Here is a 57,671-nt window from a genome sequence, read left to right as displayed (position 1 = left end):
ACCCGTGTTCTCGATGACGGTCCACATCAGGAACGTCGCGACGATCGTGATGATGCCGAAGCAGATCGACAGGAGGAAGGAGAACTTCACGACAGACCAGAAGTCGATGTGCACCAAACGGAGGCGCACCTGCTTGCTCGCAGTCTTCTTGCTGGACTTCTGGGCCAGCTTGTCAGCAACGCTCGTCATAGATCAGTACCTCAGTCTTCGGTCTCGTCCTGCTCGAACGACGTGACAGAGTCTGCCACAGTCTCACTCTGGGCACTCTCGGCTGGGGCAGTCTCGCCGTCAGCTGAGCCTGCAGACGCTCCCTCGAGGGCGGAGTCGGCGGCGGTGACGTCCGTCTCACCGTCCTCACCTTCCTCGTCTTCCTTCTCGAGTTCGCGGTCGGCGTTCTGCGCGATCGCGATCACGTAGTCGCTGCTGTCGAGCCTCGCGAACGTCACGCCCATGGAGTCGCGTCCCGTCACCGAGACCTCGGCGACGTTGGAGCGAACGACCTTGCCGGAGCCGAGGATGACCAGGACCTCTTCGTTGTCGTGGACGAGCAGCGCGCCGGCGAGGCCGCCGCGCTCCTCGTTCAGCTTCGCGACCTTGATGCCGAGTCCGCCGCGCTTCTGGATGCGGTACTGCGACACCGACGTTCGCTTCGCGTAGCCGCCCTCCGTGACGATGAACACGTAGGCATCGTCGCTCGAGGTGACCGCGGCCGTCAGCAGGTAGTCGCCGTCGCGGAACGACATTCCCTTGACGCCCGAGGTCGACCGGCCCATGGGCCGAAGCGCCTCGTCGTTCGCCTCGAAGCGAAGCGACATTCCGAGGTGCGAGACGCAGAACACGTGGTCCGACTCGTCGGCGAGCATGGCGGAGACCAGCTCGTCCCCTTCGCGAAGGTTGACCGCGATGATGCCAGCCTGACGGTTCGTGTCGTACTCCGTGAGCGCCGTCTTCTTGACGAGCCCCTCACGCGTCGCGAGGACGAGATACTGCGCCTGGCGGTAGTCGCTGATGTCGAGGATCTGCGCGACCTTCTCATCGGGCTGGAGCGGCAGGAGGTTCGCGATGTGCTGCCCCTTCGCGTCCCGTCCCGCCTCCATGAGCTCGTACGCCTTCGCCCGGTACACGCGGCCCAGGTTGGTGAAGAAGAGCAGCCAGTGGTGCGTCGTCGTCACGAAGAACTGCTCGACGACGTCATCCGCGCGGAGCTGCGCGCCCTTGATGCCCTTGCCGCCGCGGTGCTGCGAGCGGTAGTTGTCGCTGCGCGTGCGCTTGATGTAGCCGCCGCGGGTCACGGTGACGACCATCTCTTCCTCGGGGATCAGGTCCTCGTCGGTCATGTCACCGCCGGAGCCGCGCAGGATCTCAGTGCGACGATCGTCGCCGAACTTGTCGACGACCTCCTGCAGCTCTTCGCCGATGATGGTGCGCTGGCGCGCTGGGTCGGCGAGGATCGCCTTGTACTCGGCGATCATGGCCTCGAGGCGGGCCGCGTCTTCCATGATCTTCTGGCGCTCGAGCGCCGCGAGGCGGCGGAGCTGGAGGTTCAGGATGGCGCTTGCCTGCAGCTCGTCCACGTCGAGCAGCTCCATGAGGCCGGTACGCGCCTCTTCGACGGTCGGCGACCGGCGGATGAGCGCGATGACCTCGTCGAGCATGTCGAGGGCCTTGAGGTAGCCGCGGAGGATGTGAACCTCGTCCTCGGCCTTCTTGAGGCGGAACTTCGTGCGACGCACGATGACTTCCACCTGGTGCTGCACCCAGGCGGTGATGAAGCCGTCGATGGCGAGCGTGCGCGGAACCCCGTCGACGATCGCGAGCATGTTCGCGCCGAAGTTCTCCTGCAGCTGCGTGTGCTTGTAGAGGTTGTTCAGCACGACCTTGGCGACGGCGTCGCGCTTGAGCACGATGACGAGGCGCTGTCCCGTGCGGCCGGAGGACTCGTCGCGGATGTCGGCGATGCCGGAGAGGCGCTGATCCTTGACCAGCTCGGCGACCTTGAGCGCGAGGTTGTCCGGGTTGACCTGGTACGGCAGCTCGGTGATGACCAGGCACGTGCGTCCGTGGATCTCCTCGATCGCGACGACCGCGCGCATCGTGATGGAGCCGCGACCGGTGCGGTACGCCTCCTGGATGCCCTTGGTGCCGAGGATCTGCGCACCGGTCGGGAAGTCTGGACCGTGGACGCGCTCCATGAGCGCATCCATGAGCTCCTCACGAGAGGCGTCCGGGTGCTCGAGGTGCCAGAGCGCGCCTGCTGCGACCTCGCGGAGGTTGTGCGGCGGGATGTTCGTGGCCATTCCGACGGCGATGCCGACGGAGCCGTTGACAAGGAGGTTCGGGAAGCGAGCGGGCAGCACGGCAGGCTCACGCGTGCGGCCGTCGTAGTTGTCCTGGAAGTCGACGGTGTCCTCGTCGATGTCCCTGACCATCTCGAGCGCAAGCGGCGCCATCTTCGTCTCGGTGTAACGGGGGGCGGCGGCGCCGTCGTTGCCGGCGGAGCCGAAGTTCCCCTGGCCGAGCGCAAGCGGGTAGCGAAGGGACCACGGCTGCACGAGGCGGACCAGCGCGTCGTAGATCGCCGAGTCACCGTGCGGGTGGAACTGCCCCATGACGTCGCCGACGACGCGGGCGCACTTCGAGAACGCCTTGTCCGGGCGGTATCCGCCGTCGTACATCGCGTAGATGACACGACGGTGCACGGGCTTGAGCCCATCCCGGACCTCGGGCAGTGCTCGTCCGACGATGACGCTCATCGCGTAGTCGAGGTACGAGCGCTGCATCTCGAGCTGCAGGTCGACCTGTCCGATGCGGTCGCCGCCGTCGGCGTTGGTGGTTGTGACGCGTTCTTCAGCCATAGAGGTGCCTGTGTGCCTTAGATATCGAGGAAGCGCACGTCGTGCGCGTTCTGCTGAATGAAGGTCCGGCGAGATTCGACGTCCTCGCCCATGAGCGTGCTGAACACGGCATCAGCCGCCTCAGCGTCGGTCACCTTGACCTGCAGGAGCGTGCGCACTGCGGGGTCCATCGTCGTCTCCCAGAGTTCCTGGTAGCTCATCTCGCCGAGGCCCTTGTAGCGCTGGATGGCGTTGTCCTTGGGGATGCGTCGGCCAGCTGCCTTGCCGTCTGCGAGCATCGCGTCGCGCTCACGGTCGGAGTACGCGAAGTCGTGCGCGGCATTCGACCACTTGATGCGGTACAGCGGCGGCTGGGCGAGGAAGACGTACCCGAGCTCGACGAGCGGACGCATGTAGCGGAACAGCAGGGTGAGCAGCAGGGTCGTGATGTGCTGACCGTCGACGTCGGCGTCTGCCATGAGGATGATCTTGTGGTACCTGACCTTGTCAGGGTCGAAGTCGTCGCCAAGGCCGGCTCCGAAGGCCGTGATCATGGACTGCACTTCGTTGTTCTGCAGCGCACGGTCGAGGCGGGCCTTCTCGACGTTCAGGATCTTTCCGCGGAGCGGGAGGATCGCCTGCGTCTCGGGATCACGGCCCTGGACGGCGGAGCCGCCTGCCGAGTCACCCTCGACGATGAAGACCTCAGAGCGAGTCGGGTCCTTCGACTGGCAGTCCTTGAGCTTGCCGGGCATGCCGCCGGTCTCGAGGAGTCCCTTGCGCCTGGTCTGCTCGCGTGCACGGCGGGCGGCGAGGCGGGCGGCGGATGCCTGACCGGCCTTGCGGATGATGTCCCTCGCCTGCGAGGGGTTGCGGTCGAACCAGTCCTGGAGGGCCTGTCCGACGATCCGCTGCACGTAGGACTTGGCCTCCGTGTTGCCGAGCTTCGTCTTCGTCTGGCCCTCGAACTGGGGCTCGCCCAGCTTGATGGAGATGACTGCAGCGAGGCCTTCGCGGACGTCTTCGCCTGAGAAGTTCTCGTCCTTCTCCTTGACGAGGTTCTTCTCCCTCGCGTAGCGGTTCACGACCGTGGTCAGCGCTGCACGGAACCCCTCGAGGTGCGTGCCGCCCTCCTTGGTGTTGATCGTGTTCGCGAACGAGTGGATGGATTCCGAGTAGGAGTCGATCCACTGCATGGCGAGCTCGAGCGAGATCTTGCGCTCGGTGTCCTCGGCGTTGACCTCGATGATCTCCTCGTGGACCGGCTGCTTCTTCCGGCGGCTGACGAGGTGCTGCACGTAGTCGACGAGACCGCGCTCGAACAGGTACGTCTGCGAGCGCTTCTGTGGGATCTCGATCGACTCGGTGACGCCCTTCGGCTCACCCGTCTCGGTGCGCTCCGCCTCGTCGATATCGGCGGCGGACTCGTCCTGCAGCTCCGTGATCTGAGCGGCGAGCCCATCACCCTGGAGGGTGGACTGGTCACGGTCGTCGGCCAGCGAGATGCGGAGGCCCTTGTTCAGGAACGCCATCTGCTGGAAGCGGGCGCGCAGCACTTCGAAGTCGTACTCGACGGTCTCGAAGATCTCGGAGTTCGCGTAGAACGTGATGGTGGTCCCGGTGTCTTCCGTCGGCTCACCCTTGCGGATGTCGCCCGTCGGGACGCCGTTCTCGAAGTCCATCTCCCATTCGAAGCCGTCGCGCTTGACCTGAGCGATGAGGCGGTACGAGAGCGCGTTAACCACCGAAGAGCCGACACCGTGGAGACCACCGGAGACGGCGTAGCCACCGCCACCGAACTTGCCGCCGGCGTGGAGCTTGGTGAGGACCACCTCGAGAGTGGAGATTCCCTCGATCGGGTGCAGCTCGACGGGGATGCCTCGTCCGTTGTCGCTCACGCGCACGGCGCCGTCTTCCTGGAGCGCGACCTGGATGTCGTCGCAGTACCCCGCGAGCGATTCATCCACAGAGTTATCCACAATTTCGTACACCAGGTGGTGCAGGCCCTCGGGGCCTGTCGACCCGATGTACATGCCCGGGCGCTTGCGCACGGCCTCGAGACCCTCGAGCACCTGGATCTGCCCGGCGCCGTAGTCGTTCTCGACGCGATCGTTCTGCGAGCGGGTCTCAGCCACTTCAGCGGGCGCCTCGCTCAGCCCTTCCGCCGCAGTCTGGCCTTCCGACGTTCCTGGACCGGCCGACTTCCCCGCATCTTCTGGCGTCTCAGTCGTGTTCTCGGGGTCGGAAGTTTCTGATGCCATAACTCGGGCGTCTCCTTGCTGTGTGGCGACATGCAAGATCCGCGTTGCGAGCAAACTCGCACGACGCGGATCCAGCGACTGTTCAGTCTACCAAGGAACCCGGCCCGAAGCCCGAAGAAGGCGCGTCAAGCGACGAAAACAATGGCCAGGACCGTAAATGCCTCGTCAACCGTAGGTATCGCGTGGGCCACGCCCTGGAACCGATCTGGGACCGCGTTTCCACGAGGGGGCACCCGGGTTCAGAAAGCGGATGCGCTCGACCTTCGCCTCGGCGTACCTCTCGATGAGGTTCGTGAGCAGCAGCGTCTGCATGCCGCGGAGCTGCGTCGCCCAGGCTGTCGAGTCGCACTGGACGAGCAGCACGCCGTCCTCGATGTGCAGGGGCGTCGAATGCGCGGCCGTCTCCTTGCCGACGATCTCGGGCCACGCATCCATCAGCTCCGCCTGCTTGATGGGGCCGTTCCAGCCGAACTGCCTGGTGAGCGCCGCGAGAGCGGAACCAGCAGCGACAGGGTCCCGGCCGAAGCCGAAAGGCTCGGACAGGTCGGTGCCCTGCTCGTCCTTCGCCTTGGCGGCCAGTCGCCTGCGCAGGGAGGTCGTCTTCCCGCCGAAGACCTCCTTGAAGCGCGCGTAGACTTCCGCGCCCTCACTCATCGGCTTGGCCCGTCTGTATCGTTCCGGCGCTGATGCGGATGACCTGCGACCGCAGCCCCGCTGGCACATCTTCGAGGACCGCCGCGGTGATCAGGACCTGCTCGAAGTCGCCGATCGCCTCTGCAAGGCGCGATCGGCGCGAAGCATCGAGCTCGGCGAAGACGTCGTCGAGGATCAGGACGGGATCCCCAGCGCGCGACTCGCTCCGCACCAGCTCGGCAGCGGCGAGCTTGAGCGCGAGGGCGAACGACCAGGACTCCCCGTGGCTGGCCGTGACGCGGGCCGGCAAGCCGTTCAACCAGAAGACGGCGTCGTCGCGGTGCGGGCCCACGAGGCTCACTCCGCGCTCGAGCTCCCGAGGACGCATGGCAGCGAGCTGTGCTGTGAACCGCTCGCGGATCTCAGACGTCGTGACCTCGCCACCCTCGACCTCGGCCCCCTCGCCATCCGCGTCGCCCATCACAGAGGCTGCGTGCCCGAATGCCGACACCCGCATCGAGAGCGTCGGACGGTGGTCGGCGCCGACAAGACGCTGATATGAACCGGCGAGGTGAGGCAGGAGCCGGTCGCAGAGCAGCAGCCGCTCCGCGATGATCTGCGAGCCGAGCTCGAGCATTCGCTCATCCCACACGTCGAGCGTCGCGATCATCGCGCCGGACGATCGCGGCCCGCGCATGGAGCGGAGCAGGGAGTTCCGCTGCCGAAGCACACGCTCGTAGTCGGCGATGACACCGCCAAGTCTGGGCGAGTGGGTCACGAGCAGGGAGTCCAGGAACCGACGCCGCGCCCCGGGCTCGCCGCGAACGAGCGTCAGATCCTCCGGTGCGAACAGCACACTGGCAAAGTACCTGGCCAGGTCCCGAGACCGGACGTTCTGTCCGCCGACCCGCGCCTTGTTCGCACCCGAGCTCGCGATCTGCACGTCGAGGTGCAGCGAGCGCGTCTCGTGGGCCAGCTCCATCTTGACGACGGCGAACTCCTGGCCGAAGCGCACCAGCGCCTGGTCGCTCGAGACTCGGTGCGAACCGAGCGTGGCCAGGTATCCGATCGCCTCGACGAGGTTGGTCTTTCCCTGGCCGTTGGAACCGACGAACAGGTGAGCGCCGGGTCCAAGCGAGAGGTCGGCCGACTCGTAGTTCCTGAAGTCGTGCAGCTGCAGACGGGTGACGTGCACCGGTTACCGCATGAGCAGATTCGGCTGCAGCAGGTAGCGGTAGTTCGTCGACTCGCCTTCATCGCGCGAGGTCTGGCTCGTGAGCAGCACTGGTCCGGGCTTGTTGGGGTTCTCGGAGTTCGTGAACGCGATGCGAACGAACGGCGAGTGGATGGCCCCGACGCCGTCGAGCAGGAACTGCGGCTTGAGCGAGACGACCATGTCGTTCCCCTGGAGCACCGCGTCGAGGTTCTCGCTCGCCTGCGCCTGCTCGCTGCCGAGCGCTTCCAGGTGGAGTCCCTCGGTCGTGAACGTGAAGCGCAAGGCCGCCTCGCGCTCGAGGACGAGCTGCACGCGACGAACCGCGTCGACGATGTCGCTCACCGTGAGCACCGCGTAGTGCGGCGTCTCGGCGGGGAACAGACGCTCGACGGCCGGGAAGTTGCCCTTGATGAGCAGCGAGGTGACGGTCTTGTTGCCGGCAGAGAAGGCGATCAGCTCGCGGATGTCGTCCTTGACGAGGGTGATGGTGATCTCACCTGAGCTGCCGAGCGACTTGCCGACCTCGGCGAGCGTCTTCGCCGGCACGAGCGCCGTCTCGGTCTCCGTGAGCGAGCTCTGCCATTCGATCGTGCGAACGGCGACGCGGTAGCGGTCGGTTGCGACGAGGCTCATGGAGTCTGCCTGCAGGGAGAGGTTGACGCCCGTGATGACGGGGGCGACATCTTCACGGGAAGCGGCGACGGCGACCTGGGAGATGGCTTCCGAGAAGACATCGCCGGCGATGGAGCCGCTGGCACCCTCGACGACGGGAAGGCTCGGGAACTCCTCGATCGGCATCGTCGGGAGGTGGAACGAAGCGCTTCCACAGCGAATGACAACGCCGGAGTCGTCACGGCTCAGCTCGACGGGGGCCTGCGGGAGGCGGTTCGCGATGTCTGCGAGAAGACGACCCTGTACGAGGACCGCGCCGGGTTCCTGCACATCAGCGTCGATGCTGGTGCGGCTTGAGACCTCGTAGTCGAACGACGAGAGCGTGACGCCTGCCTCGCCGACCTCGACGACGACACCGCTGAGGATGGGGAGGGTCGGGCGCTGAGGCAGAAGCTTGACGACAAACGACACCGCATCGCTGAAGACGTCACGGTTGACAACAAACTTCACTAGGCGTTCCTCTCGTTGGAATGCCCCAATGGTAGCCGCCTCGATTCGGTGTGTTGTGACCGATCGCCCGTGCATCCTGTGATGCACGCAGCAGCATGCCCGAGGCGTCGCGCACGCGAAAATACCAGCCCGCCGACGTCCAGCCGACCACCGTCCATCGATGTCATCGACTCTCCCAATATCTATAGATTTCTTGTCATCATCGTATTAACAGCTGTGCACACTGTGGATAACTCCGAACTCACCAGCAGCCCCACGGGAACTACAAGAATGTAAGTTGTGGTCGAGCGGTGGACGCCCTGTGCACGCTGACGAGCACTGGGGTGCACAACTTCGTGGACTCCACAGCGTCGAGGGCGTTTTCCACAGTCCGTGCTCGCGTGTCGATTCCACAGTCCACAAGTTATCCACAGGCAAAAACGGCAAGAAAAACTCCACATCCGAGCACGTGGCGTCGTGATGTGGAGCAGATGGGTCGCTCAGGAGCGGCCGTTGCCGTTCTGGCGGATGCGCGCGGTGAGCTCGGTGACCTGGTTGTAGACGTCTCGTCGCTCGGTCATCAGCTTCGTGATCTTGCGGTGGGCGTACATGACCGTGGTGTGGTCCCGTCCGCCGAACAGCTGCCCGATCTTCGGGAGCGAGAGGTTCGTCATCTCCCTGCAGATGTACATGGCGATCTGCCTGCTCGTCGCGATCGCCTGAGAGCGGGACGAGCCGTAGAGGTCATCGACGGTCAGCTGGAAGTACGCGGCAGTGCGGTTGATGATGTCGACCGGAGACACGATGCCCGTGTCCTGGTCGGAGACCAGATCCTTCAGGACGGTCGAGACGAGCGCAAGATCGACCTTCTCGCCGTTGAGGTTCGCATACGCGGTGACTCTGATGAGCGTGCCCTCGAGTTCACGGATGCTGGAGGACACCCGTGCAGCGATGAACTCGAGCGCATCGTCGGGAATCAGGAGGTTGTCGACCTGCGACTTCTTCCTCAGGATGGCGATTCGCGTCTCGAGGTCAGGCGACTGCACGTCGGTGATGAGGCCCCACTCGAAGCGCGACCGCATCCGGTCCTCGAAGCCCGTCAGCTGCTTCGGTGGGAGGTCACTCGTGATCACGACCTGCTTGTTGTGCTCGTGCAGGGTGTTGAACGTGTGGAAGAAGGCCTCCTGCGTCGAGTCCTTGCCCTGGAGGAACTGGATGTCGTCGATGAGGAGGATGTCGTTGTCGCGGTAGCGCGCCTGGAACGACTGCGTCCTGTTGTTGGCGATCGAGTTGATGAAGTCGTTCGTGAACTCTTCGCTCGAGACGTACCTGACCTGGATGCCCGGATAGATCGACTCGGCGTAGTTGCCGATGGCGTGGAGCATGTGGGTCTTGCCTAGCCCGGAGCCGCCGTAGACGAAGAGGGGGTTGTACGAGCGAGCCGGTGCTTCCGCTACTGCGACCGCGGCAGCATGCGCGAATCGGTTCGACCCTCCGATGATGTAGTTGTCGAAGGTGTAGCGAGGGTTGAGGCGCGACTCCGGGTCTGGCTGCGTGCGCGCTCCCTGATCCGACGAGGAATGGAGGCCGGCCGCCTCCGACTCGACCACGGTGACGGAGCTCGTCGGCGCGGGAGCGGAGCGTGGTGGTGCCACCTCGATGTAGTCGTGCGAGTCCAGGGGCTCGCTCGCCGATGCTCGAGGCGCAGCATCCGGGTTGACGAGCACCGCGAAGGTCTTGATCTCGGACTCGTCGAGCTCAGCGATCGCGGCGAGCATCGGCACCCGCGCGCGCGTCTCGATCATCGTGCGAGTCATGTCGTTCGGGACTTCGAGGAGCAGGGCGCCGCTCATGACGCCCTTCGCCTCGACGAGGCCGAGGAACCCCAGAAGGGAAGCGGGGACGCGGTCGTCTTCACGCAGTGTGGAGAGCAGCGTCTGCCACGTCTCCGAAACGGGGTCGGTCACCGAAGCACTCCCCCCGTCCCTCTGTACTTCCCAGCTCCGCATCTCTGTGGGCCGGCGTTTCTTCTTGGCTGCGCACTCGCAGCATGGTCAACGCACCGGCCGTGTGGCACTGGTGCGCAAGTCATTGTGATCTACCCGGTGAGATATCCACAACTTCTGTGGACAAACGGGCGTCTGCCTGTGCATAACTCGCAGAGGTAGGGGTCCAGCCTACGCCGGATCAGGGCGTGCGCCAATCGCTTTCGCTGGGTCCGGCATGTCGCCGCTCCTCGGCACGAGCTCGTGAGCATAATGCGGGGCTTCTGGCGGCAGTTGACTGCCAGGCGCAGGTCACGTAGGTTAAGGCAGTTGTGCCCTTCGGTAGGGCACTTGTGAAAATCCGTACGGCGTCCGCCGATCGGGTCGTATCTTCCGGAGTTCTCATGTCGAAGCGTACTTTCCAGCCAAACAACCGCCGTCGCGCGAAGACCCACGGCTTCCGCCTGCGTATGCGCACCCGTGCGGGTCGCGCCATCCTCTCGGCTCGTCGCCGCAAGGGACGCACCGAGCTTTCCGCGTAGCTTCTTGCTTCCCTACGCGAACCGCGTCACGAAGGGCGATGACTACCAAGCCATCGTTCGACGCGGCGTTCGCGTGGGTGCTCGGGGAATCACGGTCAGCGTGCGCGAGCGCGACACCAACGACACACCTACTCGCTTCGGCTTCATTGTCTCGAAGCGGGTAGGTGTGGCCGTTGTGCGCAATCGCATCCGTCGTCGACTCAAAGCCGTCTCCAGGGAGCTTCTCCCTGAAGTGGGGTCGGGCTTCGACATCGTCTACCGCGTGCACCCCGAAGCAGCTGCGCTCGGATTCGAGGAGCTGCGGGAGCGTGCACGGTTCGGATCCTTACGAGGAGTGCGCCGTATCGCCGCCAGCGGCGACGAGAGTGCACCGAGAACCGTGAGCTCGAGCATCTGATGGGCGGCTCACTCCGCGCGGTCGCGCTGTTTCCCCGCAACGTCGTCATCGCTGTGCTCAACGGCTACCGGCTGTTGATCTCTCCGCTCTACGGAGATGTCTGCCGGTATCACCCCAGCTGCTCCGCGTACTCTTTAAGAGCCGTGCAGGTTCATGGCGTCCTCCGGGGCGGCTTCCTCACCGGGCGACGACTGGTTCGTTGCCACCCCTGGGCTGCCGGAGGCATTGACGACGTGCCAGAGCCTGAACACAGAACCACCACCACTACTGCCCACGGATTCGTAGTCCAGGGCAGCTAGCGGCATCTAAGAGAAAGACGTCACCACACTCATGGATATCCTCGGAACCATCCTGTGGCCGATCAAATGGGTCATCGAGCTCATCTTGGTCGGATTCCACTCGCTGTGGACGACGCTCGGTCTCGATGGCACAGACGGCTGGACCTGGATCCTGGCGATCCTCGGCCTCGTGCTCGTCGTCCGCTCCGCCATGATTCCCCTCATGGTGAAGCAGGTGAAGTCCCAGCGAGCCATGATGGATGTCGCTCCTGAGATCAAGAAGATCCAGGACAAGTACAAGGGCAAGCGCGACCAGTTCTCCATGGAGGCGATGCGCCGCGAGACCATGGCGGTCTACCAGCGCACCGGCTCGAACCCCATGGCTGGCTGCTGGCCGCTCCTCGTGCAGATGCCGATCTTCTTCGGCCTGTTCTCCGTGCTCAACGGCGCGCAGCACAACACGGTGGGTGTCGGCCTCCTCAACCAGGAGCTCGCCACATCCTTCTCGCAGGCAGACATCTGGGGCGCACCGCTGAGTGCGACGTTCCTCAACAACGACGGCAACGTCGGAGTGCAGATCCTCGCCGGCGTCATGGTCGTCGTGATGACGGTCTCCCAGTTCATCACCCAGAAGCAGATCACCTCGAAGAACGTGTCGCAGGCGACCAAGGAGTCGCCGATGTACCGCCAGCAGCAGATGCTGCTGTACATCCTGCCGCTCACGTTCCTGGTATCCGGTGTCATGTTCCCGCTCGGTGTCATGACGTACTGGCTCATCTCGAACTTCTGGACGATGGGGCAGCAGTACATCATCATCCGCAACATGCCGACGCCCGGCTCTGAAGCCGCGAAGGCTCGCGAGGACCGGCTCAAGGCTCGGGGCAAGTGGGTCGAGCCTGAGCGCAAGGACGCCAAGGGCAACGTCATCATCGAGGCACCCGTCCAGCAGCCGGTGCAGCGAACGCAGCCCGTGTCGAAGAACAGGGCCAAGAAGAAGGCCTCCGGCGGCAAGCCGAGCGGTGGCACCTCGTCGGGCAAGAGCAGCCCACCTGCCAAGAAGTAGCTCCCCAACTCTCGCTGCCACACTGTTTAAGGAACCCGCATGACTGAAGCAACTCCTGAGACCATCCCCGCGGATGTCAGCACACCGGACTCGCGTGACGACGGTGACATCGCGGCGGATTACCTTGAGGAGCTGCTGGACATCAGCGACGTCGACGGTGACCTCGACATCGAGGTTCGCGAGTCTCGCACGTACATCTCCGTGAACTCAGACGGTGAGTCGAACCTCTCGAAGCTCGCGGATGGCGAGACGGTTGATGCTCTCCAGCACTTGACTCGTCTGGCCGTCCAAGCCGAGACCGGAGAGTTCTCGAGACTCATTCTGGACATCGGCGGCTCGCGCGACGCGCGACGCACCGAGCTCGTCGGTCTCGTCGACCGGGCCGTGACTCGCATCGAAGAAGGCGCCTCATCGGCTGCGCTTCCCCCGATGTCGTCCTACGAGCGGAAGATCGTGCACGACATCGTCTCGGAGCGTGGCTACGTGTCCGAGTCGGAGGGCGAGGCGCGTGAGCGTCACACCGTCATCCGCCCAGTCGCGTCTGCCTGATCTAGGACTTATCCACAGGAGTTTCCACAGGCGAGAGTGCGCTCCTCGGCGAGTTCTGCACCTTCCCTCGTTAAAAGCCTGGTCAGGCGCTTATTCCAGGCGATTTGACTCTTGACCCGCCTCGATCCCGCGTTCTCCACAAAGTTATCCACAGCTTTGTTGTCCGTGGACGACTGTCAGGCGGGTGCGGTCGCCGCCGCACGTGTCAGACTGGTTCGAGCTGATTGCGGGAGGCACTGCAGTCTGGCGTCAACATTCACGTTCGAGAGGGATCTCCCGTATGACTGAGCAGCCGACCGAGGTCGAGGTCGAGCCGGCGATCGCCGCCGAGCTCTTCGCTGACCGTATCGACCTTGCGCGGGCGTTCACGTCCGACCTCGCCCAGTACGGGGAGCAGCTCGGTCTGGTTGGACCCCTCGAGTACCCGCGGTTGTGGACGCGCCATATCGTGAACTCGGTGCTCATGGCGCCGCTGCTCCGTCCGGGCCTCGTCGGAGACATCGGCTCTGGTGCTGGCTTGCCGGGTATCGTGCTCGCCATCGCACGTCCTGATGTCAACTTCGTGCTGATCGAGCCGATGGAGCGTCGTACCGACTGGCTGCAGCGTGAGGTGGATGCGCTTGCCCTCGAGAACGTGCAGGTGCGTCGTGCTCGTGCCGAAGAGGTCCACGATGAGTTCACGTTCGACCAGCTGACAGCCCGAGCAGTTTCAGCTCTGAGCAAGCTGATCCCGATCACGGTTCCGCTCGTCCGCTCAGGCGGCGAATTGGTCTTCCTCAAGGGACGCTCCGCAGAAGCGGAGATCGAGAAGGCCAGCAAGGTGATTCGCAAGTTCGGACTCATCGATGTTCGCGTCGAAGAACTCGGGGAAGAGCTGGACACCGAGACGACGCGAGTTATTCGCGCGACGGTCGACTGACTGCTCTCGTTCGGACGTCCTCAGAGTCACAGTTAAACGCTGACTCTTTGTATCGGTGGAGTTCGATGCAGCTTGGTTTTCTTCGTGAACAACACGGGCGCGGTATTTATCTCACGTGAATCTGCCGGTCATTGTCGATCAGGTGTCCCGAAGTCGGATTCTTGGTCTGTCGGTGTTGAATCCGCACGGAATAGCGTGCCGTAGCTCTGGAATCGGAGTCAGTCGGTCAGACGCGAACCGTTCTCGCTCATAGATGCCCCAGGCGCCGTCCCCACGTCACCTGACGCCAACCTCGATCAGTTGCAAGAGCCCCTCGCAGAGGCACTCGAACTCGGGTCATCGAGCCCTACGAGCTCCCGACTCCCGAACTGTGTGCTCCTGACACATTCGTATGAAGCTCTTCGTCAACGGCGGCTGTTTCACGTGAAACGGTGGATTTTCGTGGCGCATTGTTATCCAGAAGGCCTATGCGCCGCGAAACCGTCGCTCGCTGCGCAGCCATGAGTCGGGCCTGACCACCGTCTGACCGACGTGGCTCATGGCGGCGCCACGGGGGTGTGGGGGTTCAGATGCCTTGGAAGCGTGCCCCGGACATTGACGGACTCGGAGAGCTGACCGCGGCAGTGCCGATCGTGGTGTGGTGGTGGGCGGCAAATTCTCTTGTCTGTCGCCCTTAGCCCTGTCGCTCTCTGCTATCGCTCTCTGCTATCGCTCTCTGCCCGTTGCTCTTTAGGGAGGTGTAGAAGGGCACATGACGGCTCGAGCCTTCATGGCGCACGCCGAAGACAGTCCAGAGCGAGTGCAGGAAGTCTGAGGCCGCTGTGACCGCCCTGAACCGCCCCCGACCGCCCCGACGCGGTTCACTGATCTCTGAAGTCTCGCGTGCCATCGCCGTGCTGGCGCGAGGAAGGCTACGTGGCGAGCTTGCGGCCAGCTACTGGTCACGGCGGGCTGCGGGCTGCGGGCGACAGACGAATGGCGGTGGGGGTGCGGTTCCGGTTCAGTTGGGGCGATACAGGTATGGGCACGGGGTAGGGGCAGAGGAAGGAGGAGAGCGTCCGAGTCGGTAGCGTCTGCAAATCGAGGCGCGGCGCGTGAAAGCCGGCATTGTCACTGTCCGTCCACAAGCTTGTGGGAGCGCGCGTTGGGCGCTGGAAGCTGGTCTGGTGTGGAGATAGCTTCACTGTCACTGTCACTGTCACTGTCACTGTGACTGTGACTGTGACTGTGACCCTGCCCCTCTCGTTGCCCCTGTCCGTGCGCGGATCGGCGTTGGCTGTCTAGGTGGGGTGCGGTGCTGCTTCCAATCGTCTGGTTACCCGTGTGGGGGCACAGACCTGGCTGTGGGACCGTACCCGCTCGGGACTACCAAGTGCGATTGCGTCGATAATGAGCTCACGTGAGCCGCTCGATGTTCGGTCCCGTCGCGGGCAGTGCCTGCACATGACTATGTTCACGTGATCGAACTCGTGACTTCAACCAGTCTCGATGTCTTGTCTTCAAATCGTTCCACGTGAAACATCGTGCAATTCAGGATCCAAGATCGAGGATTCCGCGGTGGCCGGCAGTTGAGCTCCTCGCACAGTTTCAGAACTTCCTTGATCAAGACGGGCCGGTCGTCCCGTTGTCGATCTCACTACTGTTCATTCCAGGAACGGCTTGTGTTTGTTTCACGTGAAACGACGGTGGTCGGACCGTCACAACGCTCAGGCCCAGGCTTGCAAGCTCGTGGTCACCCGATCGGGACATCGAGCTCGCGCACCCGCGTACTCCCGCACCCGGGTACTCGCTCGTTGAAGCGAGGAGGAAGTACTAGGCAAATAGGGTGCGTGCAATGCCTCGTACGCAGCCTGTTGGAATGACCATTGGGCTGAGCAAGCGCGTACACCCATGGATCTCCCAAGGCACTGCCGATCGGATTCCCTCTGCCCCCAGTGGCCCGAAGTCCTGGGGACCACTCTCACCATGGGTTGGGAGAGGGGATGGGATGAGATTGAGCGGGCCAGCCGAAGCATATCGACCGTGTGAGTTTGCGGTCTGGAGTCCGAATCAAAATCAGCGACAGCACTAGGGGTGCCAAGTTGAACTGCGTCTCTGCGTCTCTGCGTCTCTGCGTCTCTGCGTCTCTGCGGCGGCCTAGCGGCCTAGCGGCCTAGTGATGCAGTGATTCATTGACTCAGCTGCGTGAAGTTCCGAGCGTTGACATTCGATGTGTCCGATCTCAATCGCACGCCGGAACCCAGTCGCGGCAAATTGGATCCAAGCTCGCGACCGCTGGGGCCGGCTAACGGTTGGTGGAGCGCGAGAGTAGTACTGCTTCCTTTGGGCCGTAGGCCCGGGCGTTCTGAGTCGCTGCACTTCGCCTCGTTCGGAAGGATACGGATCGTGTGACTGAGAGGGTTCGCGAGAATGCGATTGTCATCGAATCAGGCGCGGCAGCAGAGTCCCAGACAGGTGCAACGACTGAACTGTGGATCGTAACCGCGGCGCGAAGTGGGTAGCGGTCCTGCTCCGGCTGTAGGTAGTGAGAGTCTCTAGGGCGGTGTGTTCCACGTGAAACGGATGATTGTTGGCGCTTGAAGCTAGAGCACCATGACTCGAACACCATGAGGAGCCGGTGTCGCCTCGTTGTCGATTAGCGGGCTCCAGCAGCCGGCCGTCGCCGAATACTGGATGTTCAGCGGCGGCATCTGGTCCTCTCTGTGGGGCGGAGCGGAGTTTTCCACGGGGCTCAAAGAATTCAGCTCGTCGAGCGCGCCGGCTGGGCTCACCGGCCTTGGGTAAGGGCGCAGAGCTCGGAACAGTGCCACCTTGTCGATCTGAGACTCTTGTCTGTCGACGAGTTGAGAGTGCTCTCTACGCCGTGGCCGGACTCGATTCAGCTCCAAGTAGAGAAATAGGAAAAGAGAACCTCAGGTCAGCCACCCACCATGTGGGAGATCTATCGGGACGCGTCGGGCAGCGGGCCGGAGGAACGGTGTCATCCCAGCCGCGAATCCTGAGATGAGGGCTGTGTTCCACGTGAAACAGAACGTGACGGCTGACGACTGACAGCTGACAGATCGAGTCACGTCTCGGGCGATGATGATCGTGCGCAGAGGCCGTTCGCATAAACTAATGCAACGGAGTGGGCCGCCCTGCCAAACCGCATTTGTGTAAGCGTCGATGGTCCATCTCTCAACAGTGATCTGCTCCGCGATCGACACCGACGGGAGTTCTCGATCGATATCGGCATGAGTCGCCGTTGACTGTCCGTCTCCAGGTGCTCAAGCAGTGAGGTCAGGGTAGTTCCGGTGCCCGTGGCTGCCAGAGGTTCTGATCCGTGAGAGCGAGGACGGCAGTCACGGATTGCGGCTCGTGCGAATGAACGCTTCGGGCCAACTGCAACACAGTCCTACAGGTCAATCGGGCCCGCCCGAGTTTTGGGAGTGAATTGCGTTCCACGTGACGTCACGTGAACGCTCAGGAAGGCACCGTCCAGTGGAGAAGGAACGACAGCTTGGTGAGATGCGCCCAGAGTCATGCTGGCTGGCCTCGTCAACGGTTCGCCGTTAGCGGCTGCTGCACTGGGGCTCGACCACCGTATTGAGCGCTAGGAATGCGCCCCGTTTCACGTGAAACTGGTCTGCTAGCTGGGTCACCTGAACTCTCAAACAGCAGCAAATGCCAAATGGCAACAAGTAACAGCACCTCTGGATCATGGCACGTCTGTGCCGCGAGTGATCGGAGTAGGTTGAGAACAGGGGCTTGCTGGCGAGGTTCAAGGGTGGGCGTAGGGGGCTGAGAGGCTCCCGCAGTGCTGACAGTCGACTGGTGTGGTGGAGTCTGGGTCCCAGTACTGGACAGCCATGGAACAAATGGAGTGGTCCGACGGGACTCGATTAGGTTCCTCATATGGGTTGCGTGAGGTACTCATGTTCAACCGCTACCGACCCACGGGTACCCCGCGGTTGTGCTGCAACGTGGAATCGGCATGACACAAGACAGGGAGTGAAGGCGTTGGCGAAAGCAGTCGGTAGCCGAAGTTGAATTAGGCCCGTGGTTCCAGTCGTGACCGTCGCCGTGAGGTGCAGTTGCGATCCGCTGGTGTTCGGAGCTCATCATGGAGCCCTCATCACATGACCGGCGTGCGCTCGGCTATCCCTTGAATCTCAGCGTCCGATGGCCTTGTTTCTGAGCGCCGGACCGGACTCTTCGTTTCGAACTTCGAGGTCTCGCACTTGCGAGGTCCGGTGCTCATTCTGCGGCCCGCACAACCCGCGGACGTGGATATTGGAGTCCTCACACTCTTGTCGTGTCTTCCAGGTCGAGCCGTGCGGCTTTGTAGCTGTCGGGAGCTTGAGACCCGACCTGGCTTGAGGCCCGAACCGAGCTGTCAGCCCTCGGGTTCTGTTCCACGTGAAACGAAGCCAATAAATACCTTCGTCTCGGGGTCTGTGGAAGGGGGCGATCCATTAAGTCCCATCGTCACAAACAAGGCAGTCCCGTGGGACGTGTAGCTGAGTGGTCGAATCTCGTCGACCGTCGGTCCGTCCCATCAGGCCCTGTGAGCGGGCCCATACTGGGCCCCAGCAGGGCCGCCGCCTAGGGTCTGGGCGCAGGCTGATCGTGCAACGGACCAGAGCAGAACCAGCCTCTTTCACGTGTTTCACGTGGAACGAATCGTGAACGCCTAGCCCGCTGGGTGAGACCGAAGCCACGTGTGAAGTACTAGCCTCGGCTCGGCATTTCCAGCGAAGCAAAATACGCAGAGCAGGATGCACGTGAAAGCGTTTGCTGGGCGAGACACGGAGCCCATGCTGCGTCGCGGCGGGCATTAGACGAAGAAGCGTGAATGCTCATGGGCTCTTAGGGGCGCCGTACCGCGGAGATCTCGTTCCACAGTCTCCTTACCCGCACTGCGTGTGCGCAGTTGTTTGACTAATGATTGTCGCCGCATTTCGGGCCCGTAGTGGCGTTTGAGTGGTGGCGGGTGACTAGCCGAGGTGTCAACGAAGTGCCCGCGCCGGTGCATACAGGGGGTGGTAGTTTCCCTTCGCCAGCTGCATCGCGATCCTGTTCGTCGACGTTGGGCGCCGTCGCCGGCTGAACATCAACGATTCGCTCCAGTGGTGAGGGTGGGTGCCTCGTAAGAGGGTCGCAAACCCCTTGCTAGTCTCTTGGCCCCCGCAGAGACGGTGGCGGGCGCCAAACAGTGGTGGGCTCACGTCCTCCGTGTGTTCCACGTGAAACGGACTGCAGTGATGACGCTGACTTCCTTCAGAGCGATTGAAGGAGGTCAGCGGGTCAAGGTCACAGGTCAATGAGAGCCGGCGATCAAATCAACACAGGGATCTCGCGCGCAGGCGGCGAATGAGATCGAGTACTCTCCATCTCTCCGTTTCTCCATGTCTCCGTCGCGTCGTCTCTTTGTGTTCCGCGTCCCCGTTGTGTGCTGTGGGGCTATGGGACCCTGCGGTTTGGTCTGCTGGCCCCTCAGTGTGCTGTCGTGACTTGTGTCCGAAGTCCACGCTGATTTGCGTCTCTGACTGACTGGACTGGTGCCGAGGAGAGAGAGCAGACTAGGGCAGTCCTCCTGTAGCGGCCGGAGCTCATTGGTTCCGTGGCCTGAGGAAGAGGTGAGTGTCCCATCGGGCTTATTTCGGCAGCCTCTATCGGTCCTGTCCTCAGATCGTTGCTCCTCGCCACTACTGCGGCAGCGATGATGACAACCATGGGTCGGCCCACTGGGACGAACTTGCGCGTCGCACACAGGAGGGTGACATTGGGCAACCCCGATTCAGGCCTGTCGAAAGCTCTAAGGTTCGGTCCGTCCTCAAGCTCTTCTTGCGCACCATGATCATCGGTCTTCAGTCGACGGTCGGTTCTGAGGTCGAGTGCGGGCTCGCTCGGGAACATTGAAGGACGGGGTAGCTTGGGTGCAATTCCGGCCGTTCCACGTGAAACGTAGTCGTCGAGGTGAATGGACGTCTGTTGAGTGGCGCGCCTCTCCCTTCGCGCAGATTGCCCGCCACTGCAGTGGCCGGGGTGCGGTTCGAGTCCACTGAGGCGCACACAGCCGTGTGCCCGTTGGTGGACCAGGTCGTGCTCCTGCTTCGGCCTCCGCTTCCGCGGCGCCGGTTGTATCTCTGAGCTGCGGAGGGGCAGGCCACGCCGTCGCTCACGACAACAACAAGGACGCCGGCCTCCTGACTGCCCGGTCGGTCGTGCTGGTCTCGCTGATCCCTCCCACTTCAAAGCCCGTAGGTCTGGTCAGCAGCAGGGTCCGCAGATCCGTTCGACAACGAGTCCCGACGGGCTGCAGAATCCAGTTCCGCCCCGTGATGGCTCGCCGGGTCCTTGGCCCCTCGCCATCGGCTTCTCTTCTGAAGGTCCGGGTGCTGTTGGCGGTAGACGGTGCGGTCGACGCGGGATGCGCCTACCGCGTTCGGATCGGATTCAACGCAGGGTGCTACGCAGTCCAGTTACACGGTCCTGAGCTTCGCATCAGGGCGAGTAAAAATGCACGGCGGCGAGCTGTTCGTGCTCGCGGAGGAATGGGAGCGGGTGCCAGGCAGGCACCCGTGCTTTCGTGCAGTTACCCGATGACCAGCGTTTCACGTGAAACACAAACCGTTCGTGGGTCCTTGAGTTCGTGGATCCGCTCCGTGGGTCCGTGGGTGTGTCGCGCGTGCGCCACTTCCCCTCACCTCACTCCTGGGGGCTCCAAGTTTGAGGCTACGAGGAGGGCGGGCTTGGGCATGGGCGAGTTCGAGTTGGCTGGTCGAGCCTTTTCTGATCCCGCTAGGACCAGCTCTCGGTGTCAGCTGTCTCCACGACACCTCAACCCTCTAGCTGAAGTTGATGATCCCAGGCCTATGTTCCACGTGAAACCAACTACCCCCACCGCGGTGCACTGATTCCACAAGCCTGAGCGTCACCGCGTTTCCGCGTGCGATCTGGGGCACAATTGAGACGTCTACTTGAGGGAGAGCATTCTTGAAAGCTTCATCTGCCGGCGATGCCGCTTCGCCACCAGCGTCGCAGCTCGACGATTCACCGCTCGCCACGGCTCTCTCTGAACTGAACCAGCGGAGAAAGAGCCTCGTCAAGCGAGAGGTTCCCCTCCCCGATCACACGCGCATCTTCACGATCTCCAACCAGAAGGGTGGAGTCGGGAAGACAACAACCGCGGTCAACCTCGCGGCGGCCCTCGCGACGCTCGGCGCCCGCGTTCTGGTCATAGACCTGGACCCACAAGGCAATGCTTCTACTGCGCTCGGTATCGAACACCGTGGTGAGACCGCGGGAACCTACGAGGCTCTCCTCGACGGAGAACCGCTCAGCGAGCTCATGCAGCAGTGCCCAGACATCGACACCCTCTGGTGCGTGCCGGCGACACTGGACCTGGCGGGCGCAGAAATCGAGCTCGTCAACCTCGACAAGCGCGACTACCGCTTGCGTCAGGCAATCGCTGGGCTGCTCGACGAGACCACAGGCACTGACCAGGAATTCCACTACGTCTTCATCGACTGCCCTCCCTCGCTCGGCCTGTTGACCATCAACGCCTTCGTCGCTGCGCGAGAGGTACTCATCCCCATCCAGTGCGAGTATTACGCCCTTGAGGGACTCGGACAGTTGATCTCGAACCTCAATCTCCTGTCACAGGACCTCAACCCGCAGCTTCGACTCACGACGATCCTGCTGACGATGTACGACGGGCGCACCAACCTGTCGCAGGAGGTCGCCGCCGACGTTCGAGAGCACTTCCCACAGGAGACGCTGAAGGTTGCGATTCCTCGCACCGTCCGTATCTCGGAAGCCCCGAGCTTCGGCAAGACCATCATTTCCCACGAACCAACCTCGACCGGCGCGATCGCGTATCTCGAAGCGGCCGTCGAAATCGCCCAGCGAGGAGCATAAACAACATGGCTACAAAAAAACGGACCGGACTCGGTCGGGGCATCGGGGCCCTCATCCCCACGTCAGACCGAGGTGCATCACGCCCCTCCGACGTCTTCTTCGACAGTGACACACCTGCTTATCCCACGACTGCATCGACGCGTACCAATGCAGGAAAAGAGGCGACAACGGTCGCGTCTGATGCCGCGGCGGCCGAAGAGGCGGCATCAGACGACGCCAAGACCGCAGAGACGGGTACGGAAACGAAGCCCCCCGCGACTCGTGCAAGTCGTGCGAGAGCGGCAACGACCAAGGCCCCAACGGCCAAGGTGTCTGCTGCCAAGACACCTGCTGCCAAGTCTTCTACTGCCAAGGCCCCTGCCGGAGCCAAGGCCCGCACCACAGCTGCGAAGGCAGCTTCAGGCACCCCCTCGACTCCGAAGATCGAGGCTGAATCGAAGAAGATCGATTCAACCAGCATGGTCGACGACACCCAGGAGCTCACGAGCACCAGCGCACCCGCGCCGGAGCGTTCGCCCGAAGCGCTCGATGCAACTGCAGCGCCGAGTACCGCTGACAGCGACAACGGCGTCGACGGAGACGGCCTTATCGAGATCCCTGGTGCGACCCTGCGCGCCCTGGACCCGAGCCGGATCGTTCCGAACGCGCACCAGCCTCGAACCGAGTTCGACGAGGCCGCGCTGCAGGAGCTCATCATCTCCGTCCGCGAGTTCGGGGTTCTCCAGCCGATCGTCGTTCGCCCGATCCCGGCCGACCACCCGCTCCGCGACGAAGCCGACTTCGAGCTCATCATGGGTGAGCGTCGCCTGCGGGCGACGAAGGCAGCCGGTCTCTCGAGCATCCCGGCCGTCATCCGCAATACCGAAGACGACGTCATGCTGCGTGACGCGCTCCTCGAGAACCTGCACCGGAGTCAGCTCAACCCGCTTGAAGAGGCGTCCGCGTACCAGCAGCTCCTCAACGACTTCGGGATCACGCAGGAGGTGCTCGCGGAACGAATCGGTCGATCGCGCCCGCAGATCAGCAACACGCTGCGCCTCCTTCGGCTTCCGTTGGAAGTTCAGCGTCGCGTCGCAGCCGGTGTGCTCTCAGCAGGCCACGCCCGTGCGATCCTCAGCGCCGGCGAACCGGCAGCCATGCAGCAGCTCGCCGACAAGATCGTCAACGAGGACCTGAGCGTTCGCTCGGCCGAAGCTGCCGCCGCCAAGTCGAGCAGCGCCAAGGCAGACACCCAGGCGCCCATCCACAAGGAGCCCCGCAGCGGCCTCACCGGGTACCTCGACGAGATCGGCGAGCAGCTCGGTGACCGCCTCAACACTCGCGTCAAGGTCACCCTGCGGCGCACCAAGGGCCAGATCGTCGTCGACTTCGCCTCCATCGCGGACCTGAATCGGATCCTCGAGGAGCTCGGGGAGTCGGCACCCGGCAAGTAGCTCGGCCCACGTCGGCGCCGCACCTGGCGGCGCCGACAGCCTGCCCGTCTCCCTGCCGTCCCTGGACTGCTTCGCCACTCGGGTGCAGGTCCAGCGAAGTCCCGCCCAGGAACAGCTGAGGTGGATGCGCGTCGACCGCACATCCACCTCAGCTGTTCTGCGGGGAAGAGCTGCCTACTCGAGTGGTCCGCGCGCTGCGGCAGATGCGGCGAGCTGCGCGTAGATCGCGCTGAGTTCGGAGTCGTCGGCCTCGATGCCGAGGGGCACGATCGAGGTCTCCGTGAGCCCCGGGATGGGGTCTGCCTCGAGGAACCACACGACGCCGGCCTCATCGACGATGAAGTCGACCCGTGCGATGTCGGAGAGACGGATCGTCGCGACCGCGTGCAGGGCCGCCTCGCTGACGCGTTGGGCTTCCTCGTCGGACAGTCTGGCCGGAGCGTAGTACGTCGTCTCACCGGCGTTGTAGCGGGCCTCGTAGTCGTAGACGCCCTTGTTGGCCACGACCTCGACTGCGGGCAGGGCAAGCGGTTCGCCGTCGAGGTCGAGCACGCCGACCATCACCTCGCGGCCCTCGATGCGCTTCTCGATGAGCACCGTGTCGTCGTAGGTGAACGCGGTGACGAGTGCCTGCGGGAACTCCTCGAACGTCGAGACCGACGTCACACCCTGCGCTGACCCGCCCTCGACGGGCTTCACGACAGCTGGCAGCTCGATGCCGCGCGCGATGAGGCGCATGACGGCCTCGGCGCCGAGCTCGCGGAACGTGCTGTTCTCGAGCACGATCGAAGGGGGAGTCGACAGCCCTGCTCGCTTCGCGAGAGCCTTCGCGGTCGCCTTGTTCCACGCGAGCCGTGCGGACGTCGGCCGGGACCCCACGTACGGGATGCGTGCGGCGCGCAGCAGCGAGTACAGGGCACCGTTCTCGCCACTCGAGCCGTGCAGCAGGGGCCAGACGACGTCGGGTTTCGACTCTTCGAGAAAGCTGAGCAGGGAGGCGTCGGGTTCGCGGATGGTGACGTTCGCGCCCGCTCGGCTGAGCGCATCCGCGACCCGCCTGCCAGATCGCAGCGAGACGTCCCGCTCATGCGAGATGCCGCCGGAGAGGATGACGACGTGCAGGCCCTCGATGCTCAATGGGGTTCCCTTCGTAGGAGAGTCAGGTGCCGCGGTCAGGAGATGTTGGGCGGCGGCATATTGACGCGGTCCGCGTCGGGTCCGCGCCGCGTCGACGTTCCGAACGTCTCGACGAGGTCGAGTTCGCCGTTGATGACATTCGCGAGACGCCGCACGCCGAGCTTGATGCGCTCGGGGGTCGGGTAGCAGAACGAGAGGCGCATCTCGTGTCGGCCGCGGCCGTCGGCGAAGAACGCGGTTCCTGGCGTGTAGGCGACGAGCTCCTTCACGGCGCGGGGCAGCATCTGCTTCGAATCGAGCTGCTCGGTGAGGCGCACCCACACGAAGAAGCCGCCGTCCGGCTTCGTCCAGCTGAGCTGCGGGAGGTGCTCCTGCAGGGCCTGGTCCATGGCGTCGCGACGCTCCCGGTACACGTCCCGGTAGCCCTCGATCTGCTGTTGCCAGTCGCTCTGCCGCAGGTACTCGGTGACAACCCACTGGTTGAACGTCGACGGGGAGAGGATGGACGCCTCGACGGCGAGGATGAGCTTCTCGCGGATGGCGTGCGGCGCGAGCGCCCAGCCGACCCTGAGGCCCGGCGAGAGGATCTTCGAGAACGACCCGAGGTACACCACGTTCTCTGCATCCATCGAACGCAGCGCTGGCAGGCCGGGCTTGTCGAAGTAGAGGAGCCCGTAAGGGTTGTCCTCGAGGATCAGGATGTGCTCGCGCTTGCAGATCTCCAGCACGCGGATGCGCCGCTCGAGGCTCATCGTGACGCCGGCGGGGTTGTTGTAGTTCGCGACGGTGTACAGGAACTTGATGGTCCTGCCTTCGGCACGAAGGTGCGCGATGGTCTCCTCGAGCGCTTCTGGGATGAGTCCGTTGTCGTCGATCGTGACGTGGGCAACGTCCGCCTGGTACGACTTGAACGTGCCGAGCGCACCCACGTAGCTGGGTGCCTCCGCAAGGACGACATCTCCGGGATTCAGGAAGAGCTTCGACACGAGGTCGAGGGCATGCTGCGAACCGGTCGTCGTGACGACGTCGTCCGCTGACGCGTCGTTGATGCCTTCGAGGCTCATGACCTGCAGGATCTGCTCGCGCACCTCGGGGATGCCCTGCCCGCCCCCGTACTGCAGTGCCTCGGAGCCGTGCTCCCGCATCATCGTGGAGAAAGCGGAGTGGATGAGCTCTTCCGGGAGGGCCTGCACGAACGGCATGCCGCCGGCGAGCGACACGACCTCGGGGCGAGAGGCGACGGCGAAGAGGGCTCGGACCTCGCTGGCGGCCAGACCGGCGGTGCGGTCGGCGTAGCTGGTGTACCACGGGTCAAGGTTTCGGCCTGTCTGCGGGCCGACGTCTCCTGGATGCGTCACGGGGTTCCTTCGCGAGAGTCGAAATCCCAGGATACGCCCGCGCCGAGCGTTGTCTCGCGAACCGCATGCAGGAAGTGGACTGATCGGCCCGCGTGCGTGAGCTGCAGGCGAAGTGCGTGCGCACCCCTGTTTGCGTCCCCAGCCCCCGAGTCAGCGCTTCGAGATCGGTGCGCGATGGCCGTCGACGACCTGCAGGAACGCCGTCGGCGCGACCTCGATGTCGAGCCCTCGGCGTCCGCCGGAGACGAAGACCGTCGGATGCGCGAACGCCGACTCGTCGAGGTACGTCGGCAGTCGCATCCGCTGGCCGAACGGACTGATGCCACCTCGCACGTACCCGGTCCGCTTCTCTGCGAGCGCGGTGTCGGCGAGCGCCGCACGCTTGCAGCCAGCTGCCTGAGCGAGCCCGCGCAGGTCGAGCGACCCGCTGACGGGCACGACGGCGACAGCCAGCTGCTTCTCGTCGAGCTGCACGATCAGCGTCTTGAAGACGCGGGCCTCGTCGATGCCGAGCTTCGCAGCCGCCTCGGCGCCGAACGCAGAGACGCCGGGGTCGTGCACGTAGCTGTGAACCACGTGCTCGACCCCGGCAGCGACGAGCGCCTTCGTTGCGGGCGTTATCGGCGCCCTCGCCATGTCTGCTTCCTTCGCCGGTCGGGTCTAGCCCAGGTAGTCGGCGAACTGCTTCTCGAGTGCCGCACGCGGGTATGCGCCGACGACCTCCTTGACGACCTCGCCGTTCGAGAACAGCTTGAGGGCCGGGATGCTCGTGATGCGGAACTTCATGGCCAGGTCAGGCTCGTCATCGACGTTGACCTTGACGATGGAGAGGTTCTCGTGCGCCTCGCTCATCTGGTCGAGCACTGGGGCGACCTGGCGGCACGGGCCGCACCAGGGCGCCCAGAAGTCGACGATGACGGGACCCGGGGCGTCTGCCACGATCTGGTCGAAGTTCGCCGTGGTGGCGACGATCGGTTCTGACATTGGTACCTCCGTGGGAGTTGTCGTGCTTCGTGGTGAATGGTGTTCGGGGCGGAGTGCCTGCTCGGATTGAGTCTGCGTGCGCTCCGGTCGATCAGACGATGACGGTTTCGCTCTCCGTCACCGCGGCGGCTGCCTGGTCTTCCGACTCCTCCGCGATCGGCTCGGGGAGAGCCGCCAGGAACGCTTCCGCGTCGAGTGCCGCGACCGTGCCGGAGCCCGCAGCCGTGATGGCCTGACGGTAGTGGGGGTCGATGACGTCGCCCGCGGCGAAGACACCGGGGATGCTCGTGCGCGAGGAGCGGCCATCCACCCAGATCGTGCCCTCCTCGGTGATGTCGAGGACATCCTTGAAGAGGTCGATGCGGGGGTCGTTGCCGATCGCGACGAACACGCCCGTCACGGGCAGCTCGGTGCGCTCGTCGGTCGCCGTGTTGAGGACGCTCGCCGACTCGACGCTCGCCTCACCGGTGATGTCCTCGATACGGGAGTTGAGCATCCACTCGATCTTCGGGTTCTGCTCCGCACGCTCGCGCATGATGACCGATGCGCGGAGGTTCTCGGAGCGGTGGATGATCGTGACCTTGCTCGCGAAGCGCGTCAGGAAGGTCGCCTCCTCCATCGCCGAGTCGCCGCCGCCGACGACCGCGATGTGCTGGTCCTTGAAGAACGCGCCGTCGCAGGTCGCGCACCAGGAGACGCCGCGGCCCGAGAGCCTGCCTTCAGCGTCGAGGCCCAGCTTCCGGTAGGCGGAACCGGTCGAGATGATGACCGTGCGCGCCTCGAAGTCGCCGCTGTACGACGTGGAGACCTTCTTGACGTCGCCCTCGAGGTCGACTGTCGTGACGTCGTCGTAGACGAGCTCGGCGCCGAAGCGCTCAGCCTGCGCCTGCATGCGCTCCATGAGGTCTGGGCCGAGGATGCCCTCGGGGAAGCCGGGGAAGTTCTCGACGTCGGTCGTGTTCATCAGCTCGCCGCCGACTTCGACGCTCGAGGTGATGACGACAGGCTTGAGGCCAGCACGGGCCGCGTAGATCGCAGCCGTGTAGCCGGCGGGGCCTGAACCGATGATGATGACGTTCCGCATGAGTCCTCCGCACTTCTCCGAGTCGCGGGAATCGCGGCTCGACATACAGGCAAACGCGTTGAGACTAGCGACTATTCCTTCGGACGAGGTGTTGAACCGCGCCCGTCGTCGTCATCGGCCTGGCTCCGGGCCTCACGGGCGAGACGCGCCTCTTCTTCACGGCGGGCGGCCAGCTCGATCACAGCTCGGCGCTCCTCCTCGCGACGCTCCCGGCGGGTGCGGGGCGGTTCCTGGCGGCCGACCTTCGGGATCTCGGTCGTCCGCGAGTGCATGGGCAGGATGATGCCGGCGGTCGAGAGGTCCTCGGTGGCGCCACCGAACGCCCAGGAGGCCGCGTTGACTCGCTCCTCGCGCTGTTCCTGCTCCGCAGCCTGCCTGCGTTCGTCCGCAGGGTCTGGCTCGATCTCCTCGGATGCGAGATTCCATGGCGTCGGTGCCGAGTCCTCCGCGCCAACGGTGACGGTTTCTGGGAACGCCGGAAGGTCATCCTCGTCGAGCCCCTCCTCGCCGGGGCGGGCTGGACTCGATGGCGGGCCGGGCTTGATGCCGAAACGAGCGAGGAGTGGGCCGGCGAAGCCCCGGAACTCGGGTGACTTGAGCAGCCAGAGCAGGGGGAAGTAGAAGAGGGCCATGATGCCGGCGCCGATCGCGCACGAGACGAGCGCCTGGAAGATGCCGGAGCGGGGGAAGCCGTCCTCCTGGAACGTGCCGAGCAGCACCATGACGATCAGGGCTGGGATGGATGCAGCGATGGCCGCGATCGTGAAGCGCACGTAGGAGCGAACGATGTTCGCGAAGTCGAGCTGGCCCATCCGCTTCCGCAGGATGAAGAGCAGGATCGCGAGCCGCAGGGTCGACATGATCGACTGCATCAGGGCGAGGCCCACGACGATGAGCTCGACCGGCCCGATCGCGGCGAGCGCCATGCCGAAGATGTGCAGTGGCAACGTGAAGAGGAACACGAAGAAGATGGTCTTGGTGTCCTCGAGCGCGTAGAAGGCGCGCTGCACGAGGAACAGGCCACTGAATGGGATGAGGCCGACCAGGAACGCGATGAGGATCGCCGCGATCGAGTTGATGCCGGCATCCGTCGTCGCGAAGATCCGCGCGAACGGCACAGCCACGAGTGCGAGGCCGAACCCGGCGAACAGCAAGAACATGCCGATGAGGCGCGAGCCCTCGGAGAGGTCGCGGATGAAGTCCTGGGGTCTGTCGTCACTGATCGCCGCGCTCATGCGGGTGAAGAACGCAGTGGCGATCGAGACGGCGATGACGGCGTGCGGGAGCGCGAAGATGAGGAACGCGTTCTGCATGGCCGCGATCGACGCGTTCTCACCGGATGCCAGGTAGGCGACGATCGTCTCGACGAGGCCGGCGAGCTGCATGACGAGCAGCATGCCGAGCGTCCACCCGGCGAGCTTGCCGACCTGACCGAGGCCCGTGCCGCGGAACTGGAAGTCCAGGCCGAAGCGCAGGCCGGCGCGACGCCAGAAGAACAGCAGCACGATCGTCTGCATCGCGACGCCGAGCGTGGCGGTGCCGCCGAGCGTCGCGATCATCGTCGGGTCCCACGAGTCGATGTTGCGCCCGGTACCCGTCGGGTCGGCGCCGAACACGGAGCTGAACAGCAGCAGGCCTGCGATGCCGACGACGTTGTTGATGACGGGCGCCCACGCGAACGGCCCGAAGAGGCCGCGGGCGTTGAGGATCTCGCCGAGGACGGCGTACATGCCGTAGAAGAAGATCTGCGGCATGCACCAGTAGGCGAACGCCACGAGGAGCCCCAGCTGTTCGGGGCTGAGGCTCGCGCCGTAGAGCGCGCCGATGATGGGCGCGCCTACGGTCGCGAGGATCGTCAGCCCGCCCAGCAGCACCATGGCGAGCGTCACGAGCCTGTTGACGTAGAGCTGACCGCCGTCTTCGTGTCTCGCTGCCTTGACGACCTGCGGCACGATGACGGCGTTGAGGAGCCCGACCGAGATGATCGAGTAGATGTTGCTCGGCAGCTGGTTCGCCCCGGCGTAGGCGTCGGCGGAGACGCCGATGACACCGATCGTCTGCGCGATGACGATGGCCTTCACGAAGCCCAGCACGCGAGACACCATGGTGCCCGATGCCAGGAGCGCGCTCGCCCGAGCGATGCCCTGAGCCATGCCTACTCCTCGGTCTTCGCCGCGTCGGCGGTCTGGTTGTCAGCCGCGTCGGCTTGGGTGCTGTCCTCGGCGGAGGTCTGAGCGTCCGAAGGCTCGGCTCCGGGTCCGGCCACTGCCGCGAGCCGACGACGGATGGTGCGCACGAGACCCGCGATGAAGAGCACGGCCAAGCCGGCGCTCGCGACGAGGATCGCGATGCTCTCCCATTCGGCGCGCACATCCAGGCGAATCTGCTTCGTCGAGGAGAGCTGCTCGCCATCCGGGGTCATGACGTTCACGGTGACGTACGTCGGTCCGTTGGCGATCGCCTTGATGGGGATGCCGACCCGCGACATCGAGTTCGGCTCGATCGTGAGGGCGACGGCGTCGCCAGTCTCGACGGCGCCCGTCGTCGGCCTCAACTCGACGAGCACGGTGACTTTGCGGTCCTGGATCGCGTTGGACACGAAGAGCGGCAGCTCGGTGTCGCGGCCGACGATGAGCGCCTCGCTCGTGTCCCCGAGCTGGACATACGACTCCGTGAGCGTGACGTGGTTGCGGAGCCCGCTGACGGCAGTCTGCGCCTCTGCCGGTGTGGTCGCCCACCCGGTTGCGAGGGCGCCGATGCCGGCGACTCGGACCGGGTCGCTGTAGTCCTGCGGGTCCTCGAAGATCGTCGAGATGACCTGCGCGCGCTCGATGGTCTGCATGACGTTCGTCATGCGGTTGAACGCGGACTCGCCGACGCTTCCGTCGATGAGGGAGGCCTCCCGCCGCCCGGTGTCGGCGTCGCTCGGGAACGTCAGCGGTGTCGCTGAAGCCCAGCTCAGCCCATCCACGAACTGCAGGGTCTGTGCGAGGCGATCGCCGTCGAACTCGTCGCGCGTCACCGTGCCGACCAGCGTGCGCGGCTCGTAGGGGAGTTCGCGCGTCACGACGGCCAGGAGCGTCGCGATGCGCGTTGCCGCCTCGTTCCATTCCTCGTCCGTGGTGGCGTGCACGGCGTCGTCGATCGCGTCGTCGAGGGTCTTCTCGGCGATGACCGCGCTCCAGCCTGCGACCGTGGCCTGCGCGCTCTCGGTGAAGTCCGCGTCCGCGCTGACTCCCGTGTTGGAGTCGTCCAGGATGAGGGACTCGCCGCCCCAGTCGCGGAACCTGTCGAGGTCTGCCGACTGGACGGTGCCAGCCTGCGGCCAGACGACGCCGCTCATCGTGTAGGGGAAGCTGACGAGGCTCTCGGTCGTGGGCAGCGGCGGTGCGACCGGCTCAGGATCCTCTGTGGCGGTTGGCGCGGGGGACTCGGTCGTGGTCGCCTCGGGGGACGAGGACGATTCCGCGCTGCCCTCTGCGTCGGTGCCCGCCGCCTCGTCCTCGGAGGGGGTGAGCGTCCCGGTGTCGGCGCTCTCGGTCGGCGTCGGCGTCGGCGTCTGGGTTTCCGCGGGATCGGCGAAGTTCGCGGGATCGATGTCGAAGTCGAAGTTCGTGACGTCCAGCGGCTGCTGGGCCCCCCACTGCGACTGGAGGGTGAGGCTCGCATCTGCGAAGGGAAGCTCGAACGTCTGATTGTCGATCGCCGTCAGCCGGTCCAGCCATGTGAGCGCCGATTGCGGGGCTGCAGAACCGAGCACGCGGATCGAGGCCAGGAGGCGGGGGTCGATCGCGACCGTCGAGTTCGGGCTGGCCTCGACCGCGGTGAGGATCTTCTCGAGGCGCCCGCCCGGGGCCGTCTCCTCGGCAAGCCGCGCACTGCTGAGGAGCGCCTCATCGGCATCGACGAACAGGCCGGAGGTGATGGGAACGACGGTCGAGACGAGCGTCGGCTCAGCGGCAGCGACGCCGTTGAGCACGATCGTGGAACGCGCCTGTGCGAGCTTCGAGTCACCGCTCGTGAGGGTCGCGGCCATGGCTCGGGGACCGAAGTCGTCGGTGGCGGCGAACGGCAGCCCCTCCGCAGATACCGACACGTTCACGAGCTCGGTCTCCCCGGGCGGGACGCTCTCCGTTGCGAGGTCCGCGACGACGTCGAGCCGGTCAACCGCGGACTCGTTGCTCGAGGAGCTCCACGCATTCAACGCGAACCTCGTGTCGATCGTCGACGAACCGACCGCGAGCTCGAGCTGGCCGGGCGCGATCTCGGCATCCGTCTTGTTCACGACGACGAGCTCCACGACGAGCGGTCCGCCTGGCTGCACGAGACCGCCGTCGGCCGGCGCGGCGAAGATCGAGACCTGCCCGTCCGGCGCGTCGGCGATGGCTCGCGGCGCGGCTGTCGAGGCGCTGACCGTGGCCGGGCTCGTCTGGTTCGTGGGTGCAGCTGACGCGCCACCGGTGACCCCGAGCGCCAGCACCGACGCCAGGAGCGTCGCAGGGACAACCCGGCGTGCACAGGCACGCAGGAACCGTGGCACAGCGGCGCGCGGTGCGTGGTCCATGACCTCCATAGTAAGGACGGACGGCGAGGTGGCGAGCTGAACGCGCCCTCAGAGGCGAGCCGACCGTCCGCCTCGCCTCGTAGAATGAGCGGATGCAAAACGTGCAGTCCGCCATGGAACGCCTTCGCGGACTCGCGACCGCGTCTCCCGTCGCCGAGCTCGCCTCCGCCTTCGAGGCCGCGGGCTTCGAGCTCGCCCTGGTCGGCGGTCCGGTGCGAGATGCCTTCCTCGGGAGGGACGTCACCGACCTCGACTTCACGACGAACGCTCGGCCAGATGAGATCCTCCGCATCGTCGCCCCGATCGCGGATGCGCACTGGGACATCGGTCGCGAGTTCGGCACGATCGGGGCACGGTTCTCCGGTGAGACCGTCGAGATCACGACCTACCGCGCCGACAGCTACGACGGGACCTCCCGGAAGCCCGTCGTGGCGTTCGGCGACACCATCGACGGCGACCTGCATCGGCGCGACTTCACCGTCAACGCGCTTGCCCTGCAGCTCCCGGCGCTCACGCTCGTCGACCCCTCCGACGGCACGAAAGACCTCATCGAGACGACCCTGCGCACGCCCATCGAGGCTGCAGTATCGTTCGGCGACGACCCGTTGCGGATGCTGCGGGCGGTGCGGTTCACCTCGCAGCTCGGCTTCCAGCTCGACCGCGACTCCTTCGACGCGATCGTCGAGCTGCGGCGGCGCATCCTCGATATCTCAGCGGAACGAGTGCGCGACGAGCTCGTGAAGCTGCTCAAGACGGACACGCCTCGGCCAGGCCTCGAGCTGTTCGTCGAGACGGGGCTCGCCGAGCTCGTGCTGCCGGAGCTGCCCGCGCTGCAGCTCGAACGCGACGACGCGCACCGGCACAAGGACGTCTACGAGCACTCCATCACGGTGCTCGAACAGGCCATCAGCCTCGAGCGCGAGCGCAACCCCGGAGCGGACTCGGACCTCGTCCTGCGCCTCGCCGCGCTGCTGCACGACATCGGCAAGCCCAAGACGAGACGCTTCGGCGAGGGGCGGAAGGTCACCTTCTACAACCACGACGTCGTCGGCGCGAAGCTCGCGCGCAAGCGCCTCACGTCACTGCGGTTCGACAACGACACCATCAAGTCAGTGGCGCGCCTCGTCGAACTCCACATGCGGGTCTTCAACTACGAGGGCGCGGGCTGGACCGACTCGGCAGTGCGACGATTCGCGCGAGACGCCGGACCAGAGCTGCAGCGGCTCCTCATCCTCATCCGCGCCGACATCACGACACGCAACCAGCGGAAGTCCGATCGGCTCCTCTTCGCGATCGACGACCTCGAGCGGCGCATCCTGGAACTGCAGGAGAAGGAGGAGCTCGACTCCGTGCGCCCCAGTCTCGATGGGGAGCAGATCATGGCGATCCTCGACATCGCCCCCGGCCCGCTCGTCGGTAAGGCATACAAGCACCTGCTCGAGGTGCGCCTCGACGAGGGCCCGCTCGAGCACGACGACGCGAAGCGGCGACTGCTCGACTGGTGGGAGCAGAACCGGCCGTAGCGGCACCGCTCCGAAGCGGCACCAGTCCGAAGCGGCACCGGTCCGTCGTGGCGCCGTTGAGGCGCGTGATGACTTTCGGTGACGGTGATGGGTTTTTTCCCATCACCGGTCGTGAAAACCCATCACGGACGGTGCACGTTTGGATTCACGGGCAGGGAATTCAGCGCGGCTGGTCTGCCAAGCGAACTCTGGTCTGTCGAAACAACGCAGAACGGCCCCCTCCGAAGAGGGGGCCGTTCGTGTCGATGCGACTGGAGCTACTCGGCGAGCGCGTACTGCGAGAGGTTCGAGTCGTAGCAGGAGACGTAGCTTGAGCTACTCGCCTCCACGATCACGGTTCCATTGACCGTCAGGGTGCAGGAGAGCTCTGACTGGTCGTTGTAGTCGCTGTGGCTCGCGGAAACAGACGCGAGGGTGCTGTCGTATCCGTACGAAGCCTCGTACTTCATCGTGGTGGTCTCCGACCACGGCACTGCTGTCGCAAGCGCCTCCGTGTCGACCTGAACACGGTCCGAGCCAGCCAGGCCGTTCTCGTAGCTGTACGTGATGTCGACCGGGGAGGTGCCCGTGCTGGTGATGGTCAGTTCGATCTCCAGCTCGCCAGATGACTCGTCAGAGAGCTCATCGATCTGTGTCGTGGCCTCGTCGGAGATGTCCTGCGCAACCCCTGCGCTCGTGGCCAGGGTGATCGCCCAGCCGCCGAGCAGCGCGATGCCGCCAAGCGCTACGCCGATGATTGCGAAGAGCTTCTTCGCGTTGAAGCGCTTGACGACGAGGCCGGCGATGCCCAGGCCGATCGCGGCGAGCGCGAACACGATCGCCAAGAAGTACCCGGCGAAGGGAATGAGGCAGATCAAGAGAGCCAAGGCACCCGCGATCGTTGCGATCAGGCCGAGAACGTTGAAGCCGCCCTTGCCCTGCGGGGCGTAGTTGCCATACTGCTGCTGCTGGCCTCCGCCAGCACCGCCGGCTGCTCCGTAGGCAGGAGCCGCTCCGTAGGCGCCGGGAGCTGCGTTCGGGTCCTGGGACTGGGCGCCGTAGGCGTTGCCCTGTCCGGACGTGCCGTACGCGTCGGGTGCCGGAGCCGAACCGTATGCGTTGTTCTGCGCTGATGCCCCGTACGCGTCGGGTGCGGGTGCTGACCCGTAGGACCCGGGTGCGCTGTCGTTCCCGTAGCCGTTTCCGGCCGAGTAGTCGGGAGTGCTGCCGTAGCTCGGAGCCGAGTAGTCGCTTCCGGATGCGGAGGGTGCCGTGTACGAGGTGTCCCCCGTGTACGAGCCAGCGCTCGGCGACGAGTACGAGTTGTCGCTCGACGCCCCGTAGCTGGAGTTGTCGCTCGACGAACCGTAGTTGGGGGTCGAGTAGCCCGAGTTCGACGATGCGCTCGGCACGCTCGAACCGGTCGAACCGGAGTAGGACGACTGCCCGCCCTGGTAGCCGGATGCGGAGCCCGGGGACTCGTAGGAGCCGCCAGGCGCCGTGTAGTTGCCCGGGGCCTGGTAGTTGTCGCCGCTCGAGCCGTAGCTGCTGCCGACGCCGTAGCCGTTGCTCGAGCCCTGCTCGGCTCCGCCGGGCTGGTCGCCGAACGCCGCCTGAGGAGCTTGCGACGCCGCAGCGTCGCCTTCCTGCGGTGCTGAGTTCTGTGGCACTGGGGCGTTCGGGTCGCGTTCGCCCGCGCCGCCTGTTGGATCGCTCATGATTCCCCTAGGTAGTGGTGCGTTTCAGCGGACCACGGGGGCCGCCGGTTGTGCTGGAAAGAGCATATTCGTTCGCGAGTCGGGGAGTTCTTCCAATTGACTGGCATTTAGGAGCCGGAAGCGACTATGCTTGCCAGGTTGTCTGAGCGATCAACTGCCCAGGCACGCGCAATAACCCTCCTGCTGCAGATCGTCTGCAGCCGTTCTAGACCGAAGGAGGTGGGTTTATCGTGCATCAGTATGAGTTGATGGTGATCCTCGATCCAGAGATCGACGAGCGCACCGTAGCTCCGAGCCTCGATAAGTTCCTCAACGTCATTCGCAATGACGGTGGAACCATCGAGAAGACCGACATCTGGGGCCGTCGTCGCCTCGCCTACGAGATCAACAAGAAGAGCGAAGGCATCTACGCCGTCGTTGACTTCACGTCGACCTCGGCAACGGCGAACGAGCTCGACCGCCAGCTGAACCTGTCCGAAGCTGTCATGCGCACCAAGGTGCTCCGCGCAGAAGAGGCCATCGCTCGCGTCGCCTCCGAGGCGAAGCGCGACGAGGCTCGCAAGGCTGCCAAGGCCGCTGCTATTGCAGCGAAGCCCGCGGCGACCACCGAGGCCTAGTCATGGCTGGCGACACGATCATCACCGTGGTGGGCAACCTCACGGCTGACCCCGAACTGCGGTACACGCAGAACGGGCTCGCAGTCGCGAACTTCACCATCGCATCCACCCCCCGCGTGTTCGACCGTCAGGCGAACGAGTGGAAGGACGGCGAGGCACTCTTCCTTCGGGCGAGCGTCTGGCGTGAGTTTGCGGAGCATGTCGCCTCGAGCCTCTCAAAGGGCTCGCGAGTCATCGCGCAGGGTCGCCTCAAGCAGCGCTCCTACGAGACGAAGGAAGGCGAGAAGCGCACTTCCATCGAGCTCGAGATCGAGGAGATCGGTCCTAGCCTCCGCTACGCCACTGCGCAGCTCACCCGCACGTCCTCCGGCGGCGCCGGCGGACAGCAGGGTGGCGGCCAGGGTGGCTTCGGCGGTGGCCAGCAGCGTTCCTTCGGTGGCAACGGCGGCGGCAACAGCAACGGCAACGCGTCAGGTGGACGTCAGTCCGCCCCGGCGGACGAGCCATGGGGCCAGCCTGCTGGCCAGCCCCGCGACAACGGCGCATCCGGCTGGGCGACGCCCGGCGCATCGAACGATTTTGACGAGCCCCCCTTCTAAAGGGCGCTCGCAAACACACTCAACGAAAGAAGATCCCAATGGCTGGAAAGTCAAGCGGCGACCGCCGCAAGGGTGTACGCGGGAAGGGCGGCAAGCCCGCTGCTCCCGCGAAGCAGATCCGGGTCGGAGTCATCGACTACAAGGATGTCAACACCCTCCGCAAGTTCATCTCGGAGCGCGGAAAGATTCGCGCTCGTCGCATCACCGGCGTCTCCGTCCAGGAGCAGCGCCTCATCGCACGTGCAGTCAAGAACGCACGTGAAATGGCGCTCCTGCCCTACGCCGGCTCTGGCCGCTAAGGAGTAGTCGACATGGCAAAGGTAATTCTTACGCACGAGGTCTCCGGCCTCGGTGCAGCCGGTGACGTCATCGAGGTCAAGAGCGGGTACGCCCGCAACTACCTCGTCCCCAAGGGCTACGCAGTCAGCTGGTCCCGTGGCAGCGAGAAGCAGGTCGAGCAGATTCGTTCCGCTCGTGCCGCACGCGAACTCGCAACCCTCGAAGAGGCGAAGGCGCTCAAGGACAAGATCGAGTCCGCCATCGTCAAGCTTCACGTGAAGTCGGGCGCCGAAGGCCGCCTCTTCGGTTCCGTTCGCGGTGCCGACGTCGCGACCGCCGTCGAAGAAGCTGGCCTCGGCCAGATCGACAAGCGCAAGGTCGAGTTCCCGAACCCGATCAAGTACACGGGCAACCACGAGGCGACTGTTCGCCTCCGTGACGACCTCGTTGCGACCGTCAAGCTCCAGGTCATCGCCCAGCGATAGCCAGTAGCCGCCTCGGCGCTCGAGCAGCACCTCGGTAGCTGATCGACAGAGCACGGCCCCGGACATCTCGATGTCCGGGGCCGTTCCTGTCCCGCGTCGGGCCCCAAGGTCGCACCCCACGGCCTGCTCGCACCAGTCTGGGGTGGATGCGCGAGCGGACGCTATAAGGTCAGCGGAGTCCAGCATCCAGCTCGTTCCCTTTCCTGATTGACACACGAACATGTCGAACCAAACGCACCGACCGGCAGCAGAGCACGAGCCGCGCCGGTTTCCGGTGACGGTGAGCCCGACGGTCCTCGGTTTCATCGGGTCGCTGTTCATCCTCGTCGGATCGTTCGGCGCTGGCTGGATCGGCGACGGCCTCGGTATCCGCGAGTGGTTCCCCATTGCCTTCTTCCGCAGCTCGCCAGACCTGACTCGTCTCTGCACGATGCTGCTCATCGTCGGCGGCTTCCTGCTCCTCATCGCCTGGATCCGCTTCCGGCCGAGCATTCGCGACGACGACGCCTCGCTGCGACGCGTGATCAGGACGGCGGTAATCTGGGCCCTGCCGCTGCTGATCTGCATCCCCGTCTTCAGTCGGGACATGTTCTCGTACGTCGCGGTCGGACGCCTCATGGCGGCGGGGATCGACCCGTACCAGCATGGCGTCAACGAGATCGCCGGCTGGTACTCGCTCGGCGTCGATCCCTTCTGGTCCAGCACGGAGTCGCCCTACGGTCCGCTGTTCCTCGGCGTCGCGGCCGTCTTCTCCTGGCTCGGGGCAGAGATCCCCGAGTACGCCCTGTTCCTGAATCGCGTCGCCGCAACCGCGGGCGCCGTGCTCATGGTGGTGGCCTTCTTGAAGATCGCCGCACTTCGCGGGCGCAACCGCGCTTTCGTCGCCTGGATGATCGCAGCGAACCCCCTCACGCTCCTCCTGTTCATCGCCTCAGGGCACAACGACGGCCTCATGCTCGCCGGTATGGGGTTCGGCCTGCTCGCGGCGCTCAAGGGGCATCGTGTCCTCGGAGTGGTCTGGATCGCGCTCGCTGTGGCGATCAAGCCGATCGCGCTCATCGCCCTCCCCATCGTGGCGCTCATCGGCAGGCCCAGTTCACTCCCCGTGTGGGACAGGGTGAAGAGCTGGACACTGCACGGCGCCATCGCCATCGGACTTGTTGGTGCCATCGGCCTCGTGCTGGGGTTGGGATTCGGCTGGGTGACGGCCCTCACCGTGCCGGGGGCGATCCAGCACTGGTACTCCCCGTTGACGCTCATGGTCGGCACCGTGCGCGGCCTCGCGGAGCTCGTGACCCTCGACCCGTTCGTGTTCGAGGTCATCCTCAAGGTCATCGCCTTCTCGATCGCCGGTCTCGTCGCCGCGTGGGTCGTCCTCACGAAGCGGCCCATCGACCCGCTGCTGCGCCTCGTGCTGTGCACGGCGGTCATCGTCGCCGCATCCACTGCCATCCACCCCTGGTACGTCATGTGGATCCTTCCGTTCGCGGCCGTCGCGGGTCCGTGGAGGAAGGGGCAGGAGCACCTCGCGATGCTGGTGACCATCTTCTTCACGACGGTGACGCTCGCTGAGCCGACCGACTCGTTCTTCGAGGGGCCGTACACGCGCCTCGCGGTGGCCAGCATCACGGTCCTGTTCGCGCTGTCGGTGCTCGTCTGGTGGTGGCGGTCGAGCAACGTGTCGGGGCGGGCGGTGGTCATCGCCGTTCCATACGGGCAGGTGCTCGTCGATCGCTGGAGTGCGAGACGGCAGCGGAAGCTGCGGGAGCGCGCTCACACGCAGCGCTGAGCGCACGCTCGCGAGGTTGTGGAAAACGCCCGGATATCCCCGGTTTGCGTGGGGAAGCGGGCGGATGTTATGCACAGTCCCGCTTGCAGGTTTCAACCTTCAATGGATGCTTCACACCGGTTGTCCACAGCGAGATAAGAACACAAAAACCCAGGTAAAAGCACCTTTCATGCCTGAGTCTCTCGGATAATCCCCGATATTATCCACAGAGTTTCCACACATCGCCCGGCGCGTCTCCACAGTTACACACAGAGTTATCCACAGGCACGCCGGCGATGGTTCGCTCGGCTGGGGAGCTGGGGACTACTGTGGTCAAATCTCTCACCGGCATTCGAGCGAAGTCAGGAGCATCCGTGTCGATCGCGCATCTCGGTTCCTCATCTCAGGGTGAGCGGGAGACGCACGACGGGGTTCGCACGCCTCCCCACGACCTGCTCGCCGAGCAGTCCGCCATCGGCGGCATGCTCCTCTCGAAGGACGCGGTCGCCGACGTCGTCGAGGCCGTGCGCGGCATCGACTTCTACGTGCCGAAGCACGAGATCATCTTCGACTCCATCCATGCGCTCTACGCCGCCGGTGAGCCCACGGATGTCATCACCGTCACCGACCACCTCACGAAGTCGGGTGAGCTCTCGCGTGCCGGCGGTGCCGAGTACCTGCACACGCTGGCCGGCATCGTGCCGACAGCAGCGAACGCCGGCTACTACGCGGCGATCGTCTCGGAGCGCGCCGTCCTGCGGCGCCTGGTCGAGGCCGGCACCCGCATCGTGCAGATGGGCTACCTCGCGGAAGGTGAGGTCGTCGACCTCGTCAACCAGGCCCAGGCAGAGATCTACGGCGTCACCGGGGCTGTCGAGAAGGAGGACTACGTCGTCCTCGCGGAGGCAATCCTCGAGGCCCAGAACGACATCGACGCCGCGCAGAACAAATCCGGCGGCATGACCGGAGTGCCGACCGGGTTCAGCGACCTCGACCGCATCACGAACGGCTTCCACGGTGGCCAGCTCATCATCGTCGCAGCCCGCCCTGGTCTCGGAAAGTCGACGGTGGCGCTCGACTTCGCACGCTCCGCTTCCATCACGCACGGCAAGGCCTCGATCTTCTTCAGCCTCGAGATGGGCAAGAGCGAGATCGCCATGCGCCTGATCTCGGCAGAGGCGAGCGTGCGACTGCAGCACATGCGTGCTGGCGGCCTCACGCAGGAAGATCTGACGCAGATCGCCCGCACGCAGGGGGACATCTCCGACGCCCCGCTCTACATCGACGACAGCCCGAACATGACGCTCGTCGAGATCCGCGCGAAGTGCCGCAGGCTCAAGCAGAAGGTCGGGCTGTCGCTCGTCGTCATCGACTACCTGCAGCTCATGACAAGCGGCAAGCGCGTCGAGAGCCGCCAGCAGGAAGTGTCGGAGTTCTCGCGTGCGCTGAAGCTGCTCGCGAAGGAGCTCGACGTTCCCGTCATCGCGCTGTCGCAGCTGAACCGTGGTCCCGAGCAGCGTGCAGACAAGCGTCCGGCGGCGAGCGACCTCCGTGAGTCCGGATCGCTCGAGCAGGACGCCGACATGATCATCCTGCTCCACCGCGAAGGTGCGTACGACCGGGAGAGCCCACGCGGCGGTGAGGCCGACTTCATCCTCGCCAAGCACCGCAACGGCCCGACCGACACGATCACCGTCACCTTCCAGGGGCACTTCTCTCGCTTTATGGACATGGCACCCGGCTACGCGACGGGGCAGTAGGCGAATCCGGCCGCGCCTCCTCGACGACGTCGTCACCAACGCGCCGCCGGAGAATCGCGAGACGGAGGCGGTCAAGGGACGCGAGCGGCACGAGAAGCGGATGGAGCGCGAAGCTCGTATCCGCACCACGAGCTCGTCGGTCTCATCCCTCCGGCTATCGAGTTCAGCCCCGCGGCCGAAGCGCCGAGGCTCCTGTGCTTCGTACCTTGAATGCAGCACCCACTCGCGGTGACAAGGACAAGGGAGAGATCATGAACGCTGACGCGACGCAGCCGGCCAGCATGAAGCAGCGCCGATCGATACGCATCCTCACGATCGCGATGAGCGTTCTGCTGCTCGCAGTGCTCGTCATGCTGGTTGCAGGGGTCATGGCCAGCTCTGCGCCCATGATCATCGCCGGCAGCAGCGGATGCGCCGCGATCGCCACGGCCTGGACGACCGGCGTCCTCGCGATCCGCCAGCAGGCCAGAAAGTAGCCCGAACGCGATCGCCGAGGCGGCGAGGCATCTGCCAGACTGAGCGCACCGACCCCAACTGGAGGAACCCAATGGTGAGTTCTGAAGAGATCGTTCTGGGCGACCTGCCCGCAGGTATCGTCCGAGCCGACGAGGCCGTGGCCGGCCGTGTCTGGAATGTGCTCGGCCACACCTACATCACGAAGGCAGAGAGCGCCTCGACCTACTCATGGCTCTCGCTCGACCCGGCGGGAACCGGGGTGCCGCCGCACGTGCACCCCACCCAGGACGAGTTCATCTACGTGTTCGAGGGGATCTACACCCTCTACCTCGACGGCCAGTGGACCTCGGCCGGCCCGGGCGACCTCGTGCAGATGCCGAAGGGTATCCCGCACGCTTACTACAACAAGCAGGACGAGGCAGCGAAGTCGCTCTTCTGGGTGAGCCCAGGCGGCCAGCTGGCGAACCTCTTCAGTCTGCTGCACAACGTGACCGACCCGGCCGAGGTCGTGCGTCTCTCAGCCCTGAACGGCGTCGACTTCCTGCCAGAGGGTGCCGTGGAAGGCGCGTGAGGCGGCGCACGTGACGGATGCGAGCGTCCGGGGCATGCCGGGCGACCCTGAGGCGAGGCGCGAGACATACGGGTCGGACGCAGATCAGCATCTGACGTTCTGGGCGGCTTCCGGCTCCGTGCGCGGGCTCGCCGTGCTCATCCACGGTGGGTATTGGCGATCGCAGTTCACCGACGAGCTCATGCTCCCGCTGGTGCCGGAATTCACCCGACGCGGCTGGTCCGTGGCGAATCTCGAGTACCGGCGGGGCGACGATGGATGGTCGGCGACGCGCGGGGACCTCTCGCGTGGCCTCTCGGCGGCGCGCAGCGAGGCGTCCCGGTTGACGCCGGATGCGCGGCTCGTGATCGTCGGGCACTCGGTTGGCGGTCAGCTCGCACTGCTCGGCGGAGAACCAGGCGACGCGGTCGTGGCGCTCGCGCCCGTCACTGACCTCGCGCGCGGCTACGAAGAGGGCAACGGCGACGGAGCCGTCTCGGAGTTCTTCCGCGTGGCGCCCTCCCAAGCCCCGGAGGTCTACGCGTCGGCGTCACCGATCGAGCATTTGCCTCTGCAGGCACGGGCGCTGCTTGTGCACGGAGTCGATGACGAGCGTGTGCCGGTCGAGCACACCCGCGCCTACGTTGCCGCCGCCAGGCAGGCTGGCGCCGACGTCGAGCTCATCGAGCCCGCGACCCTTGAGCATCGCGTCGCGATCGCGCCGGATGCGCCGCACTGGCCAGACGTGCATGCCTGGCTCGACGCGTTCGCATTCGCGCGCCACACCTGAGGCAGTCGACCTTGACGCCAAGGAGGGATTGACAGGACCTGCCTGACGACCCCGCGCGTCTCCGCTGGGACGTATGCTTCCATCCGGCGAGAAGTCTGAGCACAGACCCCGCCGTCGTGGAGGGGAAGCCATTGGGCCAGCAGAAACAGGATTGGGTCCGTCTCGTCGCGGACCGTCTGCGCACCGAGTCGGGAAGCGCCCTCCTGCTCGTCGGCGTCGCGGTGTTCGCGCTGCTCTGGGCGAACTCGCCCTGGTCTGAGTCGTACGTGCAGCTGTGGGAGACCCACGCCGCCATCGGCATCGGCGATTTCCGCATCGACATGAGCCTGCACCACTGGGTGAACGACGGCTTCATGGTCATCTTCTTCTTCCTCATCGGTCTGGAGGTGCGACAAGAGCTCGCGGTCGGCTCGCTGCGTGACCGGCGCCAGGCTCTTGTGCCTATTATCGTCGCGGGCCTCGCCGGAGTCGCTCTCCCAGCGCTCATCTACCTCGCCATCGCCGGGCGGGACGCCCCGGAAGCGTGGGGAGCCGTCATCGGCACGGACACGGCGTTCCTCCTGGGCGCGCTTGCGCTGGTCGGTCCGAAGATGTCGAGTCAGCTGCGCGTCTTCCTGCTGACCCTCACCGTCGTCGACGACTTCCTCGCCGTCGCCATCATCGGCATCGTCTACACGGAGTCCGTGCAGTGGATGCCCCTCGGCATCGCCGTCGTCTGCCTCGTCTTCCTGTTCCTCCTGGCCCGCGCGAACGAGTGGCGTAGCAGTCCGTACATCGTCGTCATCGTCGTGCTGTGGGCCGCGACGCTGCTCTCCGGTGTGCATCCGTCACTCGCCGGAATGGCCGCTGGGCTGCTCATCCCGGCCTCTGACCCAGACCGGGAGGACGTGGTGCGGGCGAAGCGGCTCTTCCGCGACTTCTGGCAGTCACCTCGCGCCGATGCTGCCCGCAACGTGCGGCTCGGCCTCGCCAAGTCGATCTCCGTCAACGAACGGCTCCACGAGGTGCTGCTCAGCCCCGTCGCGCTCTTCATCGTGCCGGTCTTCGCGCTCGCGAACGCGGGGGTCGACCTGCGGGGCGGGATGCTCGGCGATGCGCTCACCTCCCCGGTCACGTGGGGTGTCGTCGCAGGTCTTGTCCTCGGCAAGTTCGGCGGCATCGCCCTCGGCAGCTGGATCGCCGTGCGTGCTGGCCTCGGCACACTCCCGCAGGGCGTCGGCATGGGCAGCGTCTTCGGCGGCGCCGCGCTCAGCGGCATCGGCTTCACGATGTCGCTGCTCATCATCTCGCTGGCGCTCGAGGGCGAAGTCGCCGGGCAGGCCATCGTGGGCGTGTTCATCGCCATGGTGCTCTCCTGGGTGCTCGGCTGGCTCACCTTCACGTTCGCGCGCGTCAAGATGAACGAGACGACGGCCGACCTGCCGACGAAGCTGTCGCGCCCCGTCGACCCCGAGCGCGACCACCTCCTCGGCGACCCGGACGCGCCGGTCACGATCGTCGAGTACCTCGACTTCGAATGCCCGTTCTGCGCGCGAGCGACCGGCATGTGGCAGGACCTCGGCGAGTACTTCACCGACGGAGGGGCGCGCTACGTGGTGCGCCACCTGCCGCTCGAGGACTACCACCCGCACGCCTTCCAGGCCGCGATCGCCGCCGAGGCCGCCGCGAACCAGGGGAAGTTCTGGGAGATGCACAACCTGCTCTTCGCGAACCAGGAGCGTCTCGACGTGCAGTTCTTGCGCGGCTACGCGGAGGAGATCGGGCTCGACCTCGACCGGTTCGACCTCGACATGCTCGACGACGAGCTGCCGAGGCGCATCCGCGACGACATGCAGAGCGCCATCGATAGCGGTGCGCGCGGCACTCCCACGTTCTTCCTCGGCGAGACGCGCCACAGCGGTGCACATGACGCGCGCACGCTCATCGCGACGATCGAGGCGCAGCGCAAGGAAGCTGCCATCCGCCGCCGTTCGTAGCGCCATGCCCGAGATGCTCGAGGCAGATGGGCATTGGCATCCCCGGCACGAGGCGACGGGCCGTACGATCTCCTCATGGCTGACACGAAGAGTGCTCTCGTCGAGGAGAGTGCGGCACCGGACACCGACGCTGTGCGATTCGAGGCACGCGTCATCGCCGCCCCGGTCGTCGGCGATTCGGGCGAGCGGTTCATCGTCCGGTTCCCGGACGACGCGAGCAGGATGCTGCCGTCCCGCGGCCAGGTTGCCGTGACCGGTTCGATCCGGCCGGATGGCGCGGAGACGGCTAGCCCCTTCGACTCCGTCATCGAACCCGACGGGTTCCGGGGTCACTGGCTGGACGTCGCGGCCGCGCTCGGTGCGGGTATCGGGGCCGGCGATGCCGTGGCGGTCGAGCTGCGACCTCGAGGCGACTGGCCAGAGCCGGTCGTTCCCGAGGACTTCGCCGCCGCGCTCGCGGAGGCACCCGAATCCGCCGCCACCTGGAACGACATCACGCCGATGGCGAGGTGGGAGTGGGTGCGATGGATCAACGCGACCCGCAACCCGCAGACGCGTCTGCGTCGCGTCGAGGTCGGCCTCTCGAAGCTCGAGGCGGGCAAGCGCCGCCCGTGCTGCTTCGACCTCTCCTCGTGCACCGACCCTGAGCTGTCGAAGAGCGGCAAGCTCGCGGTCTAGCCCCGACGCCGACCGAAGACCGCTCCTGCGGCGAGCAGCAGCGGCACGACCGAGACGCTCATGAGCACGATCCCGAGCGGGGCGAGCTGCGGCAGCAGGAGCACACCGGCGATGAGCAGGGCGGCGAACACGATCGCCGAGACGACCCCGCGCAGCATCCGCTCGAGTGAGCGCATATGCCGGTCGACGCTGGGCGTCTGCACCTTGAGCTGGCCGGCCTCGAGGCGAGTGGTGAGCGCATCGAGTCGACCGGGGAGGGTGACTGCGGTCGCCAGCGCGGAGATCGCCTGCTTGGCGACGGCCTGCACCGTGTTGCCGCCCTCGTCGCGGGTGAGGGTGCGGGCGAACGGGTCGACCGCCTCCCACATGTTGAAGTCCTTGTCGAGCGCCGAGGTCACGCCGGAGACGAGCGAGATCGCTCGGATGATGAGCAGGAAGTTCTCGGGCAGCTGGAACGGCATCTCGCGGATGGTGTCGCGGAAGCGGTCGGCGAAGTCGCCGAGCTCGGCAGGGTCGACGCGTTGCAGCTCGGCGACGCCCATCCCTCCGAAGCGGCCGAAGAGCTCGGTCATCGCCTGCTCGAGCTCGATGGTGTCACCGGCAGGGAGGAGCACGCCGACGCTGCGCATCGACCGCACGAGCCCTGGCCCGTCGCGAGAGACGATCGCGAAGATCAGCTGGCGGAGGCTCGCGCGGAGGGTGTCGGAGATGACGCCCATCATGCCGAAGTCGATGTAGGTCAGCTCCCACGTGACGGGCGCGAGCGTCTCGGGGCCGCCCTCGGCATCGGCGTCCGTCGGGGCGGGCTGTCTCGGTGTGGCCAAGGGCGTGACGAAGATGTTGCCGGGGTGCGGGTCGGCGTGGAAGAACCCGGCGACGAACAGCTGCTGGAACGTGGCCCTCGCCAGTTCGTTTGCGACCTCGACGGGGTCGATGCCCGCCGCGCGCAGGGCATCCACGTCGGTGATCTTGATCGCGGTGACGTCGGAGAGGGTGAGGATGCGCGACGCGGTGCGCTCCCACACGACCTGGGCGGCCCCCACGCGCGGGTCGGTCTCGAAGTCGGCGGCGAATCGCTCGGCGCTCGTGCCCTCGTGGATGTAGTCGATCTCTTCGAGGCTCGTCGCGGCGAACTCCTCGACGAGGGCGGGGGCGTCAGCACGCTTCGAGACGAGCTCGACTCGCTTGAGGAGCTGGCCGACGCGGCGCAGTGCGCGGAGGTCGGTCTCCACGAGGTCCTCGATGCCGGGCCGCTGCACCTTCACGACGACGTTGGAGTAGCCGGTCTCCTCGGCGAGCGCGGGGGTGAGCACAGCGCGGTGCGCCTGCCCGAAGGAGGCGGCGGCGATCGGAGTCTCGTCGAAGCTCGCGTAGGCCTGTCCGAGCGGCATGCCGAGCTCAGCCTCGGCCTGTGCGCGGATGGCCGGGAACGCGACCGCGGGCACCTCATCCTGCAGCCCCTCGAGCTCCGCGGTGATCTCCGGTGGCAGCACGTCGAGGCGCGACGACAGGAACTGGCCCACCTTGATCATGAGCCCGCCGAGCTCGACCGCGAGGGCGTGGAAGCGGCGGGCGAGGCGCTGCATGCGCGCCGTGCGTCCGCGTTCCGCGAGCTTCCCGAGACGGATGCGGGGCAGGAAGATCTCGAACCACCAGATCTGCACCATCGCACGCTGCGCGAACCGCACGATCCTGCGGTACCTGGCACGGCCTTCCGCCGAGAGCTTCGTATCGCTGCTGCGGACGGCACCGGGCCGGGTGACGGCTCGCGCCTGCGCCGCGGCTGCGGTCAGTCTGCTCTCGGCGGCCAGCTCCTCCGTGAGGCCGGGGCCATCGGTCACGTTCAGTCCTCGGCGAGGATCGAGTACAGCTTGCGCCGTGTCTCGTCGAGCAGTGCTGCGGCCCGTTCGGCCTGGTCGGGGGTGGCGCTGCTCTGCACCTGGACGACGGCCTGGGCGAGGCGAGCGCCGGCCTTCGGGAGGGTCGCTGCGCGCTCGGCGCGGCGGGCGGCAGGCGACTCCCAGGGGAGCTCTCCGGCTGAGGCATCCACCGCGACGGCGCGGCCTTCTTCGGTGAGCGCGTAGACCTTGCGCTCGCCGGTGACCTCGGGCACGACGAGGCCCTCGTCGGAGAGCAGCTGGAGTGTGGGGTAGACCGAGCCGGGGCTGGGCTTCCAAGCGCCACTCGTGCGGGCTTCGATGGCCTGGATCAGCTGGTAGCCGTGCTGTGGGCCCTCGAGGAGCGCGACGAGGAGGGCGGTCCTGACGTCTCCGCGGCCGGCTCGAGCAGTGGTCGGTCGCGAGGCGAAGGTCTCGCGGATCTCATCGACGGCTTCGCGGAGGCCGAAGCCGAGTCCGCCTGGGGTGTGCTGAGCGACCATGTGCATTCCTTTCGAGTGCCGAGCATCCGGTGGCGATCGTGTCGACCGGGTGGATGCGCGGATTGGCGATACCTGACGACACCCGACGATACATCGGTGAATGTCGGCGAAGCTGTGCATTCCGGGTGGCTCTGAGTGTTGACAGACAATCACTTGTCTTTGTTGCTAAGTACCAGTACTCGGTGTTACTTTGTACCGGTATTCATTGATACTGAGTAGAGAAGGTGGCCGATGGGCAGGCAGGCATCCGAGATGCTCAAGGGCACGCTCGAAGGCATCGTGCTCGCGATCCTCGCGAAGCGCTCCGCCTATGGGTACGAGATCACGAGCTGGCTCCGCGAGCAGGGCTTCGTCGACATCGCCGAGGGAACGGTCTACGCGCTCCTCGTGCGCATCGAGCAGAAAGGCCTCGTCGACGTCGAGAAAGTCCCGTCCGAGAAGGGCCCGCCGCGGAAGGTCTACACGATCAACGCTGCGGGCACCGAGTACCTCGCGGAGTTCTGGCGCACGTGGGGCTTCCTCGTCGAACGCCTCGAGCAGCTCCGAGGCACCATCACCGCACCATCCGCTGCAACCAGCACAGACATCGAGAGAGGCAACTGACATGGCCGCCAAGTGGATCGAATCGCTCACGGGCTCATTCGAGGAGAAGAAGCAGTACAAGGAGGCACAGGCCCGGCTGGATGCGCTGCCGGAGCCCTACAGCAGGGTCGCGAAGGCCGTCCAGCGCTACCTCATGTACTCCAGTGGCGTCGTCGATGGCGAGTCGATGGTGCGCATGAACGCTGATCTCGCCGACCTCTGGGAGCGGGCCGTGGCCGATGACGCGCCTGTCCGCGACATCGTGGGCAGCGACCCGGTCGACTTCGCCGAGACGTTCGGGCAGTCGTACTCAGGGAAGCAGTGGATCGACAAGGAGCGCGCACGCCTGGTCACGGCCGTCGAAGAAGCGGAGCGAGGGCAGTAGTCAGCCCCCCCACCGACGGTCTCAGGCGGGCGGGAACGTGCAGGTGACGGTGGGGAGCTCGATTCTGAGGTCGTCGTTCGCCATCAGGTCGCTTGGAGCGATCGCCTTCGAGAAGAGCAGTCGCAGCGTGACCATTCCAGCCGCGCCTCCGGAGTGGTGGGCGAACGTGATCGGGGTCATCTTCGGGTCTGCGCTCTGCGTGACCGGAAGCGTCTGTGTCGGCGCCGGATCGGCGGATGCCGTGGAGAGCACTGCGAGGGATTCGATCATCGTCCCCCTCCCGTCGACGACCTCCACGGCGACCGCCGCGGGGCGGCTCGACCCCGCTGCAGACGAGCGGCGGGTCGCGCACGCCCGGGTGGTGAAGGTGTACGTGCGGCCAGGGGTCACCGGGAAGGCGTAGCTCGCACTCCAGGTGGCGGGAGCAGCCGTGCCAGCGGCGTCCATCCCGGAGACCAGGGTGATGCCCGTCGGGCTCTCGAAGCCGTTTGTGCCCGAGCCCTCGACGAACGCACCCGTGAGCGGGCCGGCGTCGATCTTCCACGCCGAGCGTGAGGTGGAGTTTCCGAGGCAGGGGTACTCGGGGGGAGCAGTCGGGGCGACCGCGGCCGCAACGACAGGTGCGCTCCAGGCCGGGCCCCTCAGAATCCGTCGCGCGGTCATCTGCAGGGTGGCGGTCAGTGTCGGTTCCCGTCGCGCTTCTGCTGTCGCTTTTTCGCGCTGCGTCGTTTGGTGATGATGCCGAGGGCAAAGGTGATGATGCGAAGGAACATGGTGGTGGAGCTTTCGGGTTGGAGCTGGGGCGTGCTTGTTGGGTGGGGGTCTGGCTACTGCAGGCGAGTCGGCTTCTGGGTCTGTGCTCTGAACCCGCCGGTCAGCTGGAGGAGCACCGGCAGTTCCCTGCCGAGCAGAGCGTCGAGGGTGTGGAGGTCACGTTCGACGAGGTCTGCGGCGTCCCTCGGGGAGACCCCTCGCCGACAGCTCGCCGAGACTTTCAGCGCCGGGGTTCCGCGCACCTCGTAGGCGGAGACGCTGGTCGAGAGGAACTCATCGCGTTCGCCGAGCGAGTCCGAGAGCGCGTCTCTGGCGACACTGACGTCCACGACAGTCGGTCCCGCCTTCGACGCGCGGTCGTGGATGAGGGTTCCCGTCCGACCCTGCCCCTGTCGGAGGCTGAAGGCGAGGAGCAGGATGATGCCCACCACGAGGACGGCGACGACGGCGATCATCAGCCAGCTGAAGTCCGTGCCGGGGAAGGGGGTCTGCTGGAGCCAGCTGCCGACCTGCGTGGTGACCGTTTCAGAGATGGGGGTCCAGGTGTCCTTGGCTCCGGGCAGCCAGGCGCCGATGGCGGCGGCTGCGCCCACAATGAGCAGAAGGAGCCCTGTGGCGACGATGAGGAGGCGGTTCAGGCCTCGGTTCGTGCTGTTCATGCGCCGACCTTTCCGTTCTCTGCGACGCGGACCTTGGCGGTGACGCGTGGGGTGAGTTCGTACTGCTCGAGCTGCCGGGTGACGGCGGCTTCGATGGAGGCGGCGTCGACGGGCACACCGGAGGCGGGCACGAGGTGGACGTCGGCGCGGCGGTGCGAGACCGAGACGGTGACGTTGTCCGGGCTGACGTGGCCAGCTCGAGCCGCGTGGCGGGCCAGCGCCGAGGCGATGACCGCGTTGTCCGCGACGGTCGCGGTCCGCGACGAGCGCAACGCGTGGCGGGAACGGCGACCGGGGGCGAGGCCTGCGATGAGCAGGATCAGCCCGATGATGGCCACGACAGCGCCGGCGGGGCCGACGTACTGGGCGGGCTGCTCGAGGACGCCGAGGGTCGACGTGAACATGTCGACCGGCGCGACGAGCAGCGCGGGGAGCGCCAGGAGCGCCAGGACGATCTCCGTGCCGACCCAGGCCGCCACGATGATCAGCAGCACGGCCAGGACGATCGCGAGCGCCGACCGTGGCGAATGCGACTCGCGCCGAGCGACCCGTTTGTAGAGGGAATCGTGGTTGCTCATGTGACTCGTTCCTCGGGTCGGATGTCGAGCCCGGTGATCCGCAGCATGACGCGGTCGACGCGCGAGTCGGTCAACGTCTGGAAGCGGTCCCGGATCGCGACCTTCGCGGCTTCGACTCGATCGAGGATCGCCCCGCCGCTGCGTTCGATGGCGGCGTCCTGCGAGCGGATGCGGGAGAGGGAGGGCACACGAATCGGTGTGCTGATCCGCAGCGCGAGGTTGCCGTTGTGGTCGTCGAGGTCGACGTTGACGCTGCCGGCGTCGACCCCGAGGGCGTCACCGGCGACAGCTGACGCGACACGAGTCAGGGCCTTCGCGGTGAGTCGTGTTGTGCCTCGCTGCGCCGCGCCGTGATGTGTCGTCGCGGCGATGCTCATGAGGAGGTGTTCCGTCCTCGGATGACGTCGACGAGAGCGCTGGCGTCGAGCTTTCCTTCGAGGATGCGTCCGATGACGCCGCCGATGATCATCGCGATCGCGACGAAGAAGAACGCCCAGAAGCCGAGGATGATCCAGGTGAGCGCGAGGACTGCGCCGATGAGGATGCCGGTTCGGGTGAGGGATGCGGTGTTCACTGGACTCGCGCTTCTTCCGTCGTGTTGGTGTCGTTGTCTTCGGAGGGGAGGTGCACGTCGTTGACGGTGACGTTGACTTCGGTGACCTCGAGGCCGACGATCGTCTCGACGGCGCGGATCACGTCGGCGCGGACGCCGTCGGCGACGTCCTGGAGGGAGACGGGGTACTCGGCGACGATGGTCACGTCGACGGCGACCTGCTTCTCGCCGACCTCGACGCTGATGCCCTGGCTCTGGTCGGTGGCGTTGATGGCGTTGCGGATGGCACCGATCGCGCGGGCCGCGCCGCCACCGAGGTCGTAGACGCCACGGGCGTCGCGGGCGGCGATGCCGGCGACCTTCGCGACGACGCCGTCATCGATCGTGGTCTTGCCGTTGGCGGCGTGAGCGGGGCGCAGATCCTTGCGGTCGCTGGACGAGGTGCTGACGTTCGGGGTGGTGTTCGACATGATGCTCTCCTTGTGGTTGCCCGGCGGTGCGGGTGCACCTGCTGCGGGGTCGTGCTGGTGAGACGTGTGCGATTCATGATTTGTCACGAAATACTCGAGGAAAAAAATCTGGAGCCCGATCGCGCGTCGTGATGGTGCGGGCGAAGGGGTGAGAAGAGGTCTTGGTTGGGGGTGGAGGTCGCAGCTGCGGTCCGCTGTAATGCGCGAGTGGTATTTCACATTGCGTGCACCTAGCGAAGTGAACTCGTATCTGCCCGGTGAGCATATGCACGGCGTACGCGGCGGTAGCCGAGAGTTCCTCCCCGCTTTGTGGCCCAATTCGGGTCTGATGCGTCTCCTGATCTGGGTTTTCCTGTGAATGCGAATACTGGATCGGCTCGCGGACGACTTTGATTCAGCTCGCCGACGGAAATGATTCTGGCGGGGAAGAAGTCGCCGAGTGACTCGCAGTTTGCTGCGTTCCAGCTCACTTCCCCGGGTGTTTTCATCCGGTGAGATGCCCGACCCGGTTCTCCAACCCATCCGACAGAATGGAATGTGTGACGAACACCGCGCTCGTGTCGTCTCACCAGGGAACGTGCGGTCTGCGCGTTCTCCGAATGACATCGAGCGATTGGAGTGGGTGAGGTGCAGGAGCACACGAGTCAGGCAGACACCGAGGTTGCCGTGAGGGAGTCGAGCGACGGCCAGTGGCCGACGCGGACGGAACTCCCTCGGGTGGTCTCGCTCACTGTCGACGAGGTGGGGCCGGAGGCCGTCGAGACCGTGCGGGGCTGGGGATGGCATCTCCAGTCGGACGGTCAGGACTTCAGGGTCGTCGGCGATGTGCTCAAGAACGACACCTTCGCCCTCAGCCGCTACCGCCACACGGCAGCGACCTTCCGATACGAAGTCCCGAGCGCCTTCGCCGGGGGCGCCGCCAGGCTGCTCCTCGCCTGCCTGGAAGGCGAGGTCGTGGTCGACATCGCCGGAACGCTGGAGACGCTCACCCCCGGCAGCGTGCTGTTCGCCAACCCGGAGGATCTCGTCAGCAAGACGTCGAATGGCCCGGTCAGCAGCCTCCTGGTCATCTTCCCCCGTCCCCAGTCCTTCACGGAGAACTACGTCGGAACGACCTCGGCGTCGGATGCCTACCTGCAGGTGCTCGTCGACGCCTCCGCATCCATCCTCAGCGGCGGACTCCGTGCTGAGGACCCCGCCTTCACCCGCGTCGGGCTGGGCGTCGAGGCGCTGGTCTGGGCGCTGGCGACTCAGACCGAGCTCCGCACGCTCAGCACGGCGAGCACCGACCTCGCCCACGTCTACAGCGAGGCCGTCAAGTACGTCTCCCGGTTCGCGTCAGACGAGGCAACCACGGTGAACTCGATGGCCGCCGCCCTCGGCGCATCCCGGGCGCACCTGTATCGGGCGTTCGCCGCGACGGGTGACACCGCGTCGGCGTACCTCAGGAGGGCGCGCGTGCGCCTCGCACAGCGCCTGCTGCTCGAGGGTGCGAATCAGGATGCGGCCGCCAGGGGCGCAGGGTTCGGCACGGCACGGCGCATGCGCAGCGCCCTGGCCGCGGCCCCGGACGCCGCGGTGACGCCGCAGAAGGCGATCCTTCCAGCGGCGGAGTGAGCTGACGCTCGCTTGCTCGTCTCGCCCGCACGGAGTCTCGTCTTTCCGTCGAGCCCTCCGCTCGGCAGTCTGCCTCAGGGGTAGATCGGGGTTCAGGGGTGCGAGTCCTGCGCAGCCACGTGCTCGACGCGCGTGTTCTCGCTCGTCAGCAAGCTCCCATCGGCGGCCTTCGGGGTGAGCTCCGGCACCCGGATGCCGTCCTCGCCGACCAGTGACGAGTGCGCCTCCCCGCTGGGGAAGGCGTGGTGTTCGCCCCACTGCCGCAGCGCGACGATGACGGGAAAGAGGTCACGACCCGCTTCAGTGAGCTCGTACACTCTGCGTTTCCCGGTCGGCGCATCCACCCGGGCCAGGAGCCCGGCCGAGGTGAGTTTCCGGAGTCGATCGGTGAGAATGTTGCGCGCGATGCCGGTCCGCTGCTGGAAGTCGGTGAAGGAACGGGCGCCGTCCATGGCGTCGCGGACGACAAGCAGGCTCCAGCGGTCGCCGACTAGGTCAACGGTGCGGGCAACTGGACAGCTCGGGTCTGTCCAGTCTTGGCTCGCCGTGGGGCTCGACATGTGATCTCCCTTGAGTTGCGTACTGCAACCATTTTGCCCTACGTTCAAACAGTTGCAATGTGCAACTGATTGCGAGGGGTCTGTGAATCGAGGTACGAGAGCGGTGCTCGCGGTCATCTGCGGAGTCGCCGTGGCGAGCATCTACGCGAGCCAGCCAGTGCTCGGACAGATGGGTCGCGAGTTGTCGGTGCCCGTCGAGGCCGTCGGGTGGCTTGTCGCCGCCGCCCAGCTCGGCTACCTCGTCGGCCTGATCCTGCTCGTGCCATTGGGGGACCTGCTCAACCGCAGACGGCTCATCGTGGTGCACCTCGCCCTGCTGGCCGGTGCACTTGCCCTCGTCGCGGCTGCGCCCGTCGCCTGGGTCGCCTTCGCGGGCCTCGCGAGCACCGGGATGCTCGCCGTCGTCGTGCAGACGGTCGTCGCCTACGCCGCCGCGCTCTCGGACCCTGCGGAGCGCGGCCGCACCCTGGGTGTCGTCACCTCCGGCGTGGTCATCGGGATCCTCGGTTCCCGCATCCTGTCTGGCGCCCTCGCCGACCTCTGGGGCTGGCGCAGCATGTTCGTCGCCCTAGCGGTGCTCGCCGTAGGCCTCGCGGCGGTCGCCCTGTTCAGGCTCCGGGCGGACTCCCGCACCGCACTGGTGCCGTCGTACCTGGGGGTGCTGCGCTCGTTCTTCCACCTGCTCGCGCAGCCGTCCCTACTCGGACGCGGTGCGATCGCCTTCTTCCTCTTCGCCTCATTCGGCGCACTGTGGAGCGGGATGACCGTGCCTCTGGCGGGTGCTCCCTGGCACCTCAGCGAGACGCTCATCGGTGTCGTGGGCATCGCGGGACTCACAGGTGCCCTCGGCGCAGCACGAGCCGGACGGTGGGCAGACGCGGGACACGCGAATCGCGTGGCGGGAATCGCGCTCGTCGTGCTCCTCGCGTCCTGGCTCCTCATCGCTCAGCTCACCTGGTCGCTCATCCTCCTGCTGCTGGGAGTCGTCGTCCTGGACTTCGCCGTTCAGGCCGTGCACGTCAGCAACCAGCACATCCTCACCAGCGCCGACCCGGGCCGGGTCAGCACCACCATCGGCGCATATATGGTCTTCTACTCCCTTGGCTCGGCCGCCGGTGCGGCGTCCACCACCGCCGTCTACGCCTGGGCGGGTTGGCACGGGTCCACGATGCTCGGAGCCGCGTTCGCGGCCGCCGGCCTCGTCGCCTGGGTGCTCGCCTCTTCCGTGCGGCGGGCCTCACACGCGACCGAGGGAATGTCGGAGCCCCGTCCTAGGCTGGTCGCATGACGACGGCGACTTCACTCCAGGGCACCTTCAACTTCCGAGACACCGGTGGCATGCCGCTGGCGGCCGGTGGTACCACGACGCCCGGCGTCTTCTACAGGTCAGATGCGCTGAGCTCCCTCACCCAGACCGGCCTCGAGGAGCTCGCCGCGAGCGATATCGGGGTCATCGTCGACTTCCGCACGCCCTCCGAGCGGCAGATGGCACCCGACCGCCTCCCCGTGAGTCGCCCGTTCCGCGTCGCCGAACTGCCCCTGCTCGAAGGGGCCGTGTCCGGTCTCGTCCAGCAGGGTCTGCAGTCGGCGGCGGGCGGAAGAGACCCGGCCGAGCAGGCGAAGGCTCTCGAGGTGGTGCTCGCGCAGATCCCCTCGCTCGGCGAGCTCTACGTCGGCATGCTCGAGCACGGGGCCACGTCGTTCGCTGAGCTCGCACGCCTGGTCGCCAACGCGACGACCGCCCCGCCGACAGCGGTGCTCGTGCATTGCACCGCAGGCAAGGACCGCACCGGAGTGGGCTCGGCGCTGCTGCTCGACGCGGTCGGCGTCGAGCGATCGGCGATCGTCGCCGACTACACGTCGTCCGGTGAGCGCCTCGCGGGCGAGTGGGCTGAGCGCATGTACGGCATGGTCGCGCAGTACGGCCTGCCGCTCACCGACGAGATCAAGGACCTCGTCGCCGCGACCCCGGCCTCGGCCATCGAGCGTGCCCTCGAATGGGTGGATGCCCACGGCGGCTCGGCAGCCTACTTGCAGTCAGGCGGGCTCACCGGTGCGGAGCTCGCCGCGCTCAAGGGCCGCCTCACCGGCGCCTGAACCGGGATCCTCGGGCGTCGGGGCGCTCGGTGGCGCGGCGCGTCCCGCCGAGCGCTCGACGCCGATCCCCGCCACGATGACCAGCGCGAGACCCACAACCGGCAGGATGCCCGGCACCTGGTGCAGGAGCAGCAGCCCGATGACCAGTGCGACGGCGGGCTCAAGGCTCGTGAGGGTTCCGTACGCGGCCGCGGTGATGCGGCGCAGCGCCTGGATCTCGAGCATGAACGGCACGGTCGGCAGGAGCACGGCCAGGCCCAGGCCCGCGAGGGCGGCCTCCCAGGTGAGCAGCGGGATCGTGCTCGGCGCCGCGATGAGGCTCGCGATGACGGCGGCGACCGGAATCGACACGGCCAGGCCGCGCACCCCGCTCAGCTCGTCACCCACCCGCTGCGTGCAGAGGATGTAGACGGCCCAGCAGGCGGCGGCGGCGAGCGCATACAGGACGCCGAGCGGGTCGATGTTCCCCGTCCACGGCTCAGTGAGCAGCACGACCCCGACGGCCGCGATCAGCGGCCAGAGCAGCGCTCGGCCGCGGCTGCGCAGCACGGCGACGGCAAGCGGGCCGAGGAACTCGAGGGCCGCGGCAGTGCCGAGGGGGATGCGGTCGATCGCGAGCGTGAAGAGCAGCGTCATTCCCGAGGTCGCCGCGCCGAGCACAACGCATGCCAGGAAGCTGCTGCGCGTGAACCACGAACGGCGTGGGCGCACGATGACCAGTACGAGCGCTGCCGCGAACACGAGGCGGATCCAGCCGGTGCCGAGCGGGCCGAGCTGCTCGAACAGGCCCGTGCTGAGCGCGAGCCCGAGCTGCACGAAGAGCATCGCCGAGATGGTCATGAGCGTGCCGGAACGCGCAGTTCCCCGCGGAGCTGGCGCGAGCTTGGACGTGGTCATGGAATCAGGATGTCGCTCGGCGGTGTCCGTGTCCACGCGAGATGAGCGAACACATCGTTCGCGAAAGACGCACAATGATGGAGTGGACGGTGACGCCCGCGACCAGGATCACCGGCTGGAGGGCCCATGGAGACACGACGCCTCGAGTACCTCGTCGACCTCGACCGGCTCGGCTCCATGCGCGCGGTCGCCGAGCTCCACCGAACCACGACGTCCGTCGTGTCACAGCAGCTCGCACTCTTGCAGCAGGAGCTGGGTGCGCGACTGCTCGAGCGAATCGGACGCGGGGTGCGGCTGACCGCCGCGGGTGCTCGGCTCGCGACGCGCGCATCCGGAATACTGGCGAGCCTGGACGATGCGAAGCGCGACTTCGACCCCGAGGGTGAGCCGCAAGGCACCCTGCGCGTTGCCGGCTTCGCCACGGCGGCCCGCGCCCTGTTCCCGATCATGCGCGAACTCGCCGCCTCGCACCCGGGGGTGCGCCTCGTGCTCGAGGAGCAGGAACCCGACGAAGCGCTGGCGCTCGTGGATGCTGGCCGAATCGACCTGGCACTCGTCTACGACTACACGCTCGCGCCGCTGCGCATCCCCACCCGCTACGAGAGCGTGCGGCTCTGGCAGGGGGAGTGGGGCATCGGCATGGCGGACCGCCACGCCGACGCGCTCCCGGGCCGCGGGCGGGTGCCGCTGCCGAACCGCGA

Annotated in this window: 51 protein-coding genes (2 of these 51 only partly in view); 26 read left to right on the top strand and 25 right to left on the bottom strand. The window is 65.9% G+C overall.

Annotated features, from left to right (window positions below; all coding sequences use genetic code 11):
• The 7 genes from C5E07_RS15115 to dnaA all read right to left on the bottom strand — a co-directional run.
• Nucleotides 1-189: the 5' end (the start) of a DUF3566 domain-containing protein gene (locus C5E07_RS15115; RefSeq protein WP_104244042.1), read on the bottom strand. 219 nt of this gene lie to the left of the window's left edge; 189 of the gene's 408 nt are visible here — the first part of the coding sequence; it begins with the start codon at nt 187-189; its stop codon lies beyond the left edge, outside the window.
• Nucleotides 190-200: 11 nt separating this feature from the next.
• Nucleotides 201-2,855, bottom strand: a complete 2,655-nt coding sequence (gene gyrA, locus C5E07_RS15110; protein ID WP_104300348.1) for a DNA gyrase subunit A — start codon at nt 2,853-2,855, stop codon at nt 201-203.
• A 17-nt stretch (nt 2,856-2,872) separates the two neighbouring features.
• On the bottom strand, nt 2,873-5,095 hold the full coding sequence (gene gyrB, locus C5E07_RS15105; RefSeq protein WP_104244038.1) for a DNA topoisomerase (ATP-hydrolyzing) subunit B: 2,223 nt from the start codon (nt 5,093-5,095) through the stop codon (nt 2,873-2,875).
• 165 nt (nt 5,096-5,260) lie between these two features.
• Entirely contained in the window at nt 5,261-5,749 is a 489-nt protein-coding gene (locus tag C5E07_RS15100; RefSeq protein ID WP_104244036.1) for a DUF721 domain-containing protein, read from the bottom strand.
• On the bottom strand, nt 5,742-6,923 hold the full coding sequence (gene recF, locus C5E07_RS15095; RefSeq protein WP_104300346.1) for a DNA replication/repair protein RecF: 1,182 nt from the start codon (nt 6,921-6,923) through the stop codon (nt 5,742-5,744). The genes C5E07_RS15100 and recF overlap by 8 nt, the downstream gene beginning before the upstream one ends.
• 3 nt (nt 6,924-6,926) lie before the next feature.
• Nucleotides 6,927-8,066 carry a DNA polymerase III subunit beta gene (gene dnaN / locus C5E07_RS15090; protein ID WP_104244032.1) on the bottom strand — a complete coding sequence of 380 codons (1,140 nt, stop codon included), beginning with the start codon at nt 8,064-8,066 and terminating at the stop codon, nt 6,927-6,929.
• A gap of 479 nt (nt 8,067-8,545) precedes the next feature.
• On the bottom strand, nt 8,546-10,012 hold the full coding sequence (gene dnaA / locus C5E07_RS15085; RefSeq protein ID WP_258063979.1) for a chromosomal replication initiator protein DnaA: 1,467 nt from the start codon (nt 10,010-10,012) through the stop codon (nt 8,546-8,548).
• A 422-nt stretch (nt 10,013-10,434) separates the two neighbouring features.
• On the opposite strand from dnaA, the gene rpmH reads away from it, so the two are divergent.
• The 8 genes from rpmH (at nt 10,435) to C5E07_RS15035 (ending at nt 23,113) form a co-directional block, all read left to right on the top strand.
• Complete coding sequence (rpmH, locus tag C5E07_RS15080; RefSeq protein ID WP_068484134.1) at nt 10,435-10,572, top strand: 50S ribosomal protein L34; 138 nt, start codon at nt 10,435-10,437, stop codon at nt 10,570-10,572.
• Between the two features lie 4 nt (nt 10,573-10,576).
• Nucleotides 10,577-10,969 carry a ribonuclease P protein component gene (gene rnpA / locus C5E07_RS15075; protein WP_104300342.1) on the top strand — a complete coding sequence of 131 codons (393 nt, stop codon included), beginning with the start codon at nt 10,577-10,579 and terminating at the stop codon, nt 10,967-10,969.
• Complete coding sequence (gene yidD, locus C5E07_RS15070; protein ID WP_104244026.1) at nt 10,969-11,268, top strand: membrane protein insertion efficiency factor YidD; 300 nt, start codon at nt 10,969-10,971, stop codon at nt 11,266-11,268. Before rnpA ends, yidD begins: the two co-directional genes overlap by 1 nt.
• A gap of 31 nt (nt 11,269-11,299) precedes the next feature.
• Nucleotides 11,300-12,310 (top strand): membrane protein insertase YidC, encoded by a 1,011-nt coding sequence (gene yidC, locus C5E07_RS15065; RefSeq protein ID WP_104244024.1) that lies wholly within the window; start codon nt 11,300-11,302, stop codon nt 12,308-12,310.
• Between the two features lie 39 nt (nt 12,311-12,349).
• Nucleotides 12,350-12,859: a R3H domain-containing nucleic acid-binding protein gene (locus C5E07_RS15060; protein WP_104300340.1), complete on the top strand. Its 510-nt coding sequence runs from the start codon at nt 12,350-12,352 to the stop codon at nt 12,857-12,859.
• A 280-nt stretch (nt 12,860-13,139) separates the two neighbouring features.
• On the top strand, nt 13,140-13,778 hold the full coding sequence (gene rsmG / locus C5E07_RS15055) for a 16S rRNA (guanine(527)-N(7))-methyltransferase RsmG (protein ID WP_104244020.1): 639 nt from the start codon (nt 13,140-13,142) through the stop codon (nt 13,776-13,778).
• 6,978 nt (nt 13,779-20,756) lie between these two features.
• Nucleotides 20,757-21,680: a ParA family protein gene (locus C5E07_RS15050; protein WP_104244018.1), complete on the top strand. Its 924-nt coding sequence runs from the start codon at nt 20,757-20,759 to the stop codon at nt 21,678-21,680.
• 458 nt (nt 21,681-22,138) lie between these two features.
• Nucleotides 22,139-23,113 (top strand): ParB/RepB/Spo0J family partition protein, encoded by a 975-nt coding sequence (locus tag C5E07_RS15035; RefSeq protein WP_104300630.1) that lies wholly within the window; start codon nt 22,139-22,141, stop codon nt 23,111-23,113.
• Nucleotides 23,114-23,287: 174 nt separating this feature from the next.
• Here C5E07_RS15035 and C5E07_RS15030 read toward each other — a convergent pair whose 3' ends face one another.
• The 7 genes from C5E07_RS15030 to C5E07_RS15000 form a co-directional block, all read right to left on the bottom strand.
• Complete coding sequence (locus tag C5E07_RS15030) at nt 23,288-24,250, bottom strand: D-alanine--D-alanine ligase (protein WP_104244016.1); 963 nt, start codon at nt 24,248-24,250, stop codon at nt 23,288-23,290.
• 35 nt (nt 24,251-24,285) lie between these two features.
• Nucleotides 24,286-25,608 (bottom strand): PLP-dependent aminotransferase family protein, encoded by a 1,323-nt coding sequence (locus C5E07_RS15025; protein WP_104244015.1) that lies wholly within the window; start codon nt 25,606-25,608, stop codon nt 24,286-24,288.
• A gap of 150 nt (nt 25,609-25,758) precedes the next feature.
• Nucleotides 25,759-26,244: a Cys-tRNA(Pro) deacylase gene (gene ybaK, locus C5E07_RS15020; RefSeq protein ID WP_104244013.1), complete on the bottom strand. Its 486-nt coding sequence runs from the start codon at nt 26,242-26,244 to the stop codon at nt 25,759-25,761.
• A gap of 24 nt (nt 26,245-26,268) precedes the next feature.
• Nucleotides 26,269-26,592 carry a thioredoxin gene (gene trxA / locus C5E07_RS15015; RefSeq protein ID WP_104244011.1) on the bottom strand — a complete coding sequence of 108 codons (324 nt, stop codon included), beginning with the start codon at nt 26,590-26,592 and terminating at the stop codon, nt 26,269-26,271.
• A gap of 91 nt (nt 26,593-26,683) precedes the next feature.
• Complete coding sequence (gene trxB / locus C5E07_RS15010; protein WP_104244178.1) at nt 26,684-27,676, bottom strand: thioredoxin-disulfide reductase; 993 nt, start codon at nt 27,674-27,676, stop codon at nt 26,684-26,686.
• Nucleotides 27,677-27,747: 71 nt separating this feature from the next.
• Nucleotides 27,748-29,829 carry a murein biosynthesis integral membrane protein MurJ gene (gene murJ, locus C5E07_RS15005; protein ID WP_219820099.1) on the bottom strand — a complete coding sequence of 694 codons (2,082 nt, stop codon included), beginning with the start codon at nt 29,827-29,829 and terminating at the stop codon, nt 27,748-27,750.
• 2 nt (nt 29,830-29,831) lie between these two features.
• Nucleotides 29,832-32,240, bottom strand: coding sequence for a DUF6049 family protein (locus tag C5E07_RS15000; protein ID WP_104300338.1), 2,409 nt, complete (start codon nt 32,238-32,240; stop codon nt 29,832-29,834).
• Nucleotides 32,241-32,332: 92 nt separating this feature from the next.
• Here C5E07_RS15000 and C5E07_RS14995 point away from each other — a divergent pair, with 92 nt between their 5' ends.
• Entirely contained in the window at nt 32,333-33,763 is a 1,431-nt protein-coding gene (locus tag C5E07_RS14995; RefSeq protein ID WP_104300336.1) for a CCA tRNA nucleotidyltransferase, read from the top strand.
• Nucleotides 33,764-34,020: 257 nt separating this feature from the next.
• Here C5E07_RS14995 and C5E07_RS14990 read toward each other — a convergent pair whose 3' ends face one another.
• On the bottom strand, nt 34,021-35,460 hold the full coding sequence (locus tag C5E07_RS14990; protein WP_104300334.1) for a DUF308 domain-containing protein: 1,440 nt from the start codon (nt 35,458-35,460) through the stop codon (nt 34,021-34,023).
• A gap of 227 nt (nt 35,461-35,687) precedes the next feature.
• On the opposite strand from C5E07_RS14990, the gene rpsF reads away from it, so the two are divergent.
• The 11 genes from rpsF (at nt 35,688) to C5E07_RS14930 (ending at nt 45,418) form a co-directional block, all read left to right on the top strand.
• Nucleotides 35,688-36,077, top strand: coding sequence for a 30S ribosomal protein S6 (gene rpsF / locus C5E07_RS14985; protein WP_104244003.1), 390 nt, complete (start codon nt 35,688-35,690; stop codon nt 36,075-36,077).
• A 2-nt stretch (nt 36,078-36,079) separates the two neighbouring features.
• Complete coding sequence (locus C5E07_RS14980; RefSeq protein WP_104244001.1) at nt 36,080-36,676, top strand: single-stranded DNA-binding protein; 597 nt, start codon at nt 36,080-36,082, stop codon at nt 36,674-36,676.
• A gap of 38 nt (nt 36,677-36,714) precedes the next feature.
• On the top strand, nt 36,715-36,975 hold the full coding sequence (rpsR, locus tag C5E07_RS14975; protein WP_068482210.1) for a 30S ribosomal protein S18: 261 nt from the start codon (nt 36,715-36,717) through the stop codon (nt 36,973-36,975).
• A 12-nt stretch (nt 36,976-36,987) separates the two neighbouring features.
• Entirely contained in the window at nt 36,988-37,440 is a 453-nt protein-coding gene (gene rplI / locus C5E07_RS14970) for a 50S ribosomal protein L9 (RefSeq protein ID WP_104243999.1), read from the top strand.
• Between the two features lie 220 nt (nt 37,441-37,660).
• Nucleotides 37,661-39,229 (top strand): polyprenol phosphomannose-dependent alpha 1,6 mannosyltransferase MptB, encoded by a 1,569-nt coding sequence (gene mptB, locus C5E07_RS14965; protein WP_146080618.1) that lies wholly within the window; start codon nt 37,661-37,663, stop codon nt 39,227-39,229.
• A 353-nt stretch (nt 39,230-39,582) separates the two neighbouring features.
• On the top strand, nt 39,583-40,968 hold the full coding sequence (gene dnaB / locus C5E07_RS14960) for a replicative DNA helicase (protein WP_104243995.1): 1,386 nt from the start codon (nt 39,583-39,585) through the stop codon (nt 40,966-40,968).
• Nucleotides 40,969-41,219: 251 nt separating this feature from the next.
• Nucleotides 41,220-41,444, top strand: a complete 225-nt coding sequence (locus C5E07_RS14950) for a hypothetical protein (protein WP_104300330.1) — start codon at nt 41,220-41,222, stop codon at nt 41,442-41,444.
• A gap of 71 nt (nt 41,445-41,515) precedes the next feature.
• Entirely contained in the window at nt 41,516-41,995 is a 480-nt protein-coding gene (locus tag C5E07_RS14945) for a cupin domain-containing protein (protein WP_104300328.1), read from the top strand.
• Nucleotides 41,996-42,005: 10 nt separating this feature from the next.
• Nucleotides 42,006-42,764: a S9 family peptidase gene (locus C5E07_RS14940; RefSeq protein ID WP_146080617.1), complete on the top strand. Its 759-nt coding sequence runs from the start codon at nt 42,006-42,008 to the stop codon at nt 42,762-42,764.
• A 131-nt stretch (nt 42,765-42,895) separates the two neighbouring features.
• Complete coding sequence (gene nhaA, locus C5E07_RS14935) at nt 42,896-44,740, top strand: Na+/H+ antiporter NhaA (RefSeq protein WP_258063978.1); 1,845 nt, start codon at nt 42,896-42,898, stop codon at nt 44,738-44,740.
• A 75-nt stretch (nt 44,741-44,815) separates the two neighbouring features.
• A complete protein-coding gene (locus C5E07_RS14930; RefSeq protein WP_104300322.1) occupies nt 44,816-45,418 on the top strand; it encodes a YdeI/OmpD-associated family protein in 603 nt (200 codons plus the stop codon).
• On the opposite strand, the gene C5E07_RS14925 is transcribed toward C5E07_RS14930, so the two are convergent.
• Both C5E07_RS14925 and C5E07_RS14920 read right to left on the bottom strand, forming a co-directional pair.
• The gene (locus tag C5E07_RS14925; protein WP_258063993.1) at nt 45,415-47,106 is read right to left on the bottom strand and encodes an AarF/ABC1/UbiB kinase family protein; all 1,692 of its coding nucleotides are present in this window, start codon (nt 47,104-47,106) and stop codon (nt 45,415-45,417) included. The genes C5E07_RS14930 and C5E07_RS14925 overlap by 4 nt on opposite strands.
• A 155-nt stretch (nt 47,107-47,261) precedes the next feature.
• Nucleotides 47,262-47,798 carry a PadR family transcriptional regulator gene (locus C5E07_RS14920; protein WP_228496668.1) on the bottom strand — a complete coding sequence of 179 codons (537 nt, stop codon included), beginning with the start codon at nt 47,796-47,798 and terminating at the stop codon, nt 47,262-47,264.
• 231 nt (nt 47,799-48,029) lie between these two features.
• Here C5E07_RS14920 and C5E07_RS14915 point away from each other — a divergent pair, with 231 nt between their 5' ends.
• Nucleotides 48,030-48,401 carry a PadR family transcriptional regulator gene (locus C5E07_RS14915; protein WP_104300320.1) on the top strand — a complete coding sequence of 124 codons (372 nt, stop codon included), beginning with the start codon at nt 48,030-48,032 and terminating at the stop codon, nt 48,399-48,401.
• 1 nt (nt 48,402) lies between these two features.
• Nucleotides 48,403-48,765 (top strand): DUF1048 domain-containing protein, encoded by a 363-nt coding sequence (locus C5E07_RS14910; protein ID WP_104300318.1) that lies wholly within the window; start codon nt 48,403-48,405, stop codon nt 48,763-48,765.
• 21 nt (nt 48,766-48,786) lie between these two features.
• On the opposite strand, the gene C5E07_RS14905 is transcribed toward C5E07_RS14910, so the two are convergent.
• From C5E07_RS14905 to C5E07_RS14880, 6 genes are all read right to left on the bottom strand, one after another.
• A complete protein-coding gene (locus C5E07_RS14905; protein ID WP_104300316.1) occupies nt 48,787-49,428 on the bottom strand; it encodes a hypothetical protein in 642 nt (213 codons plus the stop codon).
• A 164-nt stretch (nt 49,429-49,592) separates the two neighbouring features.
• The gene (locus C5E07_RS14900) at nt 49,593-50,198 is read right to left on the bottom strand and encodes a hypothetical protein (RefSeq protein WP_104300314.1); all 606 of its coding nucleotides are present in this window, start codon (nt 50,196-50,198) and stop codon (nt 49,593-49,595) included.
• Nucleotides 50,195-50,776, bottom strand: a complete 582-nt coding sequence (locus C5E07_RS14895; protein WP_104300312.1) for a DUF6286 domain-containing protein — start codon at nt 50,774-50,776, stop codon at nt 50,195-50,197. The genes C5E07_RS14900 and C5E07_RS14895 overlap by 4 nt, the downstream gene beginning before the upstream one ends.
• Nucleotides 50,773-51,153 carry a hypothetical protein gene (locus tag C5E07_RS14890; RefSeq protein ID WP_104300310.1) on the bottom strand — a complete coding sequence of 127 codons (381 nt, stop codon included), beginning with the start codon at nt 51,151-51,153 and terminating at the stop codon, nt 50,773-50,775. The genes C5E07_RS14895 and C5E07_RS14890 overlap by 4 nt, the downstream gene beginning before the upstream one ends.
• The gene (locus C5E07_RS14885; RefSeq protein ID WP_104243617.1) at nt 51,150-51,350 is read right to left on the bottom strand and encodes a DUF2273 domain-containing protein; all 201 of its coding nucleotides are present in this window, start codon (nt 51,348-51,350) and stop codon (nt 51,150-51,152) included. Before C5E07_RS14885 ends, C5E07_RS14890 begins: the two co-directional genes overlap by 4 nt.
• Complete coding sequence (locus tag C5E07_RS14880; RefSeq protein WP_104300308.1) at nt 51,347-51,799, bottom strand: Asp23/Gls24 family envelope stress response protein; 453 nt, start codon at nt 51,797-51,799, stop codon at nt 51,347-51,349. Before C5E07_RS14880 ends, C5E07_RS14885 begins: the two co-directional genes overlap by 4 nt.
• 627 nt (nt 51,800-52,426) lie before the next feature.
• Between C5E07_RS14880 and C5E07_RS14875 the strand changes: the two genes are divergently transcribed.
• Nucleotides 52,427-53,416: a helix-turn-helix domain-containing protein gene (locus C5E07_RS14875; RefSeq protein ID WP_146080616.1), complete on the top strand. Its 990-nt coding sequence runs from the start codon at nt 52,427-52,429 to the stop codon at nt 53,414-53,416.
• A 92-nt stretch (nt 53,417-53,508) separates the two neighbouring features.
• Here the strand turns inward: C5E07_RS14875 and C5E07_RS14870 are convergent, their stop codons facing one another.
• The gene (locus C5E07_RS14870) at nt 53,509-53,976 is read right to left on the bottom strand and encodes a helix-turn-helix domain-containing protein (protein ID WP_104300304.1); all 468 of its coding nucleotides are present in this window, start codon (nt 53,974-53,976) and stop codon (nt 53,509-53,511) included.
• 82 nt (nt 53,977-54,058) lie between these two features.
• Between C5E07_RS14870 and C5E07_RS14865 the strand changes: the two genes are divergently transcribed.
• Both C5E07_RS14865 and C5E07_RS14860 read left to right on the top strand, forming a co-directional pair.
• Nucleotides 54,059-55,264 (top strand): MFS transporter, encoded by a 1,206-nt coding sequence (locus tag C5E07_RS14865; RefSeq protein ID WP_104300302.1) that lies wholly within the window; start codon nt 54,059-54,061, stop codon nt 55,262-55,264.
• The gene (locus C5E07_RS14860) at nt 55,261-56,073 is read left to right on the top strand and encodes a tyrosine-protein phosphatase (RefSeq protein WP_104300300.1); all 813 of its coding nucleotides are present in this window, start codon (nt 55,261-55,263) and stop codon (nt 56,071-56,073) included. Before C5E07_RS14865 ends, C5E07_RS14860 begins: the two co-directional genes overlap by 4 nt.
• On the opposite strand, the gene C5E07_RS14855 is transcribed toward C5E07_RS14860, so the two are convergent.
• Nucleotides 56,014-56,970: a DMT family transporter gene (locus tag C5E07_RS14855; RefSeq protein ID WP_219820097.1), complete on the bottom strand. Its 957-nt coding sequence runs from the start codon at nt 56,968-56,970 to the stop codon at nt 56,014-56,016. The genes C5E07_RS14860 and C5E07_RS14855 overlap by 60 nt on opposite strands.
• 126 nt (nt 56,971-57,096) lie before the next feature.
• Here C5E07_RS14855 and C5E07_RS14850 point away from each other — a divergent pair, with 126 nt between their 5' ends.
• Nucleotides 57,097-57,671 carry the 5' portion of a LysR substrate-binding domain-containing protein gene (locus tag C5E07_RS14850; protein ID WP_104300298.1) on the top strand. 322 nt of this gene lie beyond the right edge of the window, so only the first 575 of its 897 coding nucleotides appear in the window; the start codon lies at nt 57,097-57,099; the stop codon falls past the right edge of the window.

Origin of the sequence: Pseudoclavibacter sp. RFBJ3, assembly GCF_002931375.1 — a bacterium.
In the GTDB taxonomy this organism is placed as follows: domain Bacteria; phylum Actinomycetota; class Actinomycetes; order Actinomycetales; family Microbacteriaceae; genus Pseudoclavibacter.
This window is presented reverse-complemented; position numbering and strand designations above follow the sequence as displayed.

Bases quoted from the DNA above. Each gene is read 5' to 3' on its own strand.
- gyrA (WP_104300348.1), bottom strand. From the start codon at position 2,855: ATGGCTGAAGAACGCGTCACAACCACCAACGCCGACGGCGGCGACCGC.
- trxB (WP_104244178.1), bottom strand. From the start codon at position 27,676: ATGCGGAACGTCATCATCATCGGTTCAGGCCCCGCCGGCTACACGGCT.
- rpsR (WP_068482210.1), top strand. From the start codon at position 36,715: ATGGCTGGAAAGTCAAGCGGCGACCGCCGCAAGGGTGTACGCGGGAAG.
- rpmH (WP_068484134.1), top strand. From the start codon at position 10,435: ATGTCGAAGCGTACTTTCCAGCCAAACAACCGCCGTCGCGCGAAGACC.
- C5E07_RS14995 (WP_104300336.1), top strand. From the start codon at position 32,333: ATGCAAAACGTGCAGTCCGCCATGGAACGCCTTCGCGGACTCGCGACC.
- C5E07_RS14905 (WP_104300316.1), bottom strand. From the start codon at position 49,428: ATGACCGCGCGACGGATTCTGAGGGGCCCGGCCTGGAGCGCACCTGTC.
- C5E07_RS14870 (WP_104300304.1), bottom strand. From the start codon at position 53,976: ATGTCGAGCCCCACGGCGAGCCAAGACTGGACAGACCCGAGCTGTCCA.
- C5E07_RS15100 (WP_104244036.1), bottom strand. From the start codon at position 5,749: ATGAGTGAGGGCGCGGAAGTCTACGCGCGCTTCAAGGAGGTCTTCGGC.
- C5E07_RS14915 (WP_104300320.1), top strand. From the start codon at position 48,030: ATGGGCAGGCAGGCATCCGAGATGCTCAAGGGCACGCTCGAAGGCATC.
- gyrB (WP_104244038.1), bottom strand. From the start codon at position 5,095: ATGGCATCAGAAACTTCCGACCCCGAGAACACGACTGAGACGCCAGAA.
- C5E07_RS14930 (WP_104300322.1), top strand. From the start codon at position 44,816: ATGGCTGACACGAAGAGTGCTCTCGTCGAGGAGAGTGCGGCACCGGAC.
- trxA (WP_104244011.1), bottom strand. From the start codon at position 26,592: ATGTCAGAACCGATCGTCGCCACCACGGCGAACTTCGACCAGATCGTG.
- C5E07_RS15035 (WP_104300630.1), top strand. From the start codon at position 22,139: ATGGTCGACGACACCCAGGAGCTCACGAGCACCAGCGCACCCGCGCCG.
- C5E07_RS14980 (WP_104244001.1), top strand. From the start codon at position 36,080: ATGGCTGGCGACACGATCATCACCGTGGTGGGCAACCTCACGGCTGAC.
- C5E07_RS14855 (WP_219820097.1), bottom strand. From the start codon at position 56,970: ATGACCACGTCCAAGCTCGCGCCAGCTCCGCGGGGAACTGCGCGTTCC.
- C5E07_RS14950 (WP_104300330.1), top strand. From the start codon at position 41,220: ATGAACGCTGACGCGACGCAGCCGGCCAGCATGAAGCAGCGCCGATCG.
- C5E07_RS14900 (WP_104300314.1), bottom strand. From the start codon at position 50,198: ATGAACAGCACGAACCGAGGCCTGAACCGCCTCCTCATCGTCGCCACA.
- C5E07_RS15060 (WP_104300340.1), top strand. From the start codon at position 12,350: ATGACTGAAGCAACTCCTGAGACCATCCCCGCGGATGTCAGCACACCG.
- yidC (WP_104244024.1), top strand. From the start codon at position 11,300: ATGGATATCCTCGGAACCATCCTGTGGCCGATCAAATGGGTCATCGAG.
- C5E07_RS14990 (WP_104300334.1), bottom strand. From the start codon at position 35,460: ATGAGCGATCCAACAGGCGGCGCGGGCGAACGCGACCCGAACGCCCCA.
- yidD (WP_104244026.1), top strand. From the start codon at position 10,969: ATGGGCGGCTCACTCCGCGCGGTCGCGCTGTTTCCCCGCAACGTCGTC.
- C5E07_RS14945 (WP_104300328.1), top strand. From the start codon at position 41,516: ATGGTGAGTTCTGAAGAGATCGTTCTGGGCGACCTGCCCGCAGGTATC.
- C5E07_RS14910 (WP_104300318.1), top strand. From the start codon at position 48,403: ATGGCCGCCAAGTGGATCGAATCGCTCACGGGCTCATTCGAGGAGAAG.
- C5E07_RS14860 (WP_104300300.1), top strand. From the start codon at position 55,261: ATGACGACGGCGACTTCACTCCAGGGCACCTTCAACTTCCGAGACACC.
- mptB (WP_146080618.1), top strand. From the start codon at position 37,661: ATGTCGAACCAAACGCACCGACCGGCAGCAGAGCACGAGCCGCGCCGG.
- C5E07_RS14920 (WP_228496668.1), bottom strand. From the start codon at position 47,798: ATGGTCGCTCAGCACACCCCAGGCGGACTCGGCTTCGGCCTCCGCGAA.
- ybaK (WP_104244013.1), bottom strand. From the start codon at position 26,244: ATGGCGAGGGCGCCGATAACGCCCGCAACGAAGGCGCTCGTCGCTGCC.
- C5E07_RS14895 (WP_104300312.1), bottom strand. From the start codon at position 50,776: ATGAGCAACCACGATTCCCTCTACAAACGGGTCGCTCGGCGCGAGTCG.
- C5E07_RS14880 (WP_104300308.1), bottom strand. From the start codon at position 51,799: ATGTCGAACACCACCCCGAACGTCAGCACCTCGTCCAGCGACCGCAAG.
- C5E07_RS14890 (WP_104300310.1), bottom strand. From the start codon at position 51,153: ATGAGCATCGCCGCGACGACACATCACGGCGCGGCGCAGCGAGGCACA.
- C5E07_RS15000 (WP_104300338.1), bottom strand. From the start codon at position 32,240: ATGGACCACGCACCGCGCGCCGCTGTGCCACGGTTCCTGCGTGCCTGT.
- rsmG (WP_104244020.1), top strand. From the start codon at position 13,140: ATGACTGAGCAGCCGACCGAGGTCGAGGTCGAGCCGGCGATCGCCGCC.
- rplI (WP_104243999.1), top strand. From the start codon at position 36,988: ATGGCAAAGGTAATTCTTACGCACGAGGTCTCCGGCCTCGGTGCAGCC.
- murJ (WP_219820099.1), bottom strand. From the start codon at position 29,829: ATGGCTCAGGGCATCGCTCGGGCGAGCGCGCTCCTGGCATCGGGCACC.